Source organism: Brevibacillus sp. FIR094 (assembly GCF_050477165.1).
Lineage (GTDB): Bacteria > Bacillota > Bacilli > Brevibacillales > Brevibacillaceae > Brevibacillus.
This window is the reverse complement of sequence record NZ_JBEAES010000002.1, coordinates 288,052-344,550: the sequence shown is the minus strand read 5'-3', so window position 1 is coordinate 344,550 and position 56,499 is coordinate 288,052. Positions and strand designations below refer to the sequence as shown.

Here is a 56,499-nt window from a genome sequence, read left to right as displayed (position 1 = left end):
CTGGGTTGAAACCCTTGGGCTTACGGGTTTGCACCTTCACTGTCTCAGCAATTGTTCCGAACATCGCATCGCCATCCACGGCATAAATAACCGCATACCCTTCAGGAGGGGCCTCAGCTTCCGGAATCGCGATCATAATCCGATAGTCACGACCTTGGCTTGATTGCAGTGTCCACTCTACACAATTACTAGGGGAGTAGCCGCTTTTCTCTATGATTCTCATTTTGCAATCAATCCTTTCACATCGTCAATGACTTTCATATGTGCGATCAGACCGCCACTTAACCAGTGATCTCCCTCAACTTTAAACGTACGACCGTTCTTCACAGCCTCCATGCTTTTCCAAACAGCACTCTCTGTCAAATCTTTCTCAAACGCATCCCCCGTACCAGCGTCATTGATGAGGAAAATATAGTCCGCATCCAAATCAGGTAAGCTCTCTAGTGATAAATTAATGTCACCGTCGGATACAACCTGGCTCGGCAAAAAGCCTAGTTCTTTGGTAAGTACGTATCCACTAAAGAAGTCATACTTGATGAAGAACATCCCTCTGCCATTGAAGCGAATGATCGCGGCTTTTTTACCTTGGATATGGGGGGCCAGCTCCTTTTTGGCTGACTCAACATGCTCCTTATACTTCTGCAAAGCTTCTTCAGCTTCCGCCGACTTGCCCAACAGATCGCCAACCACGTGTACGGAAGATTCGAGATCAGCATTTGCTTGTTTGAACACATATGTCGGAGCAATCATCTTATATTTATCGTACACGCCGCTTTCGATATGGTTGGCATTGTGTAAGAGGATGAGATCTGGCTCATGGGCCATAACCGCTTCTGGCTCTGGAGGCAATCCACCTGCGAAGGTAATGGACGGCACATCCTTTAGCTTATCTTGCAAATACATTTTCGGTCTGGAACCAGATGACCATTGCACGACAGGAGCAACTCCTAAGGCGACCAATGTATCCTCCAGATTGGGAGCGAATATTTTGGTAGGTGCGGATGGCAATGTCACCTCGTTACCCATTTCATCCTTTAGTACCCGCGGGTAGGCAGGTTGGTCAGAAGAGATCTTTGCCGATCCTTCAGCGCTCCCGGTCACAGACGAATCGACCTTCTGCGTCACTGCCTCACTGCTTGCATTGTTCCCGCAGCCTGCTGCAAGTCCAGCAACGAGCATCGTCGTGGTCAGCATCAGCGCAAGGTTCGTTTTCTTTGTCATACAAGTGGAACCCCCTCTCGTTGATAATGTTTCTCACTGAAAAACATTATAATTCACGCAAGAAAGGGGCTCCATGGACAACACCTTGAATCGCATTTGGACTTTTCCCCGTTATCATCAGTAGCATTTCATCCAGCATCCGATTCATGGCAACCGGTGAATACTCGTACCACGGATTAGAAGGCAAGGGGTAGAGATGCCCATTTTGAACAGCGCGAAGTCCTGTCCAAAGGGAATGATGCTGTAGCGTAAGCCAGTTTATACGTGTCGACTCATCCAGACAAACGAACAACAGGATTCGCTCCGGGTCTAAGCTCGCAAGCTGCTCAAGCGTGATCGGCCGATTGCAAGGCTCCGTTTCCTCTTCCACAAGGGAAAGCTGCAAATCATCGCACAGAAGCTCCTTTATCGCCTTGTTGTTGTAGAGATGGATGCCATCCCGATAAAGTCGAATAATCGCAAATTTCTCTTGTTTGAGGACGGACTGCAGGTCTGCGCGAACGGCAGCAGCCTTCGCTTCATAAAAAGCAATCCAGGAGTTACAAGCTGCTTCTTTGCCCGTGTAACTGGCCCCTTCACGTAATTGTTCTCTCCAGCCAGAACATTGGAGGATCAAGACGTCTATGCCGTGTGCAGACAAGCGTTGCTTGGTAGTTTCGGGAAGTTCTATGTGGCTGATAACAATATCCGGCTTGGCAGCCAGAAGCATCATTTCCTGATCGTCATCCTTCCATGGTGTTTCGACCGCTTTTAGATGAACCGCAATCTGTTGCTGATACTGCTGATAGTAATAGGGGGTCCACTTCGCATCCAAAGGAGCAGCAACTGGTATAATCCCCAGTACCATTAGATGTCCCAGTAGGGAAGGGGAGTAGACGGCAACTTTACGCTCGGAAGCTCTTTCATACGCGGAGGGGGATACACCCACTTCCTTCTTGAACTTCCGACTAAAGTAAAATTCATCGCTATACCCGATTGTTTTCGCAATCTCCCGCAGCTTCATATCCGTCTCGCGTAACAATCGTTTGGCGTGATTGATACGCAGACTCGTTACATAGTCCATGACACTTTGTCCGTAAGCCTTCTTGAATGAATCACCAAAATAGCTCGGACTTAAGTTCGCCAACGTTGCCAACGTAGTTACGTTTAACGGACGATCGAAGTTACAGATCATATATGCGCGAACCTCGTGGAGTGACATTTGACGTCTAGGCTCGTTTTCTTCGTTATGCTTCATGAATCCATCCACCTTTTCAGGCAAGTGCAAAAGTTTATGATAATGATAATTATTATCTATGAATGATAGCGAAAATGATAGAGGAAGAAAAAATAAGGCGACCGTTCCCCAGTATCGTAGGGAAGCGATCGCCGCCATTCCATTTTTGGAATTACTCTTCACCGGTAGCAACCGGATTTTCCTCGTACGAGCTCCAGTCACTCCAGCTGCCCAAATACAATTTCACATCTGTTCGACCAGCAGCATGGAAAGCAAGCAGATTGGAGCAGGCTGTCACGCCTGAGCCGCAATAGACGATCAATTCTTTGTCAGCGTAAGGAGCGAGACGCTTTTGCAGTTCGTCTGCCGGAAGCATCGTCTGATCAGCAGCGAGGTTCTCTTTGTAGAACAAATTACGTGCACCAGGTATGTGCCCAGCTTTTGCATCGATTGGCTCGTTCTCGCCACGGTAGCGTTCTGGTGCGCGAGAATCAAGCAATACAGTTTGCTCACTTCGACTCTTCACGCCATCAATGTCAACCAGCATATCGTAACGGACTTGGGGGACGAACTCTCGAGCTTGTACAGTAGGTACTTCTGCTGTTACCTCATAGCCAGCCTTTTTCCAAGCAGCGTATCCACCGTCGAGTACAGCTACTCGATCGTGACCAAGGTATCGCAGCAGCCACCATAGACGTCCTGCCATCGCCATTTCCTGATCATCATAGGCGATGACAGTCGTGTTGGCATCGATTCCCGCCTTTGAAAAATGCGCAGCCAGCAGATCCGTATCTGGTAGAGGATGACGTCCACCATGCTCGCTTTTGGAACCAGAAAGGTCACGGTTCAGATGAAAGTAGAGGGCTTGCGGGATATGATCTTTCCCGTATTCCTCTGCACCTGCTTCAGAAGCACTTAAAGCAAAACGACAATCGACGATCACCAAATTTTCATCGTTCAGATGATCCTTGAGCCATTGAGGTGTGACAAGTGCTTGCATGAATCTCCCTACTTTCTCTTTTTTTCTTCATCATAGCAGATGGCAATCCAATCAGGTACAATAATTACGGTAGGTGGTTAGGGGAGAGGAGAAGAGAGATGAAGCGTTTCATTCGGTATTTTTTAGAGGGGTTATTGTTTGTCATTCCTTTGGCAGTGACGATTTATATTTTGTACTGGATTTTCACGACAGTGGATAACTGGTTCTATAAGCTGGTCCACAACTGGTTTAACCTCCAAATTCCAGGACTGGGCTTCCTCTTGACCATACTCGGCATTACGATTGTAGGTTTCCTTGCATCCAATGTACTGACACGCGGAGTGCTTTCGCTCGTGTCCACTGTTTTCGAGAAAGTGCCGTTTATCAAACTCATTTATACATCCATCAAGGATTTGATCGGAGCGTTTGTGGGGGAGAAGAAGAGCTTCGACAAGCCGGTGCTCGTGACGCTTTCCAAGGATGGTAATGCGAAGGCAATTGGGTTTATTACAAAGGAAAGCCTCGATTATTTCGGTCTCACAGACCATGTTGCGGTCTATTTGCCACAGTCGTACAATTTTGCAGGAAATCTCTTGTTGTTCCCGAGCGATCAGGTACAACTGCTTGATACGGAAAGCTCAGAAGTCATGGCATTCCTGGTATCGGGTGGAGTATCCGGAGGGCCGCAAAACGTAAACAAAAAAAGCAGCGATGCTTAAAGAAAACAAACCTCCAGCGCCACGAGTCTTGTGGTTTTGGAGGTTTGTTGCTTGCTTTTGGGAACTTCTTTAGTGTTCTCTCAATTCAATCTTGTAGTTACTAAAGCGATCATTGTCAGAGGTGGTATTCCCATAAACTTTGAACCACACCTTTGTTCCTGGGTTGATCCCAAATATCATCCATTCCTGTCCGCCATTTCCAGCACTCGCTAAGTCAGTCGTGTATTCGAATCCTTGGGCATCTCTTTGAATGACTAACAAATTATAATTCTCGTTTGGCGGGGATTGCAAAATGACAGCAGCCGATTTTTGAGACCCAGAATTGTTCTGATGATAGTACCAGTCCACGTCATTGTAGTCCTGAATCGTATCACTGTAACTGGCACCAAGACCTAAGTAAATGGCTTGCTCTCTCGTATCCCCCCATCCATCAGATGCAAACGCAGCTTGCGAGCCGAAAGTTAGAACGGTTGTTTTAAAAAGAGCGTTTACACACAAAAAAAGACACTCAAACGAGTTTGAGTGCCTTCTCATTTCCATTACGTTAGCTGCTAAAAAATCCACTATGGCTGGAATATTTGCGACGATAGTGACGATGACCGTATGTTCGATGCCCCATCTTCCATAATGGGCGATATCGGTAATCACTGCTGCTGTACTTGTGATAGCCACGTCCGGTCATTTTCCACAAGAACCGAGCGCCTTTCTTAAAGAGGACCCCCACAATGACAATCGCAACGATCAATATAACGAAACCGATCCCCAAAATCGTGAGTAGGACTGACATCCACATCGTCTCCTTGCCAAAAAGGTCTTACCTTTTCTTACGGATGACTCTACAGGAAGTTTCAGTTAGCCCTCGGCATTCAAATATTTCTCATAGGGGGTGTAGTCGATTTCTTTGGATTTCAGGTGGGCAATGAGCCATTTGTGGTCACGCTTGGGGGTTGCTACGATGTACCCCTTCACAATCAAATCTGTTGTAATGGTGGTTGCTTTCTCTTCCAGCGCGATCTGGCCGATTCTCGCTGCGATGGAACGTCTCGCAACATCACGAAACAACTGTGGCACAGGATCAACCAATTCATTGAGCAAGGTCAGACCCTCATCTGTCCAGAGCGCACGTGTCTGATCAATGTAATGATCTTGCCAATCCAAGTCAGATTTTCCGTCTTGCTTGGGCATGGACTTGAGAAATTTGCGGAACATGAAATACCCGCCAATCGCCATAAGACTTACGAGAACAATGGTCCAGCCAACGATAAACAGGGAAAACCCTGTAGACATTTCACTCATACCTTGTACACCTCATTACCAATATCCATTCACTAGTAAAAATTGTACCTTATTTTGGTTCGGGCAACAAACTTTTTGTACGTTTTCCTATCCTTGGGGTTTGCTCTTCCCAAGAACACATACAATTTAGTATGATTAGAATTAATCTTTATTGGGAGTTGACGCTCATGTTCAAGCTTGGACAACGCGTCGTCATTGTTGCCGACTCCTTCGAGCAAGGTTTGCCTTTGGGTGAATACGGTTACCTGATTGCTCGTGACCGCAATCCGGACAGCGCATTTTCCTGGGTTTTACGCATTCCGAAAATTGATAAGCACATCGCCGTTGTAGAAGAGGATATCGCCTTGGAGGAGCAATTGCTGGAAGAAGAAGCAAATCGCATCTCGCATGAGGCTTTACTTGATTTTGCTTTGGCGACAAGGAACGAAGCACTGTTTCGACAACTGATGGGCATGGAAGATGCAGAAGAGGCAAATGACGAACCCGCGAAGGAATCAATGGAGGAATTTATCCGTAAAGTAAATATCAAAGCATGGATCTAATTGGCGGTTTTCCTTGTGTGGAGAATTTGAAACTTTTGTGAGGAAATGAAAGCGAGGCTGTTTCATGTCTGAATTTGTGACGTTTACCAATGAGTTTGGTCAAACCATCGATATGTCCCGAGAGGACTACCAGAAAAAAATAATTCCGCAAAGTCTGGATAAGTACTGGGATGAAAAAGATAAGCTTCGCGATTTTGCGATGGAGTTGGTGAAGGGTCAATTTCATGAGCAAGCCGCTGTCGCTGCCGACAGGCTTCTCGAATTATACGGTCCAATCGAGTCTGCTCTCATTTTCCGTGCAGTCGTTCATATGCAGGCGAGAGAATTTGAAAGCGCTAAAAAAATCTTGACAGATTGTCTGGAACGGTTCCCGTCCTCGGGTACGGCATGCACCAATTTGGCAAAAATCTTTGCGTTTGAGGGAGATGAGCCAAAAGCGTTCGAGACCCTACATACTGGTCTGCACAAAGACCCGAATCAAGAAAATGGCTTGAACATGTTTGTCGAGAGCTTCGTCCAAAGAGGGAAGAAGGATGAGCTGAAAGGGCAGCTTGAGGCACTGGCAAGTAAAGAAGGTGCTTGGAGACCACAATTGCAGCTGGCGCGTGTTGCGTTGACGGAGGAGGATCTCCTGAATGCAATGAAATGGTACACGGTTGCGATTGAAGGAGCGAAAGACCGCTTTGAGGTCGTCATGACTGTGACAGGTGAATTGGGACAAGCGGGTTATGTCTATCAGCTGATTCAGATTTGTGAAAAGTTCTGGACACCACATTTCCCGTATCCGTATGCTGGCTTCAACTATGCCAATGCTCTGTTGGCAACCGATCAAATGGAAAAGGCAATCGTCATCCTGCGTAGCATGCAAGAGCAATTGCCAGATAACTACAAGCCTATGGTCGATCACTTCCTGAATCGAGTACCTGGAGCGCTCGAAGTGGAAGCAGCCGCCCAACAGAAGGTCGGCGAGAGCCAAATGGACGATCCGACGACGAAGAAGAGCAAGTGGAAGTTTTGGAAGTAAATCGATAGCTAGAGCGCCCGGCATTTCGCTGTCGGGCGTTTTTCTGTAAGAAGGGGGGCTGTACGATGCTGCATCATGTGGAATTGTATGTCTCCAATCTGGCACGCTCCAAAGATTTTTGGGGCTGGTTGCTGGAGGGAGAGCTGGGCTATACGCGATATCAAGAATGGGGTAGTGGGGTAAGCTGGAAACAGAGCGGTACCTATCTGGTTTTTGTCCAGGCAGAAGAGCGATTCCTCGACATTCCGTATCATCGTTGTCGAGTCGGTTTGAATCATCTGGCATTTTATGCACGGGATCGAGAACATGTGGAAAAGCTGCGGGAGGAAGTTGCTCGTAGGGGTATCTCTTTGCTCTATCAGGATCGGCATCCGCATGCTGGAGGCGAGGGACATTATGCTTTGTTTTTCGAGGACCCCGATAGAATTAAGGTCGAGATCGTGGCCCCCTAACCTCGTCAGAACATATGGGTCCATGAAAAAACGGTGCAATCATCCCCGGTAGATGGTTGGCACCGTTTTTTAGAAGCCATCTATTTGAACTGGCTGGTGAGCCGCCGCTCTATATAGGCTACACCTTGATACATCAGGGTAGCGATGACGGCGATAATGGCTAAGCTCATCATGACCAGGGTGAAATTAAATACTTGGAAGCCGTATATGATCAAATACCCCAAGCCTTGCTGGGATACGAGAAACTCTCCAACGATGACGCCCACCCACGAAAGTCCAACATTCACTTTCAGCGTTGCGAGAAGAGTTGGGATGGTAGCTGGCAAAATGACGAGCGTGAAGATTTGCCGTTTGCTCCCTCCAAGTGTTTGCACGACTTTGACGTAATTTTGATTGACTTCTTTGAAGCTGGTGTAGACGTTGATCGTGGTGATGATGACTGAGATCGCGCACCCCATGGCTATGACGGAGAGCAAACCTGGACCAAAGCCGACGATGAAAACCGGACCGAGGGCTACTTTTGGCATACTGTTTGCAATAACCAGATAAGGCTCTAGTACGCGGGAGAGAAAAGGGGACCACCATATGATCGTTGCCGTGACGGTTCCCAGAATCGTTCCTAAGAGAAAGCCGATGATCGTTTCCCAAACGGTCAAGCCGACATGCGGGAGAAGACTGCCATCTTGCAGCTGTTGCCAAAATTGAGCCCAAATCTTGGAGGGATAGCTGAAGATGAGTGCATTAATAGTGTTTGTTCGAGCCAAGAGCTCCCATAAGCCGACAAAAACGAGAAAGAGGAACAGTTGTGTGGAAAAGACGGAAAAGCTCATACGCTTTTCTAGCTGTAAGTAACGACGATGGACGGATTCAATTTCCTTTGGCTGCATCAGACACTACCTCCATCTCTTTCCACACGCGATGGAACAACTCTTGGAATCCATCATGATTTCTGGCGTCGAACGGCAGAGCATCCCGGATCGGGTTGGGTACGACAATCTCGCTGTTGATGCGTCCCGGATTGCGTGAAAAGATATAGACGCGATCGCCCATCGCGATTGATTCGGAGAGATCATGTGTCACAAGGACTGCCGTTTTTTTATGCCGACGCAGTGTTGAAAAGATCAAGTCTTCGAGCTTGAGTTTGGTTTGATAGTCCAATGCCGAAAATGGTTCGTCAAGCAAGAGCACATCAGGTTGACAGGCGAGTGTTCGGACGAGTGCAACCCGTTGCCGCATGCCGCCTGACAGCTGTAGGGGAGAGGATTTGCGCACATCAGACAGTTCCATTTCATCCAGCAGATGCAGGGCGTACTCTTCTGTTTCCTTGGAGCGGATGCCTTGGATATCGAGTCCGAGAAACACGTTATCTTCGATGGAGCGCCAATTGAACAAATAATCTTGCTGAAGCATGTAGCCAACTTGCCTAGACGTTCCGTTGACTTTTCTTCCGTCGATACACACCTTGCCTGCTGTCGGCTTCTCAAGTCCTGCAATGAGTGAGAGCAGCGTCGTCTTTCCACAACCGCTGGGTCCAACCAGACAAATGAATTCACCTTCCTCCACGCGCAGGTTAATGTCTTGGACCGCCATGAACGCCCTGGTCGTGGATAAATAAAGATGGGTCACGTGGCCGAGTTCTATTTTTGCAGGCGTAGAAGAAATCTGCTTCATGACGGCCTATTTCCCTTCTTTGGATTGGGTAGCAAAAGTGGTGTTTACCAGCTTGGTGTAATCAGCGCGTTGCTTTAACTCACCAGCGGAATCCATAATATCTTGTAGCTGGTTCCATTCCTTTTCGTCCAGAATGGGATCGGTAGCATAGGAGCCCTGCGCCAAGTAACGCTGTACAGCGATTTCCAGAATCTTTGGATCGATTTGCTCGAAGTACTTGCTAATCACATCAGCCGTTTCTTTTGCACTGTGGCTGGCAACCCACTGTTGCCCTTTGTAGACCGCATTGGTAAACTTTTGGATAGCTGCTGCGTTGCTGTCGATATAGCTTTGTTTTGTCATAAAGGCTGTGTAAGGAACGGTTCCGCTCTCTTTGCCAAAAGAGGCGACGACATGGCCGATTCCTTCCTGTTCAAAGCGAGAGGCTTCCGGTTCAAACAGCTGTACATACGCTCCGGTACCAGATGCGAAGGAAGACGCAATATTTTTAAATTCGATATTCTGAATGAGTTCCAGGTCGCCTTGCGGATTGATATTGTGCTTTTTGAGTACATACTCCCCGACCATTTGCGGCATGCCGCCTTTACGTTGGCCCAAGAAGACACTGCCCTTTAGCTTGTCGAAAGTAAAGTCATCCATTTTGTTGCGGGAAACGAGGAAGGTACCGTCCGTTTGCGTGAGCTGAGCAAAGTTGACAACTGGATCGGCAGCTCCTTGCTGAGAGACGTAGATGCTGGTCTCGGAGCCGACGAGCGCGACTTCGATGCCGCCAGATAACAGAGCTGCCATTACTTTATCTCCGCCAGGTATGGTTGAGAGCTCCACTTCCAGACCTTCTTCCTTGAAAAATCCTTTTTCAAGAGCGACATATTGCGGGGCATAAAACAAAGAACGAGTCACTTCACCAATTCTTATTTTTTCGGGAGTGCTGGAGCAGCCAGTCAAGACGGCCGTCATAACGAGAAAAGTGGCCAGCCCCAGCGCCAAAAAGCGTTTCATGATTAGGAGTCCCTCCTTGCTAGGCTTTGTATGTTGTAGGCTATGCGCCCAGACAAAAAAGGGTGAATGCCTAGAGATAGAGACAGGCACGTGATGAGGGAAGGCCACAAAGGAGATGGACATAGCGTGATCGTTACATTTTTAGGCACCGGATCAGGTGCACCCACTACGCGAAGAAACGTGAGTGGGATTGGTTTGCGATTTTTACAGGCAGGCAAGTGGTGGTTGTTTGACTGCGGAGAGGGAACTCAGCACCAGCTACTGCGAGCACCAATGAAAATTAGTCAATTGGATAAAATCTTTATCACCCATTTGCATGGGGATCATCTGTATGGACTGATCGGACTGCTTGCGAGTCGGTCTTTGCGCAATACCGAACCGACTCCGTTAGAGCTGTACGGACCACCAGGGCTCGACCGATATTTTCGAGCTATCATGGAGGCAAGTCCAGTTCATTTGCAATATCCCTTGGAATTAAAAATCGTCAGTGAGGGCGTAATCTACGAGGACGAAGAAATCGTGGTGAGCTGTCGAATGGCGAAGCATCGCGTGCCTTCGTTTGCTTATTCTATAATGGAAAAGGAAAAGACAGGAGCATTTCAAGTAGAACTGGCAAAGCAGGCAGGGGTGCCGTCAGGGCCGTTATTTGGAGCCTTGAAAAGAGGAGAACAGGTCACACTCGAGGATGGTCGTGTTCTGGACGGAAAGGACTTTGTAGGAGAGCCGCAGTCAGGACGCAAAATCGTCTTCAGTGGAGATACGGAGCCGAGCCAGGCGGTTGTGGAACTGGCAAAAGGGGCAGATTTGCTTGTCCACGAAGCGACCTACGCTCATCACGACAAGGAGCTGGCGACCAGAAGCGGGCATTCTACAGCACTTGAGGCGGCTCAAATTGCCAAAGACGCGGGCGTGAAAGAACTGTGTCTGACTCACTTTAGTCCACGCTATGAAGATGAAGACGGGGATTTTTCGATGGAGGATCTGTTAGCAGAAGCGCAGCAAATTTTTCCGGCGACCCAATTGGCTGATGATCTTGGCAGCATTTCTATAAAGCGCGAGAGAAACGATGGGAGAAAGCCATAATCCCTGCTATAATGAGTGATCACGATGGAGGAGGTGGGGGAGAATGAAGCGGATTACCTTTGCTACACCAGAAGAACTCATTCAACATTGTCAGTCGGAAGAAGTCAGCCTCGTCGTCGAATATCGAGACGATGTGAACAAGCAACGCCAGGTCATTTTGACGGGAGAGCAGCTTGCAGAGGCACAGACCTACCTGAACTTCTCCAAATCCGAAGCGTATTACCGGAAGGACGGGCTTTTTTACGAAGTCATTGCAGGCTGGAAGTAAACCACATCGTCAGGAGATGAAAGAGACGTGTCTGGCAGAGGGTTCAACAGGTCGATCGCAATTCGCTACATGATGTTTGTACTAGGCTTGTTCGTCGGTGCATTCGGTACGGTACTGGCCATTAAAGCAAACCTCGGCGTAGCACCTTGGGAAACCTTTCATATTGGCCTACAAAAAACATTTGGATTAACGATCGGCCTATGGTCTCAGATTGTAGGAGTCGTTGTCATTTTCGCCACTTATTTCGTGGCAAAAATGAAGCCTAATTTTGGAATGTTCTTAAATATGATTTGCTTTGGTGTTTTTCTCGATCTTATCTTATGGTTAGATTTTATTCCTGAGCTGCAATCTATCTGGGCGAGGCTCTTGATGTTTCTCGCAGGTGTTATTGTTTTAGCTGTCGGGATCGGGATGTATTTATCTCCTTCTCTTGGGGCAGGACCGCGCGACAGTTTTATGCTGGCGATGAACGAGCGTCTTGGCTGGAGTATCCAGCGAGTCAGACTCATCATAGAAGTTACCGTACTGTTTGCAGGTGCTGCGTTGGGTGGACCTGTGTCAATCGGCACGATACTGATTGCACTGTTAACGGGACCGATGATTCAACGTACGATTCCGTTTTGGCGTCAAGTCATGAAAAAGCAGTATGGACTGCCAGAGCCCGTTGAAAGACAAGCGAGCTAATCTCCTTTCCATTTGCCAGTAACTGTGTAAAAAACCAGGAAAAACACTCTCGTATAGGCGATGGTCCAATCATTTTTGAGCACTCGCACATACAGTATGATTAGTTGCTGGCAAAGGAGGGAAAGCGAATGAGTCTGTTCAACGGAGGATTTGACGACTTTGCTTTAATACTGGTGTTGTTCGTACTGCTCGTTATCGTTGCTTGCTCTTGCGACTAACGAAAACACTGGTCATTAGCTTCGCCAGGAGGGAGAGCGATTTTTCGCTCTCTCTTTTGTTTTGCAAAAAAAGGCTTCGCCAAAGAGGGGCGAAGCCAAGGGGAGATATTTCTTATCCGAGGCGATCATGCACTTGTTTTTTTACGCTGGACATTTGCTGATCGGATAATTTGACTCCGACCGCCTTGCTGACTTTTTTAATCAGCTCGCTTAATTTCTTGTCATCCCTCAAGTCTTTCATGGAGAAGTCTCTTGCCAGTGATCGTACATCGCCCATCGTCCATTTTTTCTTGCTTTTCTTGTTGATGGATTTCAGTAAGTCACGTGGACTGCCCTTCGCTTTTTGCTTGACCTTTGCACTTGCTTTTCCTTTTGCTTTTGCCACGATGCTTCGCTCCTTTCAAAGGAATACGCCTGCCCTATGCAGTTATATGGAAAAGCAAGGGAGTTCGCTTGGACAGATTCACGCGGCTATTCGCCTATTTTGGTCAACGTTGTGCAATGGCCCAAACCCACAGAGGGAGCCGTGACATAGGATGAGTCAGAACGATGCATGACAGGAGGCTAGTGGGTTGAAAATTGTCAGCTTTCATCGGGATACGCCGTTTACCGAGATACTGTCAGATTTGAAAACCAAGGTTCTGACCAAAACCGAGAGACTTCCATGGCGATGCTATGATGACCTTTCTTGCTTGTGTGTCAAACAAAAGACTTTTGAGCAGCATGAAGAGCTTTTTCGAAGGTATAAAGCGATGGTGGAAGAGAACATCACCGTAAGCGTCCATGCGGAAGGGGAGGATGAAATCCCGTGGGGCGTGCGATATGTGGGGGCACAGAAATTGTGGCGAAAGGGGCGTGGAGCAGGAGTCAAGGTCGCTGTCATCGATACGGGAATCTCCCGCGATCATTTTGATTTGAGGGATCAAATAAAGGGTGGCGTCCAGCTAGTGCGCGGCAAACAAAATGGACACGGGACGCATGTCGCAGGGATCATCGTAGCTGAGATGAACCAAAGAGGAATTGTCGGAGTTTCTCCAGAGGCCCATTTGTATGACGTCCGTGCTTTTGATCATGAAGGTCAATCATCTTTGTCGACCATTTTACATGCCCTGCAATGGTCAATTGCCAATAAGATGGATGTTATCAACATGAGCTTTGGAATGCCCCAGTATAGCGAAGCAATGGCGAGAGCAGTTAATCGGGCCCATCAGCAAGGAATCGTATTGGTAGCTTCTGCAGGCAACGGAGGAGGAGAAGTGGAGTATCCAGCGCGGTACGATGGTGTCTTAGGGGTTAGTGCGATTGATCAAACGGGAAAATTGGCATCGTTCAGTGCGAGAGGCAAGGGTGCAAATATGAAGGCACCCGGGGTTGATATTTTGTCTACGTGGCCGGGCAATCAGTTTAAAAAGCTGAATGGCACTTCGATGGCTGCCCCGCATGTAGCAGGGCTGAAGGCGTTAGAAATTGGTCGCAAGCGAAAATAAGTATAGCGCTCCTACGAAAAAAACAGCTCCTAGGCTAAAATGAAGCCAAGGAGCTGTTGCTTTTTATAAACGAATTATTGATGGATTTTGGTGTCATGGTCTTGCTGGACACGGAACCATATATTAAGATCATTAATAACACTGGCCAATTCGTGGATCTCACTGTTCAATTCGCAAGATCTTACGAAATTGTCTTCTTCGGACATTTGTTTGGTTTTCTCGATAATGACCTTTTCTACACGGTGTATTTTATCCGGAATGGTCGCGCGAATTTCTTCCCATTCCAGCAACATGTCCGCTCTTTCTACATTCGAATAATCTTCCCATTCCAAATGCAGCACGGGAAGTCGTATACCTAGTCGTTCATCATTGATAAATTGATAGCGCAAAGGTGAACTCACTCCTCTCCACTTCCATCATACCAAAAATGAATCGGTACGGGGAGAGAAATACACACGAAAGGAGCAACCATGTCAAAAGGACGTGTTCTTATCGATGCGGATGCTTGTCCGCGCCAGGCACTTTTAACTGCCCAAGCATTGTGCAAGGAGCTCGACTGGATTTGTTTGACCTTTGCCAGTTATAATCATCAAATCGGCAACGCAAATCATGTAACGGTAGATGCCGGCCCACAAGCGGTAGATATGAAGCTGGCAAACGAAACGAGTTCTGGGGATGTCGTGGTGACGCAGGATATTGGTCTGGCAGCGCTCATTCTCGGGAAGAGAGCTCATGCCCTAACACCGCACGGGATGGTTTTTGACCCAGAACGGATTACGTTTCATTTGGAAGAACGAAATGAAAAAGCGAGATATCGGCGCGGGGGAGGTCGTACGAAGGGACCTGCTGCTCGCACCCGTGAAGACGATCAACGATTTGCTGAGTCCTTGCGCTTTTTGATGGAAAGAGGAGATCCACAATGAATCAGACAACTAGAAAAAATGAATATGTCCGCGGAGCACTTACATTTGCGGTACTTGCCACTATCATGTTTGCCCTCTACGTAGCAGGGAAAGTGGCAGGTATGGATCAAGCTGCCATTGCATTTGCAGAGTCGATTCACTCGGATGTTGGGACAGCTTTTTTTCGATTGGTAACCAATCTTGGAGGAGGCATGTTCCTTGTACCTGTAGCGGTGATCATGTTCGTTGTCCTATACATAAAGAAATATCGTGTGGAGGCAATGTTTGTTCTCATTTCCCTCGGTGTCAGTGAAGTAGCGAATGAGCTTTTAAAGCGGTTCTTTGAGAGACCTAGACCGAGTGGCGTCAATTTGATTGAGCTGCCGGAGTCCTTTTCGTTTCCAAGTGGTCATGCGATGATTGGACCAGCCTTTTATTGCATGGTCGCGTTTTGGATTGCCCAGTGGTTTGCGGAGAAAAGATGGTCGTCGCTCATACAGCCTGCGGTTTTTATTTTCGTAGCATTGCTCGCGTTCAGCCGTGTGTACTTGGGGGTTCATTATTTGAGCGATGTGCTTACCGGCTTTTTCCTGTCGATGTGCTGGTACTTTCTCCTTCGTCTTGGTTTTGAAGAATGGATGGGGAGACGAAGCACGGTCGTCGACCCCATACCGCAATCCAGATAATCAGCAAGCTAGGTGGAATACCCTAATTCACTCATTAAACTCAGCCATTTTTCTACGCTGGGTTTATTTTTTTTGTCCTTTGGTAAGACGATGTACGCCGAGCGTTTGGGAGGTTTATTGCCTGTTATGATCAGTTCCTTCAAGGTACCTGCCGCAAGCTCGGCTTTGACGGTAGAGCGCGTCAACAAGCTCACGCCGAGACCTTCTTTGATCAGATCGATGGCGAGTTCGGCTTTGTCTACTGTCAGCTTGGGTACGTAATTACGCGGCAGTGTCTGTCTAATCCACTCGTTAAAAGGAGGGCCCCAATTCATGTAAAGTAGAGGCAGATTGCGGAGCTCGCGCGAATCGACGTGTGTAGATGTGGCAATGGGGCTCTCTGGACAGCAAACCAAGACAATTTCATCATCCCATGTTGGAATAACGTCAAAGTTGGGCAAGGATGGGGGAACGTACACGATTCCGATTTGAATCACGTTGTCCAGCAAATACTGGATGACATCGGACGAGTGCCCTGTCTTTGTGCTGATCGCAATTTGTGGATATCGATAGTGGTACTCTTTCAAGATCGGTTCGAGGGTGGAAGTCCAGATCGCGTTTAAGCTACCGATCGATAAATAGTCTTCATAAGGCTGGAGTGAAGCGACTTCATTTAGGGCTTCATGGGACAGTTTGAGGATTCTCTCTGCATACGGTAAAAGGGTTAAGCCCGCTTGGGTAATCTCAACACTTCTTTTATCTCGAATGAAAAGAGGTTTGCCAACTTTTTCTTCCAGTTGCTTGATTCGCATTGTCACCGTAGACTGGACTAAGTGGAGCATTTCCGCAGCCTTGGTGAAATTTTTCGTTTGGGCCAATGTGTAGAAAGCGCGTAATTGTTCGAAGTCCATACAGTTGGAATCCCTCTTATCTAAATATTTGATTACCATATACAAAAATGTTCGTTTCCCAAATTATACCCTGTTCGCTAATCTGGGGATATCCTTATTTCATGCGGGCTATCGGGAGAGCGAGGGGTATTGGGATGAAGTGGGAATGGTGGCGAGAAACGCCCTTTTCAGTGAAGTTGCTGCTAAGCACATCATTTATGATGAATATGGGTTTTTATGCATTAATCCCGTATCTCACTTTGTATTTGACGGGCAGTATCGGCTGGACACTGGCGATGGCAGGGATTGTCCTGAGTGTCAGACAGTTTTCCCAGCAAGGTCTTGCCTTTTTAGGCGGTGTGATCGCGGATGCCTTCGGATACAAAGGGGCGATGTTCCTCGGATTGGGCGTACGTGCCGTTGGTTTTGCGATGTTCGCTTTTTGTACCGAGACCTGGCACTTTTTTGTTGCCGCGATTCTTTCCGGATTGGGTGGGGCGTTATTTGAGCCTGCTTGCTCTGCTGCCTATGCGATTATTACACCTGAGGCCATCCGAAAAGAAGTATTCTCCCTTCGCAATGTGCTTGGTAATATTGCGGTTGTCGGTTCCCAAATCGTTGGGACAGCACTCTCTGCTATTGATTTTACGTACATTTCGTTGTTTGCAGGGGCCGTTTTCGGAGTGAATGCAATCGTGATCTTCTTCTTATTCCCACCGATTCGCGCCACTAATACACGGCATAGTATATGGGAAAGTATGTCCACGGTAGTGAAGGACAAGCTGTTTGTACGATATACCTTTATTTTGATGGGGTATTATTATTTGAATATGCAGGTGTTTTTAACGATTCCGCTGTTTGTTGAGAATGTTACGCATAGCAAGGTGAATGTAGGGATCGTGCTTTCTGCGCTCTCGCTGTTTGTGATCTTATTTCAAATGAAAGTGACACAATTGCTGGAGGGTTATCAGCAAAGGCTTACCTTGATTGGCATCGGGACGTTGTTTATGAGTGTGGGACTATTTCTGTTCACGTTTGCCGATTCATTGTGGCTCATTCTCTTGGATGTGTTCCTGTTTGCACTGGGTACCATGATTGCTGTTCCGAATCTGGTGGATGTCGTTCCACGCTTTGCTCCCAAGGACTTGGTTGGCGCCTATTACGGCTTCAACGGGTATTCGATTGCCATCGGGGGTTCGTTCGGACAAATAGCAGGAGGATGGGTGTACGATGTAGGGCTGCGCATGCAAACGCCTTGGCTGCCGTGGACCATTTGCTTGGTCATCGGGTTTTTGGTGGCCTGGATGCTGCATCGCATGGAACAACAAACCGGACAAATCGGGAATGATCTGAAAAAAATAGCTCGCTCGTAAATATTTTTGGGCGAAATGAAACATTTTCCATCGTTCATACGTATATAACGATAGAGATGATTGGCGCAAGAAAGTGAGGGAATTTTATGGAAGATATGAAAAAGCTGAAGCGCATGTTGCTGGTAACGAGTTCCCTTGGATTTGCAGTCTTTGCCATGGTAGTCGTTACGGAAATTGTTCGAATCTCATTGTAGTATTGCCAAGCCTATCGCATCACATATAAAACAAGAAAAGCTTGCAGTCCCTTCTTGAAAGAGGGGCTGCAAGCTTTTCTTTTTGTGATTACGCTTCGATTTTCTTTTTAAAATGGAATTGATACACGCATATCGCAATGATCATGAACGGAACTCCGCAGTACAAGGCGATGCGCTGTTCTGGATCGAATGCCAAGCTTACGAGAACGAGCAAGTTCAAGATCAAGGAAACCAAAGGCAGTATTGGATACAAAGGTGTACGGAACTTCAGATCCTCCAGCTTGCCTCCATTTTTCAGGTAATGGCGACGGAAAGCGAGCTGCGAAGCGGAGATGGAGATCCATCCTATCTGTGCGCCGAGACCAGCGATGGATAACAGTACCATGAACACCGTATCTTCTGCAAAAATACCAGACAGAAGAGACAAGAGAGCAATTGCAAACGTAATCAACAAGGCGTTCATCGGAATCCCTTTTCCATTTATGGCCCCAAGTTTTTTCGAAGCCATACCTTCTTTGGACAGGGAATAGAGCATACGAGTTGCTGCGTACAAACCAGAGTTGGCCACCGATAGAAGTGCTGTCAAGACGACGAAGTTCATAATGTCAGCGGCATAAGGAATCCCAATGCTGTCAAAAACGACGACAAACGGACTTTCAATCACACCCGCCTGTTGGTGTGGAATCATCCCTGCCACGATGGCAATCGCCAGAATGAAGAAAACGAGTGTGCGCCAAACCGTCGTACGAATAGCTTTCGGAATCGTCTTCTCTGGATTTTCACTTTCTCCAGCCGCAATCCCGATCAGCTCGGTACCTTGGAAGGAGAAGTTCACGGTGATCATTGTCATCACCAAGCCTGTGATTCCAAAGGGGAGAAGCGGGCTTTCTGTAAAGTTGGTGAGCATTGGCGCAGGCTGACCGTTTTTCAGGTCGATGAAGCCAAACATCGCCGCTCCACCCAAGATGATGAACAAGATGATAGCGCTTACTTTAATGCTGGAAAACCAGAACTCAGATTCACCGAACGCTCGAGCTGATAAAGCATTTAATAAGAAGAGCACTGCACCGAAGATCGCGCACCACATCCAAACAGGTGAGTCAGGGAACCAACGTTGCATCAGCATTCCTGATGACAACAACTCTAAAGCAACGGTCACGGCCCAACCAAGCCAATACAACCAGCCTACACCAAACCCAAGTGCTGGGCTAACAAAGCGGGTCATATATGTTTGGAACGAACCGGCCACTGGCATGGCAACTGTCAGCTCGCCCAGACATAGCATAGTCAGGTACATGATAAAGCCTCCGACTAAATAGGAGAGAATGGCACCAACTGGTCCTGCCTGACTAATTGTATAACCTGATCCGAGAAATAACCCGGTACCGATTACGCCGCCAAGAGAAATCATAAAGAGGTGTCTGCTGTTCATCGTGCGTTTCAATTGATTGTGCTGCTCCATGTTGCTTGTGGACATATAACCCTCTCCTTCACGCGAGTATGTTCAATGGATGTATGCGTTTTCAGGCGCGATAGCGATATATGCTCTGCAAGAATGATACCAAAAGAAATAATTTATGAAAATAATATTTTCGAGGTATATACTACCAAAATGTGCAAAATGATTCGGCAGTTGATGCAAAATAATTAAAAAAACGCCAAATCTCTTGGCGTTTATTAAAAATGATAAGGTAATATCGGGACTGTAAGAAAAAATCTTAAGATATGACTAAGCCTACCCAGTCGGAACTTCAAAAAGGGGACCACGCTTGTCGAACACTTCTTCTTCGAGAAACTTCCGCCCGTAGGTTGGCTTTGGATCGACGGGCCCCTTTATGAAGTGGAGACGGACAGTGAATCACCCTTGAGGGTGTGTTCTCCTCCACTATGTTGACTCAAACCAGAAAGAACTTCTATCCTTTAATCCCAAGCTTACGCAAACGATATTGCAGACTCTGACGACTAATTTGTAATTCCTTGGCTGCTCTTGAAATATTTCCGTTATAGCGTTCCACAACATGGTGAATATATGCTGTTTCAAATTCTTGCATGGTTTCCTTCAACGGCTTTCCTTCGTTCACAAAAGGCAACGTGTGAGGGGAGGGTTGCTCGATCGTTACGGAAGCGGCTGGCGTACGACGCAAAAAGTGTAAAGGCAAGTGTTCATAGCGGATAGTTGATTCATCAATCATCAGATTCATGGCACCCTCAATCAAGTGTTGAAGTTCACGCACATTGCCAGGCCAGTCATGCTGGATAAAAAATTGCAGAACCTCGTCACTGATTCCTCTTACTTCCATTTGGAACAGCTCATTGTATTTCTCGATAAAATGGCTGACCAGCATCGGAATATCTTCCATGCGCTCCCGAAGCGGGGGGAGAAATAAGGTGACGACTCCGAGGCGATAGTACAAGTCTTTTCGCAAATGCGAATTGGCGATTGCCTCAACAGGATCTTCATTAATAGCTGCAATGATTCGTACATCGATGGACCGATCCTTTGTGTCACCAATACGTCTAATCGACTTCTCTTGCAGAGCACGCAACAATTTTGCCTGTAGTGGCATACTAAGCGAGTTGATTTCGTCGAGAAAAAGCGTTCCGCCTTCCGCTTGCTCAAACAATCCAGGTCGCTCCACTGCGCCAGTAAATGCTCCGCGAGCAGTTCCGAACAAAAGCCCTTCGATCAGGCTATCCGGAAGCGCAGCGCAGTTTTGTGAAATAAGGGGACCAGAAGCACGGAGACTGGCATTATGAATGCTTTGCACGAACAGCTCTTTTCCGGCCCCCGTTTCACCGACGACCAATACGGATGAGGAGGTGCGTGCTGCACGTTTGGCATTCTCTATGACATCGAGAATAGGACCGCTTCTCCCGATAATGTGCTCGAATGTGTAGCGTGACCCGTTTTTTTGCAGCAAGTTTTCTCTGATCAATCGTTCCATTTTGGTAACATCATTTGCGATTTCCACTGCGCCGATGATCTTGCCATTTTCAATGATGGGGTACGTATGGTTGATGGTTGAAATTTCTTTTTGCTTGTCATTGAAATACGTTTGGCGTGTATTGCGAATGCTATTTCCGGTACGCAAGCATGTGAGCAAGGTACTTTCCTGTCCAGATGGGAACTGAAAAACCTCTGCCAAAGGTTTGTGCAAAACGTTTTGTTTGGTCATCAATTCCAGCTCGGTCATTTTGGAATTGTAAACAATCGTTGTCCCGTCTGAATCGATGACATGTACACCTTCATTCATTCTGTCCAAAATATGTTCATAAATGCGCAAGAGAGTGTCAGCTGAAGAATTTTGCCTAGAAGACGACACCGTGGTCACCAGCCTTTCCTTATGAGGGTATCATAGCATAAAGGGAATGAGTGCAAAAACATTATGCACTGCAAAAGAATATGAATGCGAGATGCAAAATTTTTTTGCTTGTTTGATCGGATTGGATCGACTTTGTGGGGTTTTCCTATTTGGCATCGTTCTTGCTAGATAATTTTAGCAAGTGATCTTGAAGGAGGCTAACGACATGAGTAAAACAAACGTGGTTATTGAACAAACAGAAAAATTCGGTGCGCATAACTATCATCCGCTACCGATCGTTATTTCCAAAGCAGAAGGCGTATGGGTACACGATCCGGAAGGCAATAAATATCTGGATATGCTGAGTGCATATTCTGCGCTGAATCAAGGGCATCGTCATCCACGTATCATCCAAGCTCTGAAAGATCAAGCAGATAAAGTAACGCTCACTTCCCGTGCTTTTTACAATGACCAACTGGGTGAATTTTATGAAAAGCTTTCTGCGGTGACAGGAAAAGAAATGATCCTCCCAATGAACACCGGTGCAGAAGCAGTAGAGACAGCACTCAAAGCGGTTCGTCGCTGGGCTTATGATGTGAAAAAAGTACCAGAGAACCAAGCAGAAATCATCGTATGTGAAGGCAACTTCCATGGTCGTACTGTCACAATAACTTCCTTCTCTTCTGCAGAAGAGTACAGACGTGGCTTCGGACCATTTACACCTGGGTTCAAAATCATTCCTTATGGCGATATCGAAGCGCTTAAGCAAGCGATTACACCGAATACAGCAGCGTTCATGCTGGAGCCGATCCAAGGCGAAGCAGGGATCATCATTCCGCAAGAGGGCTTCTTGAAGCAGGCACAAGAGGTATGTAAAGCAAACAATGTACTGTTGGTCAGCGACGAGATCCAAACAGGCTTCGGTCGTACAGGTAAAATGTTTGCCAGCGATTGGGAAGATGTAGTACCAGACATGTACATCATGGGGAAAGCTCTTGGTGGTGGCGTGTTCCCGATTTCCGCAGTAGCAGCAGATAAAGAAATCTTGAGCGTATTTGAGCCAGGCTCCCACGGTTCTACCTTTGGCGGAAATCCACTCGGATGTGCAGTTGCCGTCGCAGCTATGGATGTATTGGCTGACGAAGGTCTTGTACAGCGCTCCCTGGAAATGGGGGCATACTTCATGGAGAAATTGAAAGAAATCAACAACCCGATCATCAAGGATATTCGCGGTCGCGGTCTGTTCATTGGCTTGGAGCTGACAACAGCGGCTCGTCCATATTGCGAAAAACTAAAAGAACTGGGACTCCTGTGCAAAGAGACACATGAGACAACCATTCGTTTTGCACCGCCACTCGTCATCAGCAAAGAAGACCTGGATTGGGCAATTGATCGCATCAAGCAAGTTCTGCACGTGACAGAAACTGCAAACGCATAATAGCAACGACAAAAGCCATCCTGTACAGGGTGGCTTTTTTTCTTGAGGTGGTCGTGATGACAGAATAGTCGCATCATTCGTTCGACAAATTTCGACTGACTGTGGATAAAAGGAAAAAAACATCCACAAAGGAAATGCTTGGATACTTATAAGTTACACACACTTTGCCCACATGTTACCAACAAGATGTCCACATTGCTTGTGGATATCCGAACGATTGTTCGATACAAAAGCTTCTGGTACAATGGGCTCATATTAAAGATGGAGGTGAGCACAGGTGAAATACTTAAGTGACCAAATGTTGATAGAAGTATATCATCGCGCTGTCGACCTTCAACTAGATGCAGCTTTTATCGAATTGCTTCGCGAAGAACTACAGCATCGGAATATCCGTATCACGCAGTTCAGCGCCTAAGAGCAAAATCATCAGACATACGTAACATATGGCAAAAGCCATCCTCTTTTTTTCGAAGGAGGATGGCTTTTGTTATCCAAGAGAGAATGATCTTAAGTGGCTAGTCTTACGCTTGCTCCGTAATAAACTCCAAAGCGGTAATTCCTTTGATTGGCGCTTCATTTGCCAGCAACACTTCCGGCAAATATAAGTACACAGGACCGTCCTCTTTAATGGGCTTGCCGTCTTTGGAGAATTGCAGGATGGCTCTTCTTGCCTCTGCAAGTGGAAGAACGATCGCTTCCTGATCATCACGGTGTAGACGGACATGAGTCACCTCTGGTAGTGGCTCAGCATTTGTAATGAAGGGATCAAGGCGGATTCCGTACTCGCCTTCGAGCACTTTACGTTCTTCGGCTAAGCTTTTTCGTTCGGAAGGAAGCGTAGCCCCTTCGCGCAATTCCTTATCCCACTGCGTACCCGTGCCAGACAAGTACTTTGCTTGTGTAGCCAGCGAGCTATCATCTTCGCCCGAGTATGTTTTCAGATCGAATTTGCGTTCATCAAAAACCCAAACGGTTGGGTCCAATGTAATAGGGAAAGCAATGGCCCCTTTGAACACGATAACATCAGACATGCGTCATTCCTCCGTGATCATTCGTAATCAATCTCTATATTACTATAGACTCGCAAATGACAGCAATTATCCCAAAAGCGAAAATTTCATAAAATAGTCTAAAAATTATTGACATGCATTTTACAGATTATATAATCATATTAGAAAGTTATTATGTGAGAGTGAACTTTGCCCGCGATACTTGAACTCCTACTTAAAAGTTGGGGTCAGATAAAAGGCATTGTGTACAAGCCTTTCGATTCTTGGAAAGGCTTTCACGAAAGAAGGGCAGCTCACTTCGTCTTTCTCCCGCTAAACCATCAACGGCGATGAGCGCTAGAGAAGGAAGACCACATCATTCATCCCGAGGATGGGCGCAGAGAATCAAGAACATTTGGGGAATTCAAACGACTTAGGGGGGCGAAACTATGGCGAAAGGCACGAATGTGCAAGCAGATTTGATGAAGCAAAAAGGTATCCTAAAATGGATTGAAACGGTAGGGAATAAGCTCCCGCATCCATTTGTCTTGTTCATTATTTTGTGTGGTGTATTAATGGTAGTCTCTGCAATCCTCGCAGCCATGGACTTTTCGGTTATGCATCCTGCAAAAGGCGAAGAGGTTGCCGTTAAGAGTTTGCTTAGCGTCGAAGGGATTCACTGGATTTTAACAAGTATGCTGAAAAACTTTATTGAATTTCCAGCACTTGGTCTCGTTCTGGCGATGACGCTTGGAATTGGACTGGCAGAAAAAATCGGTCTTTTGACGACAGTTTTACGCAAAATGATGGCAGGCATTCCGGCATCGGTTGTCAGTTATGCAATTGTCTTTGTCGGTATTTTAGGAAATCTTGCTTCTGATGCAGCCATGGTTATTATTCCTCCGCTTGGCGGTCTTGTGTTCTTGGCAATGGGGCGTCACCCGATTGCAGGTTTTGCAGCTGGTATGGCTGGTGTATCCTCCGGTTTTACAGCGAACTTTTTTATTGCCGGTACAGATGCTCTCTTGGCAGGAATCAGTACGGAAGTAGCGAAAACGATTGATCCGAATGCAATGGTTACGCCAGTAGATAACTGGTTTTTCATGTCAGCTTCCGTTGTCATCCTCGCTTTCTTTGGAGGATGGATTACCGATAAAATTATCGAACCACGTCTTGGCACATATCACGGAGATCGAAACGTACAATTCGAAGCAGTAACTCCGCAAGAAAACAAAGCACTGCGCAAAGCGGGTATCGCAGCGCTGATTTTCGTAGTCATTGTAGCATTGCTGGTCGTTCCAGAAGGCTCACTGTTGCGCGATCCAAAGACAGGTGACTTCTTGACATCACCGTTTTTGAAAGGGATCATTCCTATCATCCTGTTGTTCTTCGTAACCGTATCGTTTGTGTACGGTAGAGCAATGGGACTGATTAAAACATCGAAAGACATTCCGCATTACATGTCCGAAGCAATCAAGGATATGTCCGGCTTTATTGTGTTAGCGTTTACAGCAGCACAGTTCATCGCGTTCTTTAACTGGAGCAACATTGGTATTTTGATGGCTGTCAATGGCGCAGAATTCATGACAAACATGGGCTTGACTGGCTTGCCGATCATTATTGCCTTTACACTCTTCACGGGTATCTGTAGCTTGTTTATCACGAGTGGTTCAGCGCTGTGGGCGATCCTTGCACCTGTATTCATGCCAATGCTGATGCTGTTGGATTACAACCCGGCGTTTATCCAGGCCGCTTATCGGATTGCGGACTCTGCAACCAATACGATCTCACCTGTGAATCCGTACATCCCGCTCTTTCTGGCTTTCTATCAGAAGTATAATAAGAATGCGGGAATGGGAACGATTTTCTCTACCATGACTCCATTTGCAATCGTTTTCCTGGTCATTTGGATCTTGCAATTGACAATATGGTACTACCTTGATCTCCCATTTGGTCCTGGCGTATACGCTCGTTAATCTATTGATAGGAAGAAGAGAGTCGCTCACTGAGCGGCTCTTTTTTTCGTACACCTGAAGCTTGGACAATTGGAAAAAGACGGTTTATGCTGTGTGTATGCATGTGAAGGGAATAAGGGAGGGAACGAAAGTGTACGATTTTGATCAGCGCATCGAACGCAGAGGGACAGATAGTGTCAAATGGGAGATTCAGAATCCAAAAGTGAACGGTGAAGGAATGCTTCCGCTCTGGGTGGCGGATATGGATTTTGCTTGCGCTCCTGAAATCACAGAGGCACTGATCAAACGAGCGAGTCACCCGATATACGGATACACGTTGAAGTCGAATGCCCTTTATCAGAGCTTGAAAGAGTGGATACACAAGCGATTTGGTGTAGAGGTAGAAGTGAGCTGGATGACAGGTATACCTGGGGTCGTTCCGGGCATTCACGTAGCCGTAGAGGCTTTTACAGCCCCGGGAGATGGTGTTTTGATCCAGACGCCTGTGTACCATCCTTTTTACCATGCAGTCGAAAATCGCGGACGCCACGTCGTTACCAGCCCACTATTAGAGAGTGACGGGCGATATGAAATGAATTGGGATGACCTCACACAAAAGCTGAGCGACCCGCGAGTGAAGCTCATGCTGCTCTGCACACCCCATAATCCGATCGGGCGAGTATGGACCAGAGAAGAGCTGGAGCGCTTGGGAAGATTGTGTGTAGAAAATGGCGTGATTGTGGTTGCCGATGAGATTCATTCGGATTTGGTCTATGAGCCAAATATTCATACGCCTTACTATTCGCTACCACCGGAATTAGCCAACCAGAGTGTAACCTTCCTATCAGCCGCCAAAACGTTTAATTTGGCTGGGCTGTATACTTCCTATTTGATGACAGAAAATCAGCAGTTATTGCGGAACTTTTCTTTGACGGCATCCAAAATGGGTTACGAGAATCTGAATCTATTTGGGATGGAAGCAACGATTGCTGCCTACCAACATGGAGAAGCATGGCTGGAAGAACTGTTGATCTACTTACGCAAGAATGCAGCCTATGTGCATGAGTTTTTAGCGACTCGTATTTCTGGGGTATCCATGGCACTTCCGGAAGCGACATACTTGGGCTGGATGGATTTTAGGCACCTAGGACGTAGTCAGGCGGAGTTGAACAAGCTCGTTCGCGAGGATGCAAAGCTCGGTTTGCACGATGGCACGACGTTTGGACTGGATGGTGCAGGGTTCATGCGAATCAATTTTGCTTGCCCGAGATCGATTCTAGTCGAAGCGATGGAACGATTGGAGTATGCCGTGCAGAAGCAGGGATAATTTGACATGTCTCATGTAGAAATCTACAATCGAATCTATATACATCGACGTAATAGACTGAGGGGTTTTTCGATGGATTTGAAACAAGCGTCCGAACAATTGGAGCAAGTACGCAACCAGTCACTTAAGTATACAAACAAGGGGAGTGTAGCGTCCTACATCCCTGAATTGGCAAAAGTCGATTCACATCAATTGGGAGTGGCTGTATGCTTGCCCGATGGGACGATATTTTCTACTGGCGATGCAGATGTGCCTTTCTCGATGCAAAGTATCTCCAAGATTTTCTCTCTGATCGTCGCCTTATGCCAGAACGGGAAGGAATACGTGTTTCGGCATGTGGGGAAAGAACCAACTGGAGACCCGTTTAATTCGATTATTAAGTTGGAGACGACCGAATCCCATAAACCACTGAACCCGATGATCAATGCAGGAGCCATTGCGGTTGCGGGCATGATTCGCGGTGCCAACGTGGACGAGCGGCTAGATGCTGTGCTAGATTTGATGCGGAAAATGACGGGCAATCCTCATCTTTCTATTAATCAAGCTGTTTATTGTTCTGAAAAGAAAACGGCTGATCGCAATCGTGCCCTCGCTTGGTTTTTAAAGGACAGCGGCATTCTGGAAACGGATGTAGAAGAGACGCTTGATTTGTATTTTCGCCATTGCTCGATAGAAGTGACAGCGAAGGAAGTAGCTACACTAGGGATGGTGCTTGCAGCAGACGGAATTCTCGTGAATACAGGTGAGCGAGTGATTCCAGAAGAAGTAGCGCGAATCTGCAAGACTTTCATGGTGACTTGTGGGATGTACAATGCCTCTGGCGAGTTTGCGATTGACGTAGGAATCCCCGCGAAAAGTGGGGTTGCCGGGGGTATTATGGCAACAGTGCCACAGCGAATGGGGATTGGCGTGTTCGGCCCTGCCCTGGATGAAAAAGGAAATTCAGTAGCCGGTGTCAAGCTATTGGAGCTACTCTCAAAAGAGTGGAAGCTTGGTATCTTTTAGCTTCTTGCAGTTGATCTGTCTTCTCCCCTTTTCAAATGGCCCAGAATCGCGTACTATGTATGATAAGGATGGAGGCAAACGGAGGGATAGGTTTTGACAGAAATTAAGGTTCCCGATCTGGAACAAAAAGCGCTAGCGTTGCTTCAAGCAGACGCCGACAAAATTTACAAGCTGATCGACGTACAGATGGAAAACCTGACCATGCCGCAGTGCCCACTGTATGAAGAAGTGCTGGATACCCAAATGTTCGGGCTTTCTCGTGAAGTAGAGTACGCGGTCCGCTTAGGACTGATTAGCGAAGACATTGGTCGAGAAATTATGGGGTCATTGGAACGTAAACTGGCCCATCTTCATGAACTGTTTAATCAAAAGTAAGGCGAGGAGAGCGGCGATTATCCTCGCTTTTCATTTTGTTGAAAGAAAAAACACTTGCCTATTTCGTATATTTATATTAAATTAAACTCTATAATTTTTTATTAATTTTGAAATGCATTGACGGAGACTAGTATGCGGAATCACCGCTTGTCAGGGAGAAGCTGCCTTAGACTGTAAGCAGCTTTGAAGCGCGCCCCGTAGAATTCCCTCCTGAGCAGCCCTCTTAATGGCATTTGCCTAGTAGGAGGAATCGGGTCATTCCCGTTATCAATGATGGAGAGAAGTGCGTAGGGAATTTGTATCCCGTGCACTTAATCAGGGTGGTACCGCGAATAACTCGTCCCTTTTATGGACGGGTTTTTTTATTTTCGCAAGACGCCCAACAACTTAATTATAGAAACAAGCAAGGAAAGAGACTAGTAAACGGACCTGCTGCATGACAGGGAAGGCTGCCAAAGACTGAGAGCAGCCTGATGTAAGCCCCGTTGAATTCACTCTTGAGCTGACCTCTGAACGCAGGCGCCGCCAGTAGGAGAGTCCGGGTCATACCCGTTAACAATGACGAAGCGAGGCATCGCCTATAGGGGATGTCTAAGTAGGGTGGTACCGCGAGAAATGAGTAACTCGTCCCTTTTTGGGGCGGGTTTTTTTGTATCCATTTTTTGAGCATAAAGAATATCTTTGGAGGGTGAAAACTATGAAACAATCCGAACAATGGACGAGCAGGCTCGGGTTCATCTTGGCGGCAGCGGGCTCGGCGATCGGACTAGGGGCCATTTGGAAATTTCCTTATATGGTCGGAACGAGTGGTGGTGGAGCGTTCTTTCTGCTATTCATTATCTTTACGCTAGTAATTGGTCTTCCGTTGCTGCTAGGAGAATTCACAATCGGACGCAGTACACAAAAAGAGGCGATCAGTGCGTATAAAACAATTGCGCCCGGCTCACTCTGGCATTGGATTGGTCGCCTTGGTGTGATCACTTGCTTCTTGCTCTTGTCTTTTTATAGTGTGGTGGGAGGTTGGATTCTTAGTTATCTTCTTCGCGGGTTTACTGGTCAATTGCAAGGGCCAGCTTATGACAAAGTGTTTGGTGACGTCATCGGTGATCCTGTTAGTGCAGTAGTCGCCCAGCTGGTTTTCATGCTCATTACCGCGTGGGTAGTAGCGAGAGGCGTACAGAGTGGAATTGAGTCCGCTAATAAGTACATGATGCCTGGTTTGTTCCTTTTATTTATGGTATTGATGGTTCGCTCCTTGACGTTGGATGGGGCGATGGATGGCGTTTCCTTCTTTCTCCGTCCTGATTTTTCCAAGCTGAGTGCTGAATCGATTCTGTACGCATTGGGTCAATCCTTTTTCGCGCTGAGTGTCGGGGTGTCCGTCATGGTCACGTACAGCTCATACCTTGCCAAAAACGAAAGTCTCGTTCGTTCTGCTGGATCGATTGTCGGTTTGAATCTGCTCGTATCGCTGTTTGCTGGTTTGGCGATTTTCCCAGCAGTCTTCTCCCTTGGAGTAGAACCAACAGCGGGACCGGGATTACTGTTTATCGTACTGCCTTCCGTGTTTGAACAAATTGCTCTCGGTAGCCTTTTTCTGTTAATCTTTTTGGCGCTTTTCCTTTTCGCTACATTGACTTCGGCTTTTTCCATGCTGGAAATTATTGTTGCTTCTCTCGCAAAGGGAGACGAAAAGAAGCGCAAGCGTCTCGCCTGGGTGGTTGGTCTGTTGATTTTTATCGTCGGTGTACCATCGGCTTTGTCATTCGGCGTATGGAGTGAGGTTACGCTGTTCGGCAAATCTATCTTTGATGCGATGGACTTTTTGGTCAGCAATATCTTGATGCCGATGGGAGCGCTGCTCATTGCGATCTTCGTTCCGTTGAAAATGAAGCGTGAGACCTTGATAAACGAGCTGGAGGCGCATACTTCTCTGGGCAAACGCATGTTTATCATTTGGCTTCTCCTGATTAAATATGTAGCACCTATCGCGATTCTCGCCGTTTTCACGCAAATGCTGGGTATCTGGTAAAACAATGAAAGGCTTCGCCACAGAGGATGGCGGAGCCTTTGTTTTGTTCCTGCGCCCTATGCGAAGAAAAAGACCGTACCCAAAATAATATACACCGTCAACAGAAGTACGCCTTCAAACCAGTTCGTAGCGCCATCCCGCGTGATGGAAATCGTAATAAAGGTAGCAACTCCGATCGCAGCCAGTTCAAAGGTAGTGAACACAATGTCCATAGGATTGCCTAGCAAAAGACTCATGATGACGAGAGTAGGGGCTACGAACAAGGCGATCTGCAGGCTGGAGCCAATCGCGATTTCGACTGCTGCACCAATGCGTCCTTTTAGTGCCAAAAGCAAGGCAGCGCTGTGTTCCGCGGCATTTCCGATGATCGCAATGACAAAGGCACCGACGAATAACTCCGACCATCCTAACGATTTCGAGACATGCTGTACACCCTCTACCAGCCATTCCGAGACAACGGCCACGACAAAAGTGGAGACAGCAAGCATCAAGAGAGAGACACCCTTTGACCATACCGCATCACTTTCTTGCGGCTCGATATCCGATAAAAAATCGCTGTGGGTGATCATCGAAAAGATAAGCCACAAAATGTAAGCAATAATGAGCAGGCTGGCGATGACGATGCTGATGATCTCCACCTTGATCATAGGCAGATCGAACATGAAAACTGCCGGGATGAACAAAGCGACGATCGCAAGTGTCATCAAGGACGCATTGTGACTTGCCAGCCTGCTATTGAAGGTTTGTTCCTTGTACTTGAGACCGCCCAGTAATGTGCTCAAGCCAAGAACCAACAGCATATTTCCGATGATCGCACCCGTAATAGAGGCTTTGACCATATCGAACAAGCCTTCTTTCACAAGAAAAAAAGCAATAATGAGTTCTGCGGCATTTCCGAAGGTAGCGTTAAGAAAGCCGCCAATGCGGTCCCCAGCATAATGGGCGACGCTCTCTGTCGATTTTCCGAGCCAAGCCGCCAAAAAAATGATGGCAAGTGAAGACGTAACGAATTGGAGCATTTCATTTCCAGAAAAATAGTGGGCGTAAAGAGCTAACAGCATGCTCCCGCCTACTAATGAGAAAAAGAGTCTCAAGTTCATATCATCACCTCAGCAGTTTTTACTCATCCCTAAAACCTCATAGGTATAGAGTTCCTGTTCTGGACAAAACTAACCATGAACAAGAAAAGTGAGGTGTTTTTTTATGACGCAGCCTTTGTTATGCCCGACATGTAAATCGAATCGGATGAGGTTCACTGTCATCGAGCAGATCCCTCGCTATATTAGACTGGACCCACAGTCAGGCGAAGTCGTAGCAGAGCTCCATCAAGAACAGCTCGATATGTTTCACCAGCCGTACAAAGGTGAAAACTACATGATACAATGTGGAGTTTGTGGGACCACAGAACCGGAAGAGCGCTACGTTAAAATGGCCCAGCATATGCAATCACAACGTTCGAAATGAAACTCAAAAAGGAAAACAGGCACGCAGTTTACAACTGTCGTGCCTGTTTTTTATGGAATGCTAGCGGCAAAAAATGTGTCTGCCGATCTTTTTGATTTGAGGGCGGCTCCAAATCCAACCGGATGTAGCTGTATCCGGGTTGAAATAATAAATGGCTCCGTCTGTTGGGTCCCAACCTTTGAGCGCATCATTCACTGCTTTTTTTGCTTGCTCGTTCGGTGCCAGCCAAATCTGACCATCCGCCACAGCTGTAAAGGCACGAGGCTCGAAGATAACACCAGCGGGTGTATTGGGAAAGGATGCGTTCTTCGTCCGGTTCAGAATAACAGCAGCAACTGCTACTTGGCCGATGTAAGGCTCTCCACGCGATTCCCCGTACACGGCATTCGCCATCAAGCGCAGGTCGTTCTCTGAAATACCAGCTGCGTGATACGTAGGTTTAGAAGGCGTAGAAGGCTTCGCCGGTGCAGGAGTTGCGGTTTGTGGCACCCCGAGATCAGAAGCAGTGGGCTTATAATTTTTCGTTGCGTTGTACAGCTTTACTTTCGTCTGGGCACCGAGGACACCATCAATGGTAATACCAAACTCATACTGAAAGTTACGCAACGCCCAATACGAGCGCCACCCGAATACGCCGTCTATTTTTCCCGTATAAAATCCAAGGTGCTTCAAGCGATACTGCATTTCACGCACGTCTGAGCCTTCTGCCCCTACTTTGACGATCTGCTTACTAAATGCATCTGAGCGTAACGGAGATACCATAACCGCAGTCGTAACCAGAAGTGCGAATACTACTACAGCTAGCAGCCATTTGACAGGCTGTTTCATTTCTTACCCTCCTTCGGGTATGGATTTGAATATCAGTTGATTATTGTTAGGTTCTCCAACTTCCGTCATTTTGGCCTTAGTAAAATATTGGAGAATGCGTAGACTACGAGTAATGTATGTGCACTATCGTTCTGGAAGGGGAAGATTTTGATGCAGGTCGCGCAATATTTGACGGAACAATTGATCAGATGGGGAGTTAAACGAATATACGGGGTGGCAGGTGACGGTATCTTTGCCTGGCTGGATCAGATCGCGAAGCAATCTGACATTCAATACATTGCCTGCAAGCATGAATCTGCTGCGGCCATGATGGCAAGTGCGGAAGCAAAACTGACGGGAATTCCGGCTGTTTGTACCGCGACGATGGGGCCGGGTTTCGTCAATCTGCTGAATGGACTTGCAGATGCGCATACGGATCGCGCACCAGTCATTGCGATTACAGGTCAAGTGGAGACATACAAGCTGGGTGGCGCGTACAAGCAGTTTATCTCACAAGAAGACATGATACGCCCCATCAGTTTTTATTCGACGACGATTACGCATCCAAATGCCGTCCAAAGTGTTTTGCACAAAGCATTTATCACAGCTATGCAGCAAAAAGGAGTGACGCATCTCTCCATTTGCAAGGACGTTTTTACCCAAACGACTTCAGATGCTGTCCTTCCAGCACTTCCACGCATTCCACATGCCATTTATCCTGATCGGATGGAGATCGAGCTCGCTTGCGAGCAGGTTGCAAAGGCGCAAAAGCCTCTCATACTGCTTGGTATCGGTGCCCGCAAATTGGCGGATTCGTGTGTAAAGCTAGCAGAACAGCTAGGAGCAGGCGTGTTGCTGTCGCTCGGAGCAAAAGGAGCGGTAGATGAATCTCATCCACTTGTGATCGGCGGATGGGGAGAGGGGGGCAGCGAAACAACTTTACGTGCCTTAGCGGAGGCAGATTTGTTGTTGATTTTGGGAGCGAGTTGGTTCCCGCGCGCTTTTTTGCCCAAGAAACTGTCCGTCATTCAAGTAGATCATCAGCCTGGATCGATACATGCACATCCCTACCTCCAGTCTGTCACGGCTGAATTAGACGATGTTCTGCCAATCTGGATGAGACGATTGCAATCGCGCAGACAGGACGATGCGTGGCAAGAACAGATCAAGCGGTGGCATGGAGAGTTTGGCGGGGAAACAGAGCAAGCAATCATTCAACAAGCGAGTGAACAAGTAAAACCACAAACCTTGATGCATACGCTTGGGGGCGTGGTCAATGAAGATGCGATAATCGTCCTAGATACGGGTGAGCACACGATCTGGTTTAATCGTGCGTTCCGTGGGAAAAACCAGACACCACTCTTTTCCGGGAAGTGGCGCACGATGGGATTTGGGTTGCCTGCGGCTGTGGCTGCAAAGCTAACCTACCCTGAGAAGCAGGTCGTCTGTGTCGCTGGAGATGGGGGATTGCAAATGAATCTGGCGGAACTTATGACAGCGGCCGAGCTACAACTTCCGATTGTGATTCTCGTGGTGAACAATGGGACTTTAGGATTGGAAGAGGTCAAAATGAGTCAGGCGGGCTTGATCCCCTTTGGCGTGAAATTACGTAATCCTGATTTTCAACAATTGGCGAATGCTTGTGGAATCAGTGGCAAGGTCGTCAAAGAGGTACATACCCTGGAGTCGGTATTGCGGGAGGCGCTTACTGCAGATCAGTTGACACTCGTTGACATTCATTGCACGTCTCCGACACTAACGGAGAGAAAAAAACAAATTTCCTTCCAAGCCCAAGCATGATTTGTTTATAATGAAAAAAAGGCAAATGAAACCAGTAAGGGAAGTACGAAACGGGCGAAGAGGAGGGCGTCCTGATGGCTGACAGACTTGGCGAAATCAGAGTAGCAGATCAGGTGATCGCGATCATTGCTGGCGTTGCTGTAGAAGAAGTGTTGGAAGTCACAGTTCGTTCAGGCGGAATCTATCAAGATTTGGCGAAAAAGCTGAATGGCGGCGCGAAAGGCATTACCGTATCTGTACTAGACGACAGAGTCACCATTGACATGCGTGTATCCGTCCGTTATGGGGCGCAGATTCATCACGTCTGTCACGTCCTACAGGAAAAAGTAAAAGAAGCGGTGGAAACATTGACAGGTCTTTATGTGGAAGCCGTGAATGTACGGGTGGAAACAATCGAACTCCTTCAAGATGAGTAAGAAAAAGGGATACTGGACGCATCCAGTATCCCTTTTGTTTGTTTTTTACATGGCATATGGCTGTTTTTGTAACTGCTCTTCTACCTTCTGGCGACTGACTTCCCGCGAAATACTGAGCAAAAAGCCAGTGGCGAGCAGACATACGAGTAAAGAGGAGCCACCATAACTGATAAATGGCAATGGTACACCTGTCAATGGAATCAAACCCGTAACTCCGCCAATGTTTAGGATCGCCTGAATGGCGAACATGCTGACAACACCGATGCCTGCCAGACTGGCAAAGGTGTCTTTTACGCGCAGACAAATATGGATGCCGCGCAGCAGGAAAAGCAAGTAGATCAAGAGGAACACAGAGGCACCGATAAAACCGAGCTCTTCTGTCATAATCGAGAAAATAAAATCGGTATGCCTCTCCGGCAGATACAAATACTTTTGAATGCTTTTTCCAAAGCCTGTCCCAGTTAGACCACCATGTGCAATGGCAATCCAGGATTGAATGATGTTGTAGCCAGTGCCATCCATATCACTCCACGGATTGAGATAGGAGTAAATCCGATTCAAGGCATGGGGCTTTGCTGTGATGTATACCAATAGTGCAACAGTCACAGCTGGTGCACCGAGACCGACTAGATGACGGATTTTGGCCCCACCGCAGATCATGACAATCAAAGCGCACCCGAGCAAGATGGCGGCAGAACCGAGGTCGGGTTGGACTACAATCAGCATAAAAAACATCCCCGTTACCATCAATGGGGGCATCAAACCAGATTTCAGCTTTTGTATCCCGTTCCCTTTTTTAGAGATGATCGCTGCCAAGTAGAGAATAAGGCCAAGCTTGGCAAACTCCGCAGGCTGTATGGTTGCAGAACCGATTTCAAACCACGATCGAGCTCCGTTAACTTGCTTACCAATACCTGGAACAAGAACCAGGAGCAAAGAAAAGAAGCTGACGAGCGCAATCAATAAGAAATTTCTCTTATAAAAGGAGAAGGGAATATTCATGGCCACCAGCATCCCAACGCCACCGACCAGCAAGAAAACCGATTGACGCTTCACGAAATAAAGCTCATCTCCGCCACAATAATCACAGCCGCCACTTGTAAAACTGGTCAATGCGAAAATGGAGCTGGAGCTGAGCACCATGGTTATGCCAAACCCAACAAGTAGGGCGGTCAAAAACAGGAGCAAGAAGTCGGGAACGCCCCTCGTCTTCATAAAAATACCCCCTCTACGTGAAACAGAGAGGGGATTCCTCTCTGTACACCGTGCCATTTCATTTTTTAGTGTGAGGACAGCTTTTCGCCTAGCAATTGCAGCTTCAATTTCGCTGTTTTTACAACGGAGTCTGGCATTGGGTAATCGTAATCCAGACCGTGTGGGAAAAGATGTTTGCCCATATAAGGATCTTCAAGCTTCAGGACAGCGTGCGTATCCTCCAATTTGCCTTCTGTCACGTTCGCTTCGATACGCAGGTAGAAGACATTGCCTTTATCGTGGATTTTATAATCGTATGTAGCATGCTTGTAATCCCAAGCGCCGCGATCAAAGCCGAGTTCGCTCATGTAGTGCTCCAGATCGGCGAAAAAGACTTCTTTCGTGCCAATCCCCGTGTCCTTAATGACCATTCTTTTTCCTCCTAAAAATGGGTGAGATATTCACTTATTAATCATAGTCTGTTTTTGGAAGAAGCGCAATATATCATACTCTTTCTTGCGCATGAAACGATAGGGGAGAGGACAAACTACAATCGTTCATTAGCAAAAGGAGGAGAATGAAATGGCGAAGCTGGAAAATCGCACACTGCGCGAAATTATGACAAAAGATGTCGCTACTGTGACGCTTAAGGATAATGTGTATGAAGTGGCTTGCAAAATGCGCGATTGGAATGTAGGGGTCATTCCGGTTGTGGATGAAAAAGATGATGTGATCGGGATCATTACGGACCGCGATATCGTAATTCGCGGTTTGGCTGAAAAGCATGAGGGATCGACTGCCACCGAGGTGGTCATGACACGGGACATTATTCTTGGGCAACCAGGAACGACTGTCGATGAAGCGGCCAGGATCATGGCCCAGCATCAAATTCGTCGTTTGCCTGTTGTCGAGAAAGGCAAGCTGGTCGGAATTGTGGCGTTGGCAGATATGGCAATTCGTCAATTCCACCAAGACGAGGCGAGTGACGCTCTCCAGCAAATTTCTGAGCCGGCGACACATTAATAAGAGAGAAACGAGCTGTCGGAAAGAATCCGGCAGCTTTTTTTCATTCGTTCTGTACATTCACGCTGCGTCAAGGTTTATGATAGAAACAGAATGATACAGGGAGAGAGTTCCATGCAAATCAAAGACATGGCCCATCGCTTGCAAATAACCCCGCGTGCAATTCGATATTATGAAGAAAAAGGGCTGATCAAGCCATCGAAAGCAGATGCGTCCGGGTATCGCCAGTTCACAGAGGAAGATGTCTGGAGGCTGCAAACCATCATGACGCTGCGCGAGGTCGGGATGGCGGTAGAAGACATTCGGGAGCTCCTGATTCAAATGAAAGATCAGGAAGGTAGTCTTCTCCATTATTTAGAGCTGCAGCGTTCGTTTATGTATACAAGGTGGGTAGAAATGAGCAAGGTCATCCAAACGACAGAAGCGATGATTGAGCGGATAAGGGTAGAGAATCGATTGATCCAGGAGAGCTGTTTACATTGGCAGAAGCGAACAAGCGATTGAAGCAGACACGGGATAACTGGGTGGATCGATGGAATTTTAATGAATGGGCAGACTGTTACGACGAATGGGTACATGGTGGGAATGGTCATGAATCATACGAAAACGTGTTGGATGAGGTTGTTGCGACTGTTGCAGTTAAACCGGGAGAGTGTGGTCTGGATGCAGGAACGGGTACAGGAAACCTCGCAGGGCGTCTCGTGAAAAAAGGAGCCAGGATGAGCGGGTTCGACCAATCTCCGCAAATGCTGAAGCAATGCAGAGTGAAACACCCAGAAGTCGAGACGAAGCTGGGAACCTTCTTCGCATTTCCGTTTTTAGAAAATCGGTTTGATTTTGTGGCTACGAGTTACGCCTTGCACCATTTGACGGATGATCAGAAGCAGCTTGCCTTGGCGGAATGTCGCCGCGTTTTAAAACCAGAGGGACGGTTGGTCATTGCCGATCTAATGTTTGAGGATCAGACACATAGACAAGCTCATCTTGATACCCTAGAGGAGGAAGGTCAAACGAGAGTGATAGCAGATATTCAGGACCGCTGTTATGCCGATCGCTCCCGATTGCTACAGGAGCTTGCCAATCTAAATTTTACGAATGAAGTAAAACAGCTAGGTACCTATACGCATTTGATCTTGTCTACTTGTAAGTAGTTCGTTCCTAGAACAGTTTTCCAAAGAGTCGACTTTTGAACACGCATTTTACTTTTGGGCTCTTCCAACTACTGGCACGCGTCTAGCCTTTTGCATAGGCTGTAGCGAGAAGGAAAGGAGGACTCCACCATGGGTCTGTTCGACGGTTTTTTTGATCGCGAAAACGAGGAATTTATATGGATTATTATTGTCGTGGTCGTCCTGTTGTTCTTGTTTAGCGCCGATCGTGACTAAAGTCTGGACGTATAGACAAAACGACCTCACGCGAAGGTCGTTTTTTTCGTTAGGAAAAACGGACTTCTTTTCTCTTCTATTGACCTGCGTTGGCAAATCCACTACGCTGGAAAACAATGCAACGTAGAAGAGGAGAAGGAAGTCTATGAAACGATTAACCATATTTCTGCTCGCACTGGTTCTTTTGCTATCGGCATGTGGATCGTCTGGACAACCAGAAGCTAACGGCGCGATGGATGCTGTGATCAAAAGAGTGGTTGATGGCGATACATTCGAGCTGGACAGCGGAGAAAAAGTCCGAATGATTGGCGTGGATACCCCAGAGACAGTGAAACCCAACCATCCAGTCGAACCGTATGGGAAAGAAGCGAGCAATTACTCTAAGGAACTTTTAACTGGCAAAAAGGTCAAGTTGAAGTTCGATGTCGAGCCCTATGACAAATACAAGCGTTTGCTTGCTTACGTATATTTGGAAGACGGCACCTTTGTCAATGAAAAGCTCGTTCGTGACGGCTACGCCCGGATCATGACGATCCCACCGAATGTAGCCCAAGCAGAACTGTTCCTGGCAGCGGAGCGGGAAGCAAGGGAGCAGAATCGCGGGCTGTGGGCTTTAGAAGGGCAGCAGGCTGAGGCTCCTAAGGAAAAAGCCAAGCCTAAAAAACAGACCGAGGACAATACGGCGGCAGACACCGCGCCACCTGAAGGCAAAACCATCAAGGGCAATATCAACAGCAAAGGCGAGAAAATCTATCATGTTCCAGGCTCCGCTAGCTACGAGAAAACAAAAGCGGAGATGTGGTTTACGACGGAGGAAGAAGCGCAGCAAGCAGGCTTTCGGGCGCCAAAACGATAAGCCATGTAAGAAGAGTAGCCTCATAAATATTGATGTAAGCCTCGGCCGCCTTGGCAGTCGGGGCTTTTTCATTGTCGAAAAGAATTCCAAAAATGTTACAGAACGGTGTTGTATGATAAGAAAGGTCAAAAGACCTATAGAAAATGCCGTTACATAAGAGAAAGGGATTATTAAATATCTTACATAGTTCACAGAATGAAGGAATAATTCGTAGAATTGCGATGGGGGAAACAACTATTATGAAGTTGACGGTAAGGAAAAGCTTTTTTAGGATTTTTGGCAGTGCTATTACTATTGGTGGCAGTCGCAGGCATTGGTTATTCTCAGATTTCATCCATCGATTCTCGTTATCGGACAATGATCGAAGACCGAATTAACAAGGAAATGCTGTCCAAGGACATTATTGCAAGTGTCAGTGAACGACAAAAGTATGCACGAGGATACGTCATTGTAGGCGATGACAGCTATCTGGCGGGATATACGAAGGCAAATGACAGTTATAAAGAGCTTACTTCCGAACTATCCAAAATGGGTATGAATTCTGAAGGGCAAAAACTTGTAACAGAGATGAACGAACTACATGCCCAACACGAGGAAATTATTGATCGGGTTGTCGCGTTAAAGAAACAAAACAAAGTAGAAGAGTACACGCGCTTGGTCAAAGATGAATGTACGCCAGTCGGCGAAATGTTTATTCAAAAAGCCCAAGAATTTGTTGCTCTCGAACAGAAACTGTTGGATCTAGAAATTGCCGAGCTGGATAGCAATATTCAATCTACAAAGCTCCTGGTTGTCTTGCTTAGCTTACTTGCTCTTCTCACAGGAGTAGGTATCGCCCTCATGATTGGACGTGCCATTTCTCGTCCCGTTTTACTGATCACGCATGCAGCAGAACAAATTGCTGCAGGGAACTTGGCCTCAGCAGATATTCAAATCAAGAATCGCGACGAAATCGGTGAACTAGCTCGCCATTTTTCTCAAATGAAGCACAATCTGCAAGATTTATTAGAAAGAGTCTCCTTCCATTCACAACAAGTAGCAGCCTCCTCCGAGGAATTGACAGCCAGCTCCGAATTAACACGTCAGACAGCAGAGAACGTATCCCAATCGATCCAAGATATTGCAGCAGGTGCTGAGCAGCAAGTCAATGACGCGGAGAATGCTACACAGATTGCCGTGAGCATCTCGCAAGTTATGCAGCAAGTATCAATGAGCATGAATCATGCGATCAACTCATCCGTTGAAGCGAACAAAACAGCAACCGAAGGCAATGAAGTGGTTGCCAAATCAATCGAACAAATGAATGAGATTAATCAAAGAGTGAGCTCTTCTACCGAAGTGGTCAATATGCTCGGTGAAAAATCAAAAGAAGTTGGTTCCATCATTTCGATTATTACGGAAATCGCGAGTCAAACGAATTTATTGGCGTTAAACGCAGCGATTGAAGCGGCGAGAGCGGGAGAACAGGGAAGAGGATTCGCAGTTGTAGCAGATGAAGTTCGCAAATTAGCAGAACAGTCCGCGCAAGCTGCTTCACAGATCGCTTCCATCATCGGGGATATTCAAAGAGATACGGAAAAGGCGATTCACGTCATGAGTCAAGGGGACGTAGCTGTTAAAGAAGGAGTCATCATGATCGAACAAGCTGGAGTTGCCTTCTACAAAATTTTGGGGGTAGTAGACGAAGTCTCGAAAAGAACACAAGAAATGTCAGGACAAATCAATGAAGCCAATAACGGAACTGTTTCCGTAGTGGAATTTATAGAGGGAATTGCGCATGTTTCAAGGATGGCAGCGGAAAACACACAAAGCGTAGTTGCTTCTGTACAAGAACAAACAGCTTCTATGGAACAGATTACAACCGCTTCCAGTACACTCGCCGAAATGGCAGAAGAGCTGCAGCATTCCATCCGTAAGTTTCAATTGTAATGCGAGAACAGGCGGGGGTGCCATGTGTTTAATCAAATCAGAGATGTAAAGTATGCATTATCTGCATTGGAAGAGTCATCTGTTATTTCGATAACAGATGAAAAAGGAATCATCACCTACGTCAATCACAACTTCTGCCAAATATCCAAGTTTAGTAGTGATGAATTAATCGGAAAGAACCATAACATCGTCGATTCCGGTTTCCATCCGCGAAACTACTTTAAATCGCTATGGGATACCATCAGCCGAGGAAAAGTATGGAAAGGCGAGATGAAAAATCGGGCAAAGGACGGTACGGAATATTGGCTTAGCATGACGTTAGTGCCGTTCATGAACGACAGCGGATTCCTTTATCAGTACGTGGGAATCGGGACGGACATCACGAGACGAAAGCAGATGGAAGAGTCTCTTTCAAAGACGATGAAAGACTTGCACGATATCAAAAATGCACTGGATGAATCTTCGATTGTAGCGATTACAGACGACAAAGGCGTCATTACCTATGTAAATGACAAGTTTTGTGAAATCTCCAGATACGAAGTGGATGAATTGGTAGGAAATACACATCGGGTCATTAACTCTCGCTATCATTCCAAGTCGTTTTTTAAATTGATGTGGGAAACGATCAAGCAAGGACGTGTTTGGAAGGGCGAAGTAAAGAATCGCGCCAAAAACGGCAATGAATACTGGATGAATACGACCATCGTGCCATTTCTAGACGATCGGGGAGTTCCGTATCAATATGTTTCGATCCGTACGGACATTACCGACCGGATTGAAGCAGAGGCAGCTCTAGCAGAAGCGTTGCAGAACGATTTTCGCAGGACGGTCCAAAACTTGCAAAACTGTGTGTTCAAGATCGTGACAGATCCGAAAGGGAACATCACCTATACTTTGTGTGAAGGGAAAATTGCGGAAGAGCTCGGGCTAACGTCTGAAAGAATGCTGAGAAAAACGTCGTATGAAATCTTTCCATATGAGGTAGCAGAGCAAATGGAAAGCTATTTTCGCAGAGCGTTTGCTGGCGAACCCGTTACCTTCGAACTGAAACTATCCGGAAATGATTATTACATTACGTTGTCACCTATTGAGGAAAACGGAGAAATCGTGGAAATGGTAGGCTCCATGATCGATATTACCGAGAGAAAAAAGGCGGAAGAAACGATTCGCTACATGGCCCATTACGATTCCTTAACCAACCTGCCGAATCGAACGCTTTTCATGAAAAACTGGCAGAGGCGATGCTCAAAGCAAAACAAAAAGATGAGAACATCGGCGTCATGTTCATCGATTTGGATCGATTTAAAAACATCAATGATACGCTGGGTCACTCCATAGGGGATGTCCTTTTACAAGCAGTAGCAAATCGGCTCATCGGGTGTTTGCGAAAAGGGGATTCTGTTTCTCGACTAGGCGGAGATGAGTTCGCCATCTTTCTCACAGGTGTCACACACAAAGAGGTTGGTGAAATTGCGCAGCGAATCATCACGAGCATGTCCGAATCGATTACGTTAGACCATATCGAAATCTTTATCACACCAAGTATCGGCATCAGCATGTATCCAGAAGATGGAGACGATATTGAAGCGCTGTTGAAGCATGCGGACGCTGCCATGTATTTGGCAAAAGAGCAAGGGAAAAACAATTATCAATTTTTCTCGGAGGAGCTGCATCAGATTTTAGCCAAAAAGCTACAGCTTGAAAGAGAGCTGCGAAAAGCTTTGGATGAGAAACAATTTACGCTGCACTACCAACCGAAGATTCAACTGCAGACGGGCCAGATTATCGGCATGGAGGCATTGATTCGTTGGGAACATCCAGACCTTGGCCTCATCCCACCTATTCAATTTATCCCGATCGCAGAAGAAACAGGCTTAATCGTACCGCTTGGAGAATGGGTAATGCGAACGGCATGCCAACAGATAAAAGTGTGGCAAGAAGCAGGCTTTACTCAGCTGGCGGTTGCGGTGAATATATCCTTACGCCAATTTATGCAAAACAATCTCATTGAGATGATTACCTCGATCCTTGAAGAGACTGGCTTGTCTCCGCAATGCTTGGAGCTGGAAATCACGGAAAGCATGGCGCTAAATGTAGACTATACGATTCGGATTTTGAATCGCTTGAAAGGCCTCGGGATTAGCATCAGTATCGATGATTTCGGGACGGGCTACAGTTCTTTGAGCTATCTAAGTCAATTTCCGATCGATCGGCTAAAAATCGACCAATCCTTTGTCCGGAATTTGAATCCACGGAATCAAGCGATTATTAAAACGATCATCCATATGGCACACAACATGAAAATTGCTGTTATTGCAGAGGGTGTAGAAACACAAGAACATGTTGATTTTCTAAAGGAACAAATGTGTAATGAAGTCCAAGGGTACTTCTACAGTAAACCGCTGCCCACGAAAGAAATCGATTCCTACTTGCAGGTAAATCGTTATGGTGAATCAGGCAGCTTGGTTTAAGTGAGACCATCGAGATTTTACAAAAGGAAAGCGGTGAAGGAGCTTGGATCATCAGATTCATGGGACGTACGACAGTTTCCTTGTGATACTCTCTTATTTAATCGCGGTTGCAGCTTCTTTTTCTGCTCTCAACCTGGCAGCCAGAGTGAGTACAAGCAAGGGGAAGCATCAGCTACTCTGGTTGATTTTTGGTGCCACAACGATGGGGCTCGGAATATGGTCCATGCATTTTGTCGGAATGCTTGCACTTACCCTCCCAATTAAGGTTCTTTATGACATGGAGTATGTCATTCTATCTGTCATTCTTGCCATTTTTGTCTCAAGCATAGCCTTGTTTACCGTCACGAAAGGCGACCTCAATGCAAGACAATTAGGTATCGCGGGAATTCTTATGGCTGCTGGAATATCTGGAATGCACTACGTTGGAATGGCCGCGATGATTATTGAAATTACATACGATACGTGGATCGTTATTTTGTCCATTATCATTGCAGCGACTGCTTCGGCAGCGGCACTTTGGCTCTTGTTTTACTTTCGCCGTGATCAGTCGAATTACGCGTATGTATACAAATTGGGGAGCTCACTCATTATGGGAGCTGCAATCGCGGGTATGCATTACACTGGGATGGTTGCAGCGCATTTCTACGTAACGGAACTGCCGACAACCGAGATAGAAGCGCAGATCGAACCGGAGACCCTGGCCTATATCATTGTCTTGGCCACCTTTATACTGATGGGCATTACATTGTTCGGCTTGTTTATTAACAAACGACTCTCGCAAAAAGATACGGTCATTCAGGAAAATGAAAGCTGGTATCGTTCCCTATATAAAAATAATGAGTACGGCATTATTTCCTTAGATACAGGTGGATGTATTATCAAAATGAACCCAGCTGTCACGAAGATTGGTGGACTGCGGGAGGAAGAATTCATCAATCAACACGTATCGAAAATTGGCATGCATATAGTTGAGGAGAAAAGGGACATCACCAAAGATTCTTTTGCCGAGTCTTTTCAGCCCATTCGTAATAATTTTGAGACGACCATCCTTCATCCGAACGGAAATCGCGTAGAGCTGAGTGTACTCAATGTCCCAGTAGAGATTGAGGGAGAAGTTGTCGGGAATCACATCATTGTGAAGGATATTACCGAAGAGAATCGCGTGAAAGAAAAAATTAGGTATTTAGCTTATCACGATGAGCTGACCGACTTACCGAATCGAAGAAAGTTTAATCAAGTCCTTCATCAATCTATTGAAAAAAGCAGCCAAGATTCAACGAGCTTTGCCGTCATGGTTATCGACATCGATCGTTTCAAAATGATCAATGATTCCTTAGGTCACTCCTACGGCGATATCTTTTTGCAGGGGGTCAGCGACAGAATCGTAAAGAGTGCGGAAGGGTACCACGCAACAATTGCTCGCATGGGTGGAGATGAATTTACCATCCTTTGCGAAACAGGAGCGAACCGCAGGGAAGCGGCAAGTTTAGCGGATAAGATCATTGAAGCGTTGAAACAGCCATTCTCGCTAAAAGACAGTGAATTTTACATATCAGCAAGTATTGGAACGGCGATATTCCCAGACCACGGAACGGATGCTGTCGCGCTGCTCAAAAAAGCGGATACGGCTATGTACGAGGTGAAAAAACAGGGAAAAAATGGTCACTTGTTCTATAGACCGGAGTTTGATGTCCAATTGTTGGAAAATATTGAGATAGAAAGTGATCTCAGAAAAGCAATTGAACGAAATGAGCTGGTAGTGCACTACCAACCTCAATTTCATGCGGAAAGTAATCGCATGATCGGAGTGGAGGCGCTCGTCAGGTGGAATCATCCGACCAAAGGGATGCTTTCACCCGGAGTGTTTATCCCTATTGCTGAAGAGACAGGGTTGATTTATGAGATTGGTACGTGGGTGCTTCGCGAAGCGTGCAGGCAAATGAAGGAGTGGCATGATGAAGGCGGACCGTTGATACCCGTCTCCGTCAACTTGTCCTCCCATCAATTCCACCAACGGAACCTAGTGCAGTACATCAAAAATATCCTTGAGGAAACCAAGCTTGGCCCACACTTTTTGGAACTGGAAATCACAGAGAGCATGATGATGGACCCGGCAGTATCGATCAGTATCCTGCATGAGTTAAACAAAATTGGAACGAGAATTAGTTTGGATGATTTTGGAACCGGTTACAGCTCTTTAAGCTATTTGAAAAAGTTCCCGATTCACAAATTAAAGATTGACCGCTCCTTCATAACAGACCTGTCTCGAAATGATAACGATAAAGCCATTGTGGCCACCATTATTTCGATGGCGAAGCATCTGAAGTTAGAGGTAATTGCAGAAGGCATTGAAACAAAGGATCAGTTAGATATTTTGACAGAAAATCATTGCAAGGAAATTCAAGGGTACTATTACAGTCGTCCATTATCCGCGAATGAGGTAGAGCAAGTATTTTTTGTTCCCACCAGAAGTCATCTCAGCCAAGAAGCGTAAGGAAAAACTCCCTGTCTTTTATGGATGGGGAGCTTTTTTTGTATGTACACAGCAGGAAAATGTAAAATTGGGTATTGAATACCCTACAGGGGTATCGTAAAATGTAATCAAGTAAAGCTTCCCCAAAACAAAGGAGGATGTAAGATGAATGTCACTTTGAACGTACAAGGAATGTCCTGCAATCACTGCGTCATCTCCATAGAAGGTGCTCTTCAAAAAGTAGACGGGGTTAGCAAAGCAACGGTAAGTCTTGCTGACAATCAGGTAAGCGTGACTTTTGATGAATCCGTTGTTTCGCTGGAAAATGTGAAAGAGACCATTGAAGATCAAGGATACGATGTCGTTTAAGCATTAGTTGTGGGAAAGGCTGTGATTATAGAATGGCAGCCTTTCTTATAACATGTAGTTAACTGAATATTACAAACCAAAATAGTGTAGGAGGAATGTCTTTTGAAGCGTGTACAGTTTGCCGTAAGTCCAGAAATTCGTGTCGGCGGGTCTGTGTTTACTCCAGCAGATATGGTGGCGATCGGTCAAATCGTTGGCGAGGATGCACAAATTGAACTTTCGACCTTTCAGCAGCTTATTGTCGAGATGAATGAAGAGAAGGCGGAGGATGCCAAAAAAGCGCTGCGAGAAAAAGGCTTATGCGTGTACGAAACGGGCTCTGTTGTGAAGAATTTGTCTGTCTGTTCTTTTTGCAAAGGAGCAGAGATTGAAGGGCTAGAGGCAGCGAGAAATTTGAATGATACGATTGCAGGGATGGTTGTTCCTTTTACGATGAGAGTCGGTTATACGGGATGCCCAAATGCCTGTGGAGAGCCGTTGGTTAAAGATATTGGGATCGTCAAGCGAAAAGAAACCTTTGAAATCTACGTCGGAGGCCAATCGAAAACAATGGAGGCCAAAACAGCTGAGCTCCTGGTCGAGCAGGTGAAGGAAGAACAATTATCCTCCATCGTCCAAAGCATCATTACGTTGTATCAGACGCAAGGGAAAAAGAGAGAGAAGTTTTTCAAGTTTGTCGAGCGATATGGATTGGAAAATGTCCGAAAAGAATTAGGGCTGTCTTCCTGATCGATATGTGAATATGGAACTTGCTACATTTTGAAAATTTAGATTATAATCGAAGCGTATGTTTGCTAGGATGATTAGAGGAGGAATCTCATTGTCAAGTGCAGAATTGAACGTTGTACAGTCTTGTCATACATCTGATCGAAACAGTCATCATTCAGAAAAAACCAAGCAAAACTTGCAGGCGCGTCTCAATCGGATTGAGGGACAGATTCGCGGGATTAAAGGCATGGTGGAGAAGGATGCTTATTGTGATGATGTCTTGAATCAAATTGCTGCGGTACAATCTGCCTTAAATTCAGTGGGACGTATCCTTTTGGAAGGACATATGAAATCCTGTGTGATTGAACGCATCCAAGAAGGGGACAGCGCAGTCATTGACGAACTGTTAACCACGATGAATAAGCTGATGAAATAAAAAGCTTCAGAAATGAAGCTTTTTTATTATTGCGAAATATAGGTTAGTGGGGTATAGTATCATCAAGTCAGAATATTTTCATAATACAGAAAATATCATTCAAACAGGATAACAAGGGAGATGAAAAAATGGGCAAGAAAATGTTGCTATTAGGTGTGTACGGAATGGAAGTGGTGGAGTGTGGCGGTGCTCTTGCCATTCACGTGAACAATGGAGGAGAATCGTACGCCTCGATCATGCTGTCTAGCGAAAAATCACGCCCGCAGGTTACAGAGGCGGCAGCGGTATTGGGGGTTCAGATGTATTTCCCCGGTTTTCAATCTGGTTATGTAGATGTCAGTCCGGAATCCAAGAAAAAGCTTGTACGGATTATCCGAGAAGTGAAGCCAGATATTATCATTACGCAGGATCCGGAGCATTCCTTTCACGACTTGGACCCAGACCGTAGACAAGCCATGATATTGATTTTGGAAAGTATCGCATTGGCAAGCCGGGAGTTTGCTTTAGATGAAATGCCTGGCTTGGAAGCTCACCCGATCCCGACGATTTATTACATGACGCCGCATCATCCCAACTGTGTCGTTGATATTTCGCCGGTGTGGGAACGAAAAAATCAAGCGATGGATGTTTTGTATAGTCAGATGGAGTTCAGTGGCCGACATTTTGAAGAAGCGGTCGATGCGAAGGCAATGGAGGCTATCGTCCCTGGGTTTACCGCGCTACCCACTGACTACGAAAAGGGAAGAGCAGTGCACAAGGTACTCGATCAAGCCATTCATGTGTATCACGGTTTGGCAACGCATGGTCATTTTGCATTAGCTGAAGCATATAAACGTGATGGGAACTTCCATTTGAAAGAACTGATCAACTAATAGGAGAGAGATGTCGGGTGAAGCATAATCGAATCGGGATCATATGGATGCTCATCGCTCTGTTTTCCACGTTGTTCGTTGTTCCGGCAGGTGCCGAGAACCACAGGGAGGTGAAGCTTGGGATCACACAGGATGAACGCTCCTTGAATCTGTACACATACAATACCGGTTTTCCTGGACTCGAGCTAGTCAATCTTCTCTACGACCCGCTATTTATCCTCGATAAAAGCAATAAACCGATTCCTTGGCTGGTCAAAGAATTCACGGTATCCGAAGACGGCAAGCAATACAAAATGATTTTGCATGACCGAATCTTGTGGCAGGACGGAAAGCCTTTGACCTCAGAGGATGTGAAGTTCACCTACGAATACCTGTTGAAATATAAAAAATCCCGCTTTACAACCCCAGCTGCACTCGTGAAAAGCATTCAAACACCCGACCCCACCACTGTGATTATGGAGCTTGAAAAGCCTGAACCAGATTTCTTCATTCAACCTCTCGCTGATTTGCCAATTCTCCCGAAACATATTTGGAGCTCTGTGACTGATCCTGATAACTTCAACAATTCCTTGGGGAGCGGTCCTTTCATTTTAGAGGATTACAAAAAGGATCAATTTTATAAGCTAAAAGCGAACCCGCAGTACTTTAAAGGAAAACCGGAAATCGATACGTTAGTCATCCCCATCATCGCTGAAGCTAACGCCATGTTTACAGCGCTCAAGGCAGGGCAGCTGGATGTCATCAGTCGCAGAGTCCAGCCGGAACTCGTCAAAGAGTTTGGAAGCAATCCGTCTATTAAAGTGGAAAGAGGCCCCGGTTTTGCTACAACCTTTCTCCAATTCAACGCTGAAAAGTTCCCGATGTCCGATCAAAAATTTCGCCAAGCGCTAAGTCTTGCTATCGACCCGCAATACTTGGTAGATACGGTATTGCTCGGTTTTGGTACAAAAGGAAGTCCCGGCTTTATTCATCCAGCTACTTCTTCTTACAACAAGGCAGTCGTACATAAGACCGATGTCGAACAAGCCAAAACCATTCTTGAACAAGCAGGCTATAAAGACACGGACAATGACGGCCTACGAGAGGCGCCAGATGGCAAAAAGCTCGAACTCGTCAATCTGGTCCAGTCAAACAATCCTTCTAGCATACGCTCGGCCGAAATCATTGCGGGATGGATGAAAACGATCGGGATTGATATGAAAGTTCGACCGATGGACCCCGATACCGTGATTAGTCTTGTCTGGCCCGAATATGATGTCACCAAAGGCCGGAATTATGACATGACGATGTTTGGCTGGTCGACCACGATGCAGTTGTTCCCTGCCAGACTGATTGATTTGTTCCACTCCGATCTAGCTGGCAAGGGGGGTACCAATATTGGCGGGTTCAAAAGTGCTGAGTTTGACAGGCTGGCTGAACAGCTCGATGCTACAGTGGAACCGGAAAAACGCCAACAGATTATCAATCAGATGCAAGAGCAGGTAGCCAAAGAATATCCCATCGTCCCCTTGTACTATGCAGAGGAAATTAGTGCGTACAATCCCGCTAAGTACGATGGATGGGTATTCCAGGATGGGAAAGGCATCATCAACAAGCTCTCCTTTGTTTCCAATGGCGAAAAATCCCCTGTGACAACGGAACAGCCAGCAGCATTCACGCAAGAACAGGCGAATGCGAATACAGGAAAAGGCACGACCTCGATCGTGACCATGCTCATCATTATCGTCGTCGTAGCGGGTGGATGGTATTTGCTCAGCAATAGAAAAACGAAGAGCGAAAGGTAAGCATGTGGACAGCTTCCCCTGCAGTCATGCTCCTCAAGGTTATTGCGGGGGAACCATTTGTTCCTGTTGATTATCGAAAAAAGAGGTGTACGGATGACCCAATTTCTAACAGGCAAGGTCACTCAATATATTTTCGTTATTTTTATTATGCTGACATTGAACTTCCTCCTCCCTCGTTTGATGCCAGGGAGTCCTCTCGCGTATATAGCTGGAGAAGACATCATGCTCATGACGACGGAAGAGAAAGAGGCCGTATTAGAGGCACACGGATTGAATAAATCACTCTTGGAGCAATACTTCATCTATTTGGGGAATATGGCGACGATGGATTTCGGCTATTCCTACCAACAAAAGATGCCGATAACGCAGTTGATTTCGGAGCGGTTGCCGTGGACGCTGCTGTTAACTGGATTGAACTTAGTGATTTCTACCTTGTTAGGCGTCATTTTTGGGACGATATCTGCTTGGAAATGGGGGAAAAGAAGCGATATTAGTCTTTTGACGATATTTATGTTTTTAAGCGCGATGCCGTCCTTCTGGCTGGGCATGATTCTGGTAGCGATTTTTGCTGCACAGTGGGGGCTGTTCCCCATCTTTGGGGCACAGACGGCATGGAGCAATCTGACTGGCTTAGATCGAGTTACCGATATTGCCCATCATCTCGTTTTACCGCTGGTGACACTCGTATTGATCACCGTTACGACAACCTATATGACGATGCGCTATTCGATGCTGAACGTGCTGGGCGAGGACTACATTATGATGGCCAGAGCCAAAGGCGTAAAAGAAAAAATGATCAAGTACCGTCATGCCATGCGGAATGCGTTACTCCCGGTAGCTACGGTATTCATGCTCAGTCTTGGTAATATTTTTGGAGGAGCAACGGTGATTGAAACAGTTTTTGCCTACCCAGGCATCGGCAGGCTGATGTTTGAGGCCGTCTTAAGCAGGGACTATCCAGTGATACAGGCTGCTTTTCTTATCATTACCCTGAGCGTAGTCATCGCCAACTTTCTAGCAGATATCTTATACCCGATTCTCGATCCAAAGGTGGGAAGGAACAATGGATAAAGGCAAATGGCTGCAGTACTGGACCATTTTTCAATCTAGCCGACTCGGGGCGATTGGTACCATCATCCTTCTTCTATTTGCAATCGTTGCGCTAGCGGCACCACTCCTAGCACCTTTTGACCCGGAAGAACGTGTAGCCGCGCCTTTTCTTCCGCCTGGCGGAGATTATGTACTCGGAACCAATGACGTTGGACAAGACATTTTTAGCGAGCTGATATATGGTTCGCGCATATCGTTGACCATCGGTATTTTAGCTGCAATGCTTTCTATCTTGATCGGTTCTGTTGTGGGGATCGTTGCCGGTTACTTCGGGGGAAAAATCGATTCTGCTTTAATGAGACTGGTAGATTTGGTACTCGTAGTGCCTTTTTTGCCTTTGATGATTTTGCTCGCCGCGTTTATCGGTCCGAGCTTTTGGAATCTCATTTTCGTCATTACCGTATTGACCTGGGCATCTCCTGCTAGGGTGGTTCGCTCACAGGTCCTTACGATAAAAACGAAAGGGTTCGTGGAGGCCTCGCGATCAATTGGTAGCAGCGTTCCTACCGTGATGTTCCGTCATATTTTGCCGGGAGTCGTACCGATCGCCTTATCGCAATTCATCATGGCGGCAAGCAATGCCATCTTGTTGGAGGCTTCCCTCAGTTTTCTAGGTTTGGGTGACCCTTTGAATAAAAGCTGGGGAACGACCCTGTATTATGCACAGGCGAGGAGTGCTTTCTTGACGGATGCATGGCTATGGTGGATCTTGCCGCCGGGTGTGTTAATTACAGCGCTGGTTATCGGCTTTGCTTTTGCTGGCTACTCACTGGAACAAATCTTTAATCCTCGGCTGCGGAAAGGGTGACTAGCCATGAATAAAGTTCTCGTCGTGGAAAATTTGCACACTCACTTTTATACGGCAAATGGTGTAGTAGAAGCGGTTGAGGATGTCAGCTTTCACCTAGAAAAGGGGGAAATGCTCGGATTGATCGGAGAGTCTGGTTGCGGGAAGTCCACCGTGATTCAGTCCATTCTGCGCTTGCTCGAATACCCGGGGAAGGTCATGAGCGGGAAGGCCATGCTGGGTGGCGTCGACTTGTTGCAGGCGCCAGCAGAGCAAATCGAAAAGCTCCGCTGGAAATCGATTTCTGTTATTCCCCAAAGCGCGATGAATGCCTTGAATCCTGTATTTACGGTTGGGGATCAAATCGTGGAAGCGATTATGTTACACGAAAAAATAACGATGGCCGAAGCGATCCGACGAACAGAGCAGCTATTGGAAATGGTGGGGATTCCGAAGCAGAGGCGCAAGTCATACCCACATGAATTCAGTGGAGGAATGAAACAGCGTGTAGCCATAGCGATGGCACTAGCCTGTAATCCGCAGGTCGTCATCTCAGATGAATCGACGACTGGACTGGATGTGTTGACCCAAGCGCAAGTCATCGCGATATTGAAAGATCTGCAACGATCTATGGACTTATCCATTATCCTTATCTCTCACGACCTGCCGATGGTGACAGCCATCTGTGAAAGGATTGCCATTATGTATGCGGGCAAGATTGTGGAATGTGGGTCAACGGAACAATTGCTTACGAACCCAAGTCATCCGTACTCACAAGGTTTGCTCGCTGCCACTCCCGATATGAATGACCCCGAGAAAGAATGCCGTTCGATTCCGGGGACAGTGCCGCTGCTCATTAACCCGCCAAAAGGTTGCAGATTTCATACGAGATGCCAGCATGTGCAAGACAAATGCAAGGTAGAGTCACCTCTAATAAGAGAAGTGCATGAAGGGCATTTTGTATCCTGTTTTGTAGGAGGGTAAGACATGGCCAATACGCAAAAGTCGCAATCCACCGATGAGTTGGTGACGGTACAAAATCTGGTCAAACGCTTTGAAAAGAAGCAGGGAGCGTTTTTTCGCAGCAAAAAGACGACGGTCTGTGCCGTAAACAATGTGAACTTCTCTATTAAAAAGGGGGAGATTCTCGGGATCATCGGGGAGAGCGGGTGCGGGAAAACAACAACTGCTCGAATGATCATGCGGCTTACTAAAGAGTCCGCTGGCCAGATTCTTTTTGATGGGCAAGACTTGTGCCGATTAGGGGACCGGGCAGTGAGGGGAATTCGGCAAGAGATGCAAATGATTTTTCAGGACCCTTACGATTCATTGAATCCGGGAATGACGATTCTAGAAATCTTAATGGAGCCGCTCCATGCCCATCAAAAAGCGAGTACCTTTGAAGAGAAGAGGGACCATGTGCTTCAAATTCTCAACCATATCGAGCTAAGACCTGCTGAAAGCTTCCTGCAGCGATATCCGCATCAGCTAAGCGGGGGACAACGGCAAAGGATTGCAATCGCTCGAGCGCTTATTTTAAAACCAAAGTTCGTTGCGGCTGATGAGCCCACCTCCATGTTGGATGTGTCGGTCAGAATGGGCGTGTTGCAGCTATTAAAATCATTGAAAGAAGAAATGGGTCTGACGATGCTGTTTATTACCCATGACCTGTCGACGGCTGCATACATGTGTGATCGGATAGCTGTCATGTATCAAGGGAATATCGTCGAGATCGGATCGACCCATGAGATTCTGTATCATCCCTCTCACCCTTACACACGCGCACTTGTAGCCGTGGTATCCGATCTCAATTATTTTCTCAAACACAGGCAAGAGCTGATAGTAGATGGGGAAGTACAGAATGAAGGAATCCAACGAGGATGTCCCTTTCTTACCCGCTGCCCCTATCAGGTTGCCCACTGCCGCAATATGGTACCTATGCTAGAGCGAATCTCATCCGACCACTATGTCTCATGTATCCATCATCAAGGGCCCTCTCGACAGTAGTCAGAGGGTTTTCTTGTTCGTTTTGTCCTATTTTGTTGGCGTAGGACATACTTTACAATGAGGGGAATATACTCGGGGGTGGTATCTTGAACGCGGTGTATCAGGTCCTGATCTACGTCGGTTTCGCTTATGTTTGCTTCACATGGTTTATATGGCGACGAAAGCAGGGAATCGATCATATGCAAGGCATGATGGGCACGATGTCTGTTAGTATGATGATTGGGTTGATCGGTGGGTTGATCCTCGGCGATGTTTACAGGGGAGACCTTTATGTATCCACCATGTGGGGAATGCTGGCAGGTGGATTGTCTGGTTTTCTGCTAGGAGTTCCATTGTCGATTCTGAGTATTGTAGAAGGAATCTTATCAGGCGTCATGGGCGGGATGATGGGCGCCATGCTGGGAGAGATGGTTCCCAGTGAAAAAATAGAGCCTCTCCTGTTTGTTTTCGTCATGCTCTATACGGTATGTATGCTGCTCGTAGCCAAGCTGATTGATTTGAATAAAAAAGAATCGAAGTGGTCCTCCTTTTTTCATCATCCAGGCACTCCAGCTGTGTTACTGCTTGCCGTCTTCTTCTGGTTTCAATCATTACCGTTTCCATCCCCGGCTCTTTATGCCGGCGATCGCGCGACAGAAATCACCCTCACAGCCGTCGACTTTTCTTATAAACCGAACCAATTTACCGTGAAAAAAGATACGGAGTTCAAAGTTGTCTTTCAAAATGATGGCAATGTAGAGCACGATATCGAGGTTGTCTCTCATGGAAAAATCGTTACGATTTCAGAATCAAGCAGCGAACATCATCATGGAGGAATGGCTGAGGGGGTGGTTCATTTGCACGCCAAACCAGGAGAGTCTATTGAAACAGTGTGGAAGGCATTAGAGGAAGGATCCTATGAATTTTATTGTACGATCCCTGGACACAAAGAAAGCGGCATGATAGGACGCTTGCAAGTGACGGGATGAAGTAGAGGAGAGGCGAATCATGCCTTTCTTTTTTTCTTCATAGTTTCCTCACAACCTTTCTGTAAAATAAACGAAAAGGAAGACCCACTCGGAGGAGAAGCATGGATTGGTATTCGTACTTGTATCAATATGGAGTATGGTTCAGCAAGCCCTTTTCCGATTTGTATTACGGAATGGGCGAACAAGCACCGTTGATTGGAGCGTTGTTGCTCGGGATCGTTGGCGCATTTGCACCGTGCCAGTTATCAGGGAATGTGGCTGCTTTTACTGTGTTCGGGAAGAATGCCGTCGTCAAAGGTGGCTTTCGTAGTTATGTCTGGATGTTCATCCTGGGCAAAGCAGTCGTGTATTCCGCCTTGGGAGCAATCGTATTTGCGTTCGGCGAACAACTCTCTACACAAGCGATCCCTTTGTTTCTGTGGGCGAGAAAATTACTAGCTCCGATGTTTATTCTGATTGGATTGTTCTTAATCGGATGGATTCGATTGCCATTTCTACAAACGCAATCATTTGAGGAAAAAATCAAGCGTTTTTCGGAGCGATTTGAAGGGAAGACACAATCCTTTTGGCTTGGCGTTGCCTTTTCCCTCGGGTTTTGTCCGACGATGTTTTGGCTTTATTTTGGACTGACGATGCCTTTGATGTTCACGAGCTCGTTCGGCCCGATCATTCCCACTGTATTTGCACTAGGTACGGCGCTTCCATTGCTCATCGTATTACTACTGCTTGCCGTCGTAAGTGATAGCCCTTCTCTCATGAACAAAACGAGGAAATGGGGTACGGTAACGCAAAAGTTGGCTGGAATTGTGTTTGTCCTGCTCGGTATATCGGACTTTATGGCATTTTGGTAAGGCTGCGACAAGATAGAAATCGAAGAGGTGGATAAGATGAAAAAGAGATGGATAGTGAGCGCTCTGTTGGTGGTTCTCGCTACTGTAGCCCTCGTATTTTGGAATACCAAACCATCTTTGCAAGTCATTGATTCAGGACAGTTGTCGCAATGGATGACGGATGAACAAGAGATGGTGATTGTAGATCTGCGCGAGCCCGAATTATTTGAAGAGGGAAGAGTCCCCAATGCCATCAATATTCCTTTTGCAGAAATCAATGAGAAGTTTACCAGTATCCCTACAGACAAAAAAGTCGTCTTCGTCTGCCATACCGGAAGGATGGGAGTGGAGAGCGGAAACCTCCTGCTAGAAAATGGCTACAAAGATGTTGTGAATCTGGATGGAGGGATGGATAGGTGGACTGGACAAGTGGAGTCGTAAATGTTGAACCGCTTTCCTTTTATGGAGGAGAGCGGTTTCTTCGTTTTGGGAGATCAATCACGC

General features: G+C 46.6%; 62 protein-coding genes and 2 other annotated features (1 of these 64 only partly in view). Of the genes, 42 read left to right on the top strand and 20 right to left on the bottom strand.

All coding sequences use genetic code 11. The annotated features are described in order from the left end of the window. From ACQ5DJ_RS03005 to ACQ5DJ_RS02990, 4 genes are all read right to left on the bottom strand, one after another. Positions 1–223: the start of an alpha/beta hydrolase gene (locus tag ACQ5DJ_RS03005; protein WP_429841107.1), read on the bottom strand. The gene continues 581 nt to the left of window position 1, outside the view; only the first 223 of its 804 coding nucleotides appear in the window; its start codon is at positions 221–223; the stop codon falls past the left edge of the window. After that, the gene (locus tag ACQ5DJ_RS03000) at positions 220–1,221 is read right to left on the bottom strand and encodes an ABC transporter substrate-binding protein (protein WP_429841106.1); all 1,002 of its coding nucleotides are present in this window, start codon (positions 1,219–1,221) and stop codon (positions 220–222) included. The genes ACQ5DJ_RS03005 and ACQ5DJ_RS03000 overlap by 4 nt, the downstream gene beginning before the upstream one ends. 46 nt (positions 1,222–1,267) lie before the next feature. Continuing rightward, positions 1,268–2,458, bottom strand: a complete 1,191-nt coding sequence (locus tag ACQ5DJ_RS02995) for a helix-turn-helix domain-containing protein (RefSeq protein WP_429841105.1) — start codon at positions 2,456–2,458, stop codon at positions 1,268–1,270. A gap of 151 nt (positions 2,459–2,609) precedes the next feature. Then, positions 2,610–3,437 carry a sulfurtransferase gene (locus tag ACQ5DJ_RS02990; RefSeq protein WP_429841104.1) on the bottom strand — a complete coding sequence of 276 codons (828 nt, stop codon included), beginning with the start codon at positions 3,435–3,437 and terminating at the stop codon, positions 2,610–2,612. Between the two features lie 98 nt (positions 3,438–3,535). Between ACQ5DJ_RS02990 and ACQ5DJ_RS02985 the strand changes: the two genes are divergently transcribed. After that, positions 3,536–4,135: a DUF502 domain-containing protein gene (locus tag ACQ5DJ_RS02985; protein ID WP_429841103.1), complete on the top strand. Its 600-nt coding sequence runs from the start codon at positions 3,536–3,538 to the stop codon at positions 4,133–4,135. Between the two features lie 69 nt (positions 4,136–4,204). On the opposite strand, the gene ACQ5DJ_RS02980 is transcribed toward ACQ5DJ_RS02985, so the two are convergent. The 3 genes from ACQ5DJ_RS02980 to ACQ5DJ_RS02970 form a co-directional block, all read right to left on the bottom strand. Continuing rightward, a complete protein-coding gene (locus ACQ5DJ_RS02980; protein ID WP_429841102.1) occupies positions 4,205–4,633 on the bottom strand; it encodes a hypothetical protein in 429 nt (142 codons plus the stop codon). Positions 4,634–4,679: 46 nt separating this feature from the next. After that, complete coding sequence (locus tag ACQ5DJ_RS02975; RefSeq protein WP_429841101.1) at positions 4,680–4,922, bottom strand: hypothetical protein; 243 nt, start codon at positions 4,920–4,922, stop codon at positions 4,680–4,682. 65 nt (positions 4,923–4,987) lie between these two features. After that, entirely contained in the window at positions 4,988–5,431 is a 444-nt protein-coding gene (locus tag ACQ5DJ_RS02970; RefSeq protein WP_429841100.1) for a DUF2621 domain-containing protein, read from the bottom strand. A 167-nt stretch (positions 5,432–5,598) separates the two neighbouring features. Here ACQ5DJ_RS02970 and ACQ5DJ_RS02965 point away from each other — a divergent pair, with 167 nt between their 5' ends. The 3 genes from ACQ5DJ_RS02965 to ACQ5DJ_RS02955 all read left to right on the top strand — a co-directional run bounded on the left by ACQ5DJ_RS02965 (position 5,599) and on the right by ACQ5DJ_RS02955 (position 7,449). After that, the gene (locus ACQ5DJ_RS02965; protein WP_012685928.1) at positions 5,599–5,973 is read left to right on the top strand and encodes a hypothetical protein; all 375 of its coding nucleotides are present in this window, start codon (positions 5,599–5,601) and stop codon (positions 5,971–5,973) included. A 64-nt stretch (positions 5,974–6,037) separates the two neighbouring features. Beyond that, positions 6,038–6,997 (top strand): tetratricopeptide repeat protein, encoded by a 960-nt coding sequence (locus tag ACQ5DJ_RS02960; protein ID WP_429841099.1) that lies wholly within the window; start codon positions 6,038–6,040, stop codon positions 6,995–6,997. A gap of 65 nt (positions 6,998–7,062) precedes the next feature. Continuing rightward, on the top strand, positions 7,063–7,449 hold the full coding sequence (locus ACQ5DJ_RS02955; RefSeq protein ID WP_429841098.1) for a VOC family protein: 387 nt from the start codon (positions 7,063–7,065) through the stop codon (positions 7,447–7,449). 80 nt (positions 7,450–7,529) lie between these two features. On the opposite strand, the gene ACQ5DJ_RS02950 is transcribed toward ACQ5DJ_RS02955, so the two are convergent. The 3 genes from ACQ5DJ_RS02950 to ACQ5DJ_RS02940 are packed head-to-tail and all read right to left on the bottom strand — an operon-like array spanning position 7,530 to position 10,119. Then, positions 7,530–8,336 (bottom strand): ABC transporter permease, encoded by an 807-nt coding sequence (locus tag ACQ5DJ_RS02950; RefSeq protein ID WP_429841097.1) that lies wholly within the window; start codon positions 8,334–8,336, stop codon positions 7,530–7,532. Further along, positions 8,317–9,120, bottom strand: a complete 804-nt coding sequence (locus ACQ5DJ_RS02945; protein ID WP_429841096.1) for an ABC transporter ATP-binding protein — start codon at positions 9,118–9,120, stop codon at positions 8,317–8,319. The genes ACQ5DJ_RS02950 and ACQ5DJ_RS02945 overlap by 20 nt, the downstream gene beginning before the upstream one ends. Before the next feature lie 6 nt (positions 9,121–9,126). Next, on the bottom strand, positions 9,127–10,119 hold the full coding sequence (locus ACQ5DJ_RS02940) for an ABC transporter substrate-binding protein (RefSeq protein WP_429841095.1): 993 nt from the start codon (positions 10,117–10,119) through the stop codon (positions 9,127–9,129). 126 nt (positions 10,120–10,245) lie between these two features. On the opposite strand from ACQ5DJ_RS02940, the gene rnz reads away from it, so the two are divergent. From rnz to ACQ5DJ_RS02920, 4 genes are all read left to right on the top strand, one after another. Next, positions 10,246–11,202: a ribonuclease Z gene (gene rnz / locus ACQ5DJ_RS02935; RefSeq protein ID WP_429841094.1), complete on the top strand. Its 957-nt coding sequence runs from the start codon at positions 10,246–10,248 to the stop codon at positions 11,200–11,202. Positions 11,203–11,245: 43 nt separating this feature from the next. Further along, positions 11,246–11,470, top strand: coding sequence for a hypothetical protein (locus ACQ5DJ_RS02930; protein ID WP_017247910.1), 225 nt, complete (start codon positions 11,246–11,248; stop codon positions 11,468–11,470). Positions 11,471–11,497: 27 nt separating this feature from the next. Next, on the top strand, positions 11,498–12,154 hold the full coding sequence (locus tag ACQ5DJ_RS02925; protein ID WP_429841093.1) for a YczE/YyaS/YitT family protein: 657 nt from the start codon (positions 11,498–11,500) through the stop codon (positions 12,152–12,154). A 128-nt stretch (positions 12,155–12,282) separates the two neighbouring features. Next, complete coding sequence (locus ACQ5DJ_RS02920) at positions 12,283–12,372, top strand: YjcZ family sporulation protein (protein ID WP_100169674.1); 90 nt, start codon at positions 12,283–12,285, stop codon at positions 12,370–12,372. 112 nt (positions 12,373–12,484) lie between these two features. On the opposite strand, the gene ACQ5DJ_RS02915 is transcribed toward ACQ5DJ_RS02920, so the two are convergent. Continuing rightward, a complete protein-coding gene (locus ACQ5DJ_RS02915; protein WP_429841092.1) occupies positions 12,485–12,757 on the bottom strand; it encodes a stage VI sporulation protein F in 273 nt (90 codons plus the stop codon). Positions 12,758–12,944: 187 nt separating this feature from the next. Here ACQ5DJ_RS02915 and ACQ5DJ_RS02910 point away from each other — a divergent pair, with 187 nt between their 5' ends. Beyond that, positions 12,945–13,859 (top strand): S8 family peptidase, encoded by a 915-nt coding sequence (locus tag ACQ5DJ_RS02910; protein ID WP_429841091.1) that lies wholly within the window; start codon positions 12,945–12,947, stop codon positions 13,857–13,859. A 74-nt stretch (positions 13,860–13,933) separates the two neighbouring features. Here the strand turns inward: ACQ5DJ_RS02910 and ACQ5DJ_RS02905 are convergent, their stop codons facing one another. Then, positions 13,934–14,260 carry a hypothetical protein gene (locus ACQ5DJ_RS02905; protein WP_429841090.1) on the bottom strand — a complete coding sequence of 109 codons (327 nt, stop codon included), beginning with the start codon at positions 14,258–14,260 and terminating at the stop codon, positions 13,934–13,936. Positions 14,261–14,329: 69 nt separating this feature from the next. Here ACQ5DJ_RS02905 and ACQ5DJ_RS02900 point away from each other — a divergent pair, with 69 nt between their 5' ends. Together ACQ5DJ_RS02900 and ACQ5DJ_RS02895 are read left to right on the top strand one after the other, a co-directional pair. Continuing rightward, complete coding sequence (locus ACQ5DJ_RS02900) at positions 14,330–14,782, top strand: YaiI/YqxD family protein (RefSeq protein ID WP_429841089.1); 453 nt, start codon at positions 14,330–14,332, stop codon at positions 14,780–14,782. Continuing rightward, the gene (locus ACQ5DJ_RS02895; RefSeq protein ID WP_429841088.1) at positions 14,779–15,447 is read left to right on the top strand and encodes a phosphatase PAP2 family protein; all 669 of its coding nucleotides are present in this window, start codon (positions 14,779–14,781) and stop codon (positions 15,445–15,447) included. Before ACQ5DJ_RS02900 ends, ACQ5DJ_RS02895 begins: the two co-directional genes overlap by 4 nt. Before the next feature lie 8 nt (positions 15,448–15,455). On the opposite strand, the gene ACQ5DJ_RS02890 is transcribed toward ACQ5DJ_RS02895, so the two are convergent. Further along, positions 15,456–16,337, bottom strand: coding sequence for a LysR family transcriptional regulator (locus tag ACQ5DJ_RS02890; RefSeq protein WP_007725870.1), 882 nt, complete (start codon positions 16,335–16,337; stop codon positions 15,456–15,458). A gap of 134 nt (positions 16,338–16,471) precedes the next feature. Between ACQ5DJ_RS02890 and ACQ5DJ_RS02885 the strand changes: the two genes are divergently transcribed. Beyond that, positions 16,472–17,689: an MDR family MFS transporter gene (locus ACQ5DJ_RS02885; protein ID WP_429841087.1), complete on the top strand. Its 1,218-nt coding sequence runs from the start codon at positions 16,472–16,474 to the stop codon at positions 17,687–17,689. Positions 17,690–17,971: 282 nt separating this feature from the next. Here the strand turns inward: ACQ5DJ_RS02885 and ACQ5DJ_RS02880 are convergent, their stop codons facing one another. Both ACQ5DJ_RS02880 and ACQ5DJ_RS02875 read right to left on the bottom strand, forming a co-directional pair. Continuing rightward, positions 17,972–19,360: an amino acid permease gene (locus tag ACQ5DJ_RS02880; RefSeq protein WP_429841086.1), complete on the bottom strand. Its 1,389-nt coding sequence runs from the start codon at positions 19,358–19,360 to the stop codon at positions 17,972–17,974. A gap of 436 nt (positions 19,361–19,796) precedes the next feature. Then, complete coding sequence (locus ACQ5DJ_RS02875; RefSeq protein WP_429841085.1) at positions 19,797–21,215, bottom strand: sigma-54 interaction domain-containing protein; 1,419 nt, start codon at positions 21,213–21,215, stop codon at positions 19,797–19,799. Positions 21,216–21,411: 196 nt separating this feature from the next. Here ACQ5DJ_RS02875 and ACQ5DJ_RS02870 point away from each other — a divergent pair, with 196 nt between their 5' ends. Both ACQ5DJ_RS02870 and ACQ5DJ_RS02865 read left to right on the top strand, forming a co-directional pair. Beyond that, entirely contained in the window at positions 21,412–22,623 is a 1,212-nt protein-coding gene (locus tag ACQ5DJ_RS02870; protein ID WP_429841084.1) for an ornithine--oxo-acid transaminase, read from the top strand. 277 nt (positions 22,624–22,900) lie between these two features. Continuing rightward, positions 22,901–23,038, top strand: a complete 138-nt coding sequence (locus ACQ5DJ_RS02865; protein ID WP_007725857.1) for a sporulation histidine kinase inhibitor Sda — start codon at positions 22,901–22,903, stop codon at positions 23,036–23,038. 106 nt (positions 23,039–23,144) lie between these two features. On the opposite strand, the gene ACQ5DJ_RS02860 is transcribed toward ACQ5DJ_RS02865, so the two are convergent. Continuing rightward, a complete protein-coding gene (locus tag ACQ5DJ_RS02860; protein ID WP_429841083.1) occupies positions 23,145–23,654 on the bottom strand; it encodes a hypothetical protein in 510 nt (169 codons plus the stop codon). A 407-nt stretch (positions 23,655–24,061) separates the two neighbouring features. Between ACQ5DJ_RS02860 and ACQ5DJ_RS02855 the strand changes: the two genes are divergently transcribed. From ACQ5DJ_RS02855 to ACQ5DJ_RS02835, 5 genes are all read left to right on the top strand, one after another. Further along, the gene (locus ACQ5DJ_RS02855) at positions 24,062–25,588 is read left to right on the top strand and encodes an AbgT family transporter (RefSeq protein ID WP_429841082.1); all 1,527 of its coding nucleotides are present in this window, start codon (positions 24,062–24,064) and stop codon (positions 25,586–25,588) included. A gap of 130 nt (positions 25,589–25,718) precedes the next feature. Then, on the top strand, positions 25,719–26,894 hold the full coding sequence (locus ACQ5DJ_RS02850) for a MalY/PatB family protein (RefSeq protein ID WP_429841081.1): 1,176 nt from the start codon (positions 25,719–25,721) through the stop codon (positions 26,892–26,894). 72 nt (positions 26,895–26,966) lie between these two features. After that, positions 26,967–27,899, top strand: coding sequence for a glutaminase A (gene glsA / locus ACQ5DJ_RS02845; protein ID WP_429841080.1), 933 nt, complete (start codon positions 26,967–26,969; stop codon positions 27,897–27,899). A 93-nt stretch (positions 27,900–27,992) separates the two neighbouring features. Beyond that, on the top strand, positions 27,993–28,274 hold the full coding sequence (locus ACQ5DJ_RS02840) for a YlaN family protein (RefSeq protein WP_007725848.1): 282 nt from the start codon (positions 27,993–27,995) through the stop codon (positions 28,272–28,274). Between the two features lie 108 nt (positions 28,275–28,382). Continuing rightward, positions 28,383–28,622: a binding site (T-box leader), on the top strand. A gap of 49 nt (positions 28,623–28,671) precedes the next feature. Further along, positions 28,672–28,909: a binding site (T-box leader), on the top strand. A gap of 62 nt (positions 28,910–28,971) precedes the next feature. Further along, positions 28,972–30,306 carry a sodium-dependent transporter gene (locus tag ACQ5DJ_RS02835; protein ID WP_429841079.1) on the top strand — a complete coding sequence of 445 codons (1,335 nt, stop codon included), beginning with the start codon at positions 28,972–28,974 and terminating at the stop codon, positions 30,304–30,306. A gap of 56 nt (positions 30,307–30,362) precedes the next feature. Here ACQ5DJ_RS02835 and cax read toward each other — a convergent pair whose 3' ends face one another. After that, positions 30,363–31,406 (bottom strand): calcium/proton exchanger, encoded by a 1,044-nt coding sequence (cax, locus tag ACQ5DJ_RS02830; RefSeq protein ID WP_429841078.1) that lies wholly within the window; start codon positions 31,404–31,406, stop codon positions 30,363–30,365. Between the two features lie 103 nt (positions 31,407–31,509). Here cax and ACQ5DJ_RS02825 point away from each other — a divergent pair, with 103 nt between their 5' ends. Then, a complete protein-coding gene (locus tag ACQ5DJ_RS02825) occupies positions 31,510–31,770 on the top strand; it encodes a hypothetical protein (RefSeq protein WP_429841077.1) in 261 nt (86 codons plus the stop codon). A gap of 60 nt (positions 31,771–31,830) precedes the next feature. Here the strand turns inward: ACQ5DJ_RS02825 and sleB are convergent, their stop codons facing one another. Further along, positions 31,831–32,598, bottom strand: coding sequence for a spore cortex-lytic enzyme (sleB, locus tag ACQ5DJ_RS02820; protein ID WP_429841076.1), 768 nt, complete (start codon positions 32,596–32,598; stop codon positions 31,831–31,833). A 150-nt stretch (positions 32,599–32,748) separates the two neighbouring features. On the opposite strand from sleB, the gene ACQ5DJ_RS02815 reads away from it, so the two are divergent. Together ACQ5DJ_RS02815 and ACQ5DJ_RS02810 are read left to right on the top strand one after the other, a co-directional pair. Beyond that, positions 32,749–34,377: a thiamine pyrophosphate-binding protein gene (locus tag ACQ5DJ_RS02815; RefSeq protein ID WP_429841075.1), complete on the top strand. Its 1,629-nt coding sequence runs from the start codon at positions 32,749–32,751 to the stop codon at positions 34,375–34,377. Positions 34,378–34,451: 74 nt separating this feature from the next. After that, positions 34,452–34,793, top strand: coding sequence for an Asp23/Gls24 family envelope stress response protein (locus tag ACQ5DJ_RS02810; RefSeq protein ID WP_429841074.1), 342 nt, complete (start codon positions 34,452–34,454; stop codon positions 34,791–34,793). 45 nt (positions 34,794–34,838) lie between these two features. Here the strand turns inward: ACQ5DJ_RS02810 and ftsW are convergent, their stop codons facing one another. Both ftsW and ACQ5DJ_RS02800 read right to left on the bottom strand, forming a co-directional pair. Beyond that, entirely contained in the window at positions 34,839–36,008 is a 1,170-nt protein-coding gene (gene ftsW / locus ACQ5DJ_RS02805) for a putative lipid II flippase FtsW (protein WP_429841073.1), read from the bottom strand. Positions 36,009–36,073: 65 nt separating this feature from the next. Continuing rightward, positions 36,074–36,418 (bottom strand): YugN family protein, encoded by a 345-nt coding sequence (locus ACQ5DJ_RS02800; protein WP_106833426.1) that lies wholly within the window; start codon positions 36,416–36,418, stop codon positions 36,074–36,076. Between the two features lie 151 nt (positions 36,419–36,569). On the opposite strand from ACQ5DJ_RS02800, the gene ACQ5DJ_RS02795 reads away from it, so the two are divergent. The 20 genes from ACQ5DJ_RS02795 to ACQ5DJ_RS02700 all read left to right on the top strand — a co-directional run bounded on the left by ACQ5DJ_RS02795 (position 36,570) and on the right by ACQ5DJ_RS02700 (position 56,436). Then, positions 36,570–37,010: a CBS domain-containing protein gene (locus ACQ5DJ_RS02795; protein ID WP_429841072.1), complete on the top strand. Its 441-nt coding sequence runs from the start codon at positions 36,570–36,572 to the stop codon at positions 37,008–37,010. Between the two features lie 114 nt (positions 37,011–37,124). Continuing rightward, positions 37,125–37,514, top strand: coding sequence for a MerR family transcriptional regulator (locus ACQ5DJ_RS02790; RefSeq protein ID WP_429841071.1), 390 nt, complete (start codon positions 37,125–37,127; stop codon positions 37,512–37,514). Then, positions 37,490–38,161: a class I SAM-dependent methyltransferase gene (locus tag ACQ5DJ_RS02785; protein ID WP_429841070.1), complete on the top strand. Its 672-nt coding sequence runs from the start codon at positions 37,490–37,492 to the stop codon at positions 38,159–38,161. The genes ACQ5DJ_RS02790 and ACQ5DJ_RS02785 overlap by 25 nt, the downstream gene beginning before the upstream one ends. Positions 38,162–38,540: 379 nt before the next feature. After that, complete coding sequence (locus ACQ5DJ_RS02780; protein ID WP_429841069.1) at positions 38,541–39,251, top strand: thermonuclease family protein; 711 nt, start codon at positions 38,541–38,543, stop codon at positions 39,249–39,251. Between the two features lie 282 nt (positions 39,252–39,533). After that, the gene (locus ACQ5DJ_RS02775; RefSeq protein WP_429841068.1) at positions 39,534–41,180 is read left to right on the top strand and encodes a methyl-accepting chemotaxis protein; all 1,647 of its coding nucleotides are present in this window, start codon (positions 39,534–39,536) and stop codon (positions 41,178–41,180) included. Between the two features lie 24 nt (positions 41,181–41,204). Next, positions 41,205–42,518, top strand: coding sequence for a sensor domain-containing diguanylate cyclase (locus tag ACQ5DJ_RS02770; protein ID WP_429841067.1), 1,314 nt, complete (start codon positions 41,205–41,207; stop codon positions 42,516–42,518). Continuing rightward, positions 42,422–43,651 (top strand): putative bifunctional diguanylate cyclase/phosphodiesterase, encoded by a 1,230-nt coding sequence (locus ACQ5DJ_RS02765; RefSeq protein ID WP_429841066.1) that lies wholly within the window; start codon positions 42,422–42,424, stop codon positions 43,649–43,651. The genes ACQ5DJ_RS02770 and ACQ5DJ_RS02765 overlap by 97 nt, the downstream gene beginning before the upstream one ends. 43 nt (positions 43,652–43,694) lie before the next feature. Next, entirely contained in the window at positions 43,695–46,145 is a 2,451-nt protein-coding gene (locus tag ACQ5DJ_RS02760) for a bifunctional diguanylate cyclase/phosphodiesterase (RefSeq protein ID WP_429841065.1), read from the top strand. A gap of 144 nt (positions 46,146–46,289) precedes the next feature. Further along, positions 46,290–46,493, top strand: coding sequence for a copper chaperone CopZ (gene copZ / locus ACQ5DJ_RS02755; protein WP_017247941.1), 204 nt, complete (start codon positions 46,290–46,292; stop codon positions 46,491–46,493). 102 nt (positions 46,494–46,595) lie between these two features. Beyond that, a complete protein-coding gene (locus ACQ5DJ_RS02750; RefSeq protein WP_429841064.1) occupies positions 46,596–47,222 on the top strand; it encodes a nitrite reductase in 627 nt (208 codons plus the stop codon). Positions 47,223–47,313: 91 nt separating this feature from the next. After that, positions 47,314–47,637 (top strand): metal-sensitive transcriptional regulator, encoded by a 324-nt coding sequence (locus ACQ5DJ_RS02745; protein WP_016739861.1) that lies wholly within the window; start codon positions 47,314–47,316, stop codon positions 47,635–47,637. A 128-nt stretch (positions 47,638–47,765) separates the two neighbouring features. After that, entirely contained in the window at positions 47,766–48,509 is a 744-nt protein-coding gene (locus ACQ5DJ_RS02740; RefSeq protein WP_429841063.1) for a PIG-L deacetylase family protein, read from the top strand. 17 nt (positions 48,510–48,526) lie between these two features. Next, positions 48,527–50,293: an ABC transporter substrate-binding protein gene (locus ACQ5DJ_RS02735; protein WP_429841062.1), complete on the top strand. Its 1,767-nt coding sequence runs from the start codon at positions 48,527–48,529 to the stop codon at positions 50,291–50,293. 93 nt (positions 50,294–50,386) lie between these two features. Then, positions 50,387–51,364: an ABC transporter permease gene (locus tag ACQ5DJ_RS02730; protein WP_429841061.1), complete on the top strand. Its 978-nt coding sequence runs from the start codon at positions 50,387–50,389 to the stop codon at positions 51,362–51,364. Beyond that, complete coding sequence (locus ACQ5DJ_RS02725; protein ID WP_429841060.1) at positions 51,357–52,211, top strand: ABC transporter permease; 855 nt, start codon at positions 51,357–51,359, stop codon at positions 52,209–52,211. The genes ACQ5DJ_RS02730 and ACQ5DJ_RS02725 overlap by 8 nt, the downstream gene beginning before the upstream one ends. Positions 52,212–52,217: 6 nt before the next feature. Beyond that, a complete protein-coding gene (locus ACQ5DJ_RS02720; RefSeq protein WP_429841059.1) occupies positions 52,218–53,174 on the top strand; it encodes an ABC transporter ATP-binding protein in 957 nt (318 codons plus the stop codon). 3 nt (positions 53,175–53,177) lie between these two features. Next, positions 53,178–54,197, top strand: coding sequence for an ABC transporter ATP-binding protein (locus ACQ5DJ_RS02715; RefSeq protein WP_429841058.1), 1,020 nt, complete (start codon positions 53,178–53,180; stop codon positions 54,195–54,197). 95 nt (positions 54,198–54,292) lie between these two features. Then, the gene (locus tag ACQ5DJ_RS02710) at positions 54,293–55,165 is read left to right on the top strand and encodes a cupredoxin domain-containing protein (protein WP_429841114.1); all 873 of its coding nucleotides are present in this window, start codon (positions 54,293–54,295) and stop codon (positions 55,163–55,165) included. Positions 55,166–55,266: 101 nt separating this feature from the next. Then, a complete protein-coding gene (locus tag ACQ5DJ_RS02705) occupies positions 55,267–56,016 on the top strand; it encodes a cytochrome c biogenesis CcdA family protein (RefSeq protein ID WP_429841057.1) in 750 nt (249 codons plus the stop codon). 36 nt (positions 56,017–56,052) lie between these two features. Then, a complete protein-coding gene (locus ACQ5DJ_RS02700) occupies positions 56,053–56,436 on the top strand; it encodes a rhodanese-like domain-containing protein (protein WP_429841056.1) in 384 nt (127 codons plus the stop codon). The last annotated feature ends 63 nt before the right edge of the window (positions 56,437–56,499 follow it).

Coding starts and splice junctions, on each gene's coding strand:
- ACQ5DJ_RS02765 (WP_429841066.1), top strand. CDS start 42,422: ATGCTCAAAGCAAAACAAAAAGATGAGAACATCGGCGTCATGTTCATC.
- ACQ5DJ_RS02965 (WP_012685928.1), top strand. CDS start 5,599: ATGTTCAAGCTTGGACAACGCGTCGTCATTGTTGCCGACTCCTTCGAG.
- ACQ5DJ_RS02900 (WP_429841089.1), top strand. CDS start 14,330: ATGTCAAAAGGACGTGTTCTTATCGATGCGGATGCTTGTCCGCGCCAG.
- ACQ5DJ_RS02860 (WP_429841083.1), bottom strand. CDS start 23,654: ATGTCTGATGTTATCGTGTTCAAAGGGGCCATTGCTTTCCCTATTACA.
- ACQ5DJ_RS02975 (WP_429841101.1), bottom strand. CDS start 4,922: ATGTCAGTCCTACTCACGATTTTGGGGATCGGTTTCGTTATATTGATC.
- ACQ5DJ_RS02990 (WP_429841104.1), bottom strand. CDS start 3,437: ATGCAAGCACTTGTCACACCTCAATGGCTCAAGGATCATCTGAACGAT.
- ACQ5DJ_RS02960 (WP_429841099.1), top strand. CDS start 6,038: ATGTCTGAATTTGTGACGTTTACCAATGAGTTTGGTCAAACCATCGAT.
- ACQ5DJ_RS02825 (WP_429841077.1), top strand. CDS start 31,510: ATGACGCAGCCTTTGTTATGCCCGACATGTAAATCGAATCGGATGAGG.
- ACQ5DJ_RS02895 (WP_429841088.1), top strand. CDS start 14,779: ATGAATCAGACAACTAGAAAAAATGAATATGTCCGCGGAGCACTTACA.
- ACQ5DJ_RS02870 (WP_429841084.1), top strand. CDS start 21,412: ATGAGTAAAACAAACGTGGTTATTGAACAAACAGAAAAATTCGGTGCG.
- ACQ5DJ_RS02995 (WP_429841105.1), bottom strand. CDS start 2,458: ATGAAGCATAACGAAGAAAACGAGCCTAGACGTCAAATGTCACTCCAC.
- ACQ5DJ_RS02985 (WP_429841103.1), top strand. CDS start 3,536: ATGAAGCGTTTCATTCGGTATTTTTTAGAGGGGTTATTGTTTGTCATT.
- copZ (WP_017247941.1), top strand. CDS start 46,290: ATGAATGTCACTTTGAACGTACAAGGAATGTCCTGCAATCACTGCGTC.
- ACQ5DJ_RS02725 (WP_429841060.1), top strand. CDS start 51,357: ATGGATAAAGGCAAATGGCTGCAGTACTGGACCATTTTTCAATCTAGC.
- ACQ5DJ_RS02890 (WP_007725870.1), bottom strand. CDS start 16,337: ATGGACTTCGAACAATTACGCGCTTTCTACACATTGGCCCAAACGAAA.
- ACQ5DJ_RS02880 (WP_429841086.1), bottom strand. CDS start 19,360: ATGTCCACAAGCAACATGGAGCAGCACAATCAATTGAAACGCACGATG.
- ACQ5DJ_RS02945 (WP_429841096.1), bottom strand. CDS start 9,120: ATGAAGCAGATTTCTTCTACGCCTGCAAAAATAGAACTCGGCCACGTG.
- ACQ5DJ_RS02790 (WP_429841071.1), top strand. CDS start 37,125: ATGCAAATCAAAGACATGGCCCATCGCTTGCAAATAACCCCGCGTGCA.
- ACQ5DJ_RS02740 (WP_429841063.1), top strand. CDS start 47,766: ATGGGCAAGAAAATGTTGCTATTAGGTGTGTACGGAATGGAAGTGGTG.
- ACQ5DJ_RS02720 (WP_429841059.1), top strand. CDS start 52,218: ATGAATAAAGTTCTCGTCGTGGAAAATTTGCACACTCACTTTTATACG.
- ACQ5DJ_RS02835 (WP_429841079.1), top strand. CDS start 28,972: ATGAAACAATCCGAACAATGGACGAGCAGGCTCGGGTTCATCTTGGCG.
- ACQ5DJ_RS02885 (WP_429841087.1), top strand. CDS start 16,472: ATGAAGTGGGAATGGTGGCGAGAAACGCCCTTTTCAGTGAAGTTGCTG.
- ACQ5DJ_RS02730 (WP_429841061.1), top strand. CDS start 50,387: ATGACCCAATTTCTAACAGGCAAGGTCACTCAATATATTTTCGTTATT.
- ACQ5DJ_RS02810 (WP_429841074.1), top strand. CDS start 34,452: ATGGCTGACAGACTTGGCGAAATCAGAGTAGCAGATCAGGTGATCGCG.
- ACQ5DJ_RS02800 (WP_106833426.1), bottom strand. CDS start 36,418: ATGGTCATTAAGGACACGGGGATTGGCACGAAAGAAGTCTTTTTCGCC.
- ACQ5DJ_RS02795 (WP_429841072.1), top strand. CDS start 36,570: ATGGCGAAGCTGGAAAATCGCACACTGCGCGAAATTATGACAAAAGAT.
- ACQ5DJ_RS02855 (WP_429841082.1), top strand. CDS start 24,062: ATGGCGAAAGGCACGAATGTGCAAGCAGATTTGATGAAGCAAAAAGGT.
- glsA (WP_429841080.1), top strand. CDS start 26,967: ATGGATTTGAAACAAGCGTCCGAACAATTGGAGCAAGTACGCAACCAG.
- ACQ5DJ_RS03000 (WP_429841106.1), bottom strand. CDS start 1,221: ATGACAAAGAAAACGAACCTTGCGCTGATGCTGACCACGACGATGCTC.
- ACQ5DJ_RS02715 (WP_429841058.1), top strand. CDS start 53,178: ATGGCCAATACGCAAAAGTCGCAATCCACCGATGAGTTGGTGACGGTA.
- ACQ5DJ_RS02815 (WP_429841075.1), top strand. CDS start 32,749: ATGCAGGTCGCGCAATATTTGACGGAACAATTGATCAGATGGGGAGTT.
- ACQ5DJ_RS02780 (WP_429841069.1), top strand. CDS start 38,541: ATGAAACGATTAACCATATTTCTGCTCGCACTGGTTCTTTTGCTATCG.
- ACQ5DJ_RS02970 (WP_429841100.1), bottom strand. CDS start 5,431: ATGAGTGAAATGTCTACAGGGTTTTCCCTGTTTATCGTTGGCTGGACC.
- sleB (WP_429841076.1), bottom strand. CDS start 32,598: ATGAAACAGCCTGTCAAATGGCTGCTAGCTGTAGTAGTATTCGCACTT.
- ACQ5DJ_RS02940 (WP_429841095.1), bottom strand. CDS start 10,119: ATGAAACGCTTTTTGGCGCTGGGGCTGGCCACTTTTCTCGTTATGACG.
- ACQ5DJ_RS02705 (WP_429841057.1), top strand. CDS start 55,267: ATGGATTGGTATTCGTACTTGTATCAATATGGAGTATGGTTCAGCAAG.
- ACQ5DJ_RS02955 (WP_429841098.1), top strand. CDS start 7,063: ATGCTGCATCATGTGGAATTGTATGTCTCCAATCTGGCACGCTCCAAA.
- ACQ5DJ_RS02930 (WP_017247910.1), top strand. CDS start 11,246: ATGAAGCGGATTACCTTTGCTACACCAGAAGAACTCATTCAACATTGT.
- ACQ5DJ_RS02700 (WP_429841056.1), top strand. CDS start 56,053: ATGAAAAAGAGATGGATAGTGAGCGCTCTGTTGGTGGTTCTCGCTACT.
- ftsW (WP_429841073.1), bottom strand. CDS start 36,008: ATGAAGACGAGGGGCGTTCCCGACTTCTTGCTCCTGTTTTTGACCGCC.
- cax (WP_429841078.1), bottom strand. CDS start 31,406: ATGAACTTGAGACTCTTTTTCTCATTAGTAGGCGGGAGCATGCTGTTA.
- ACQ5DJ_RS02950 (WP_429841097.1), bottom strand. CDS start 8,336: ATGCAGCCAAAGGAAATTGAATCCGTCCATCGTCGTTACTTACAGCTA.
- ACQ5DJ_RS02920 (WP_100169674.1), top strand. CDS start 12,283: ATGAGTCTGTTCAACGGAGGATTTGACGACTTTGCTTTAATACTGGTG.